This window comes from Saccharopolyspora antiqui (assembly GCF_052246905.1).
Taxonomy (GTDB): Bacteria; Actinomycetota; Actinomycetes; order Mycobacteriales; family Pseudonocardiaceae; genus Saccharopolyspora.
The window spans coordinates 115,344-171,917 of record NZ_JBQQBO010000012.1; the positions used below are offsets into that span (position 1 = coordinate 115,344).

General features: G+C 70.8%; 52 protein-coding genes, 1 pseudogene and 3 riboswitches (1 of these 56 cut by a window edge). Of the genes and pseudogenes, 16 read left to right on the forward strand and 37 right to left on the reverse strand.

Annotation, left to right across the window (positions count from 1 at the left end):
• The 6 genes from rpsO to ACTWQN_RS20075 all read right to left on the reverse strand — a co-directional run.
• Window positions 1-226, reverse strand: partial view of a 30S ribosomal protein S15 gene (gene rpsO / locus ACTWQN_RS20050; RefSeq protein WP_443205035.1) — the 5' portion only. The gene continues 44 nt to the left of window position 1, outside the view; only the first 226 of its 270 coding nucleotides appear in the window; it begins with the start codon at window positions 224-226; its stop codon lies off the left edge, out of view.
• A gap of 147 nt (window positions 227-373) precedes the next feature.
• On the reverse strand, window positions 374-937 hold the full coding sequence (gene thpR / locus ACTWQN_RS20055; protein WP_443205036.1) for an RNA 2',3'-cyclic phosphodiesterase: 564 nt from the start codon (window positions 935-937) through the stop codon (window positions 374-376).
• Window positions 938-997: 60 nt separating this feature from the next.
• Window positions 998-1,483, reverse strand: a complete 486-nt coding sequence (locus ACTWQN_RS20060; protein WP_443205037.1) for a helix-turn-helix domain-containing protein — start codon at window positions 1,481-1,483, stop codon at window positions 998-1,000.
• A gap of 170 nt (window positions 1,484-1,653) precedes the next feature.
• Complete coding sequence (locus ACTWQN_RS20065; protein WP_443205038.1) at window positions 1,654-2,640, reverse strand: bifunctional riboflavin kinase/FAD synthetase; 987 nt, start codon at window positions 2,638-2,640, stop codon at window positions 1,654-1,656.
• 264 nt (window positions 2,641-2,904) lie between these two features.
• Entirely contained in the window at window positions 2,905-3,813 is a 909-nt protein-coding gene (gene truB / locus ACTWQN_RS20070) for a tRNA pseudouridine(55) synthase TruB (protein WP_443205039.1), read from the reverse strand.
• A gap of 120 nt (window positions 3,814-3,933) precedes the next feature.
• Window positions 3,934-5,259 carry an MATE family efflux transporter gene (locus tag ACTWQN_RS20075; protein ID WP_443205040.1) on the reverse strand — a complete coding sequence of 442 codons (1,326 nt, stop codon included), beginning with the start codon at window positions 5,257-5,259 and terminating at the stop codon, window positions 3,934-3,936.
• A gap of 69 nt (window positions 5,260-5,328) precedes the next feature.
• On the opposite strand from ACTWQN_RS20075, the gene ACTWQN_RS20080 reads away from it, so the two are divergent.
• Complete coding sequence (locus ACTWQN_RS20080; protein WP_443205041.1) at window positions 5,329-5,856, forward strand: CGNR zinc finger domain-containing protein; 528 nt, start codon at window positions 5,329-5,331, stop codon at window positions 5,854-5,856.
• A gap of 76 nt (window positions 5,857-5,932) precedes the next feature.
• Here the strand turns inward: ACTWQN_RS20080 and ACTWQN_RS20085 are convergent, their stop codons facing one another.
• From ACTWQN_RS20085 to rimP, 7 genes are all read right to left on the reverse strand, one after another.
• Complete coding sequence (locus ACTWQN_RS20085; protein ID WP_443205042.1) at window positions 5,933-6,910, reverse strand: DHH family phosphoesterase; 978 nt, start codon at window positions 6,908-6,910, stop codon at window positions 5,933-5,935.
• A 132-nt stretch (window positions 6,911-7,042) separates the two neighbouring features.
• Window positions 7,043-7,543, reverse strand: a complete 501-nt coding sequence (rbfA, locus tag ACTWQN_RS20090; RefSeq protein ID WP_443205043.1) for a 30S ribosome-binding factor RbfA — start codon at window positions 7,541-7,543, stop codon at window positions 7,043-7,045.
• 24 nt (window positions 7,544-7,567) lie between these two features.
• The gene (locus ACTWQN_RS20095; protein ID WP_443205044.1) at window positions 7,568-7,861 is read right to left on the reverse strand and encodes a DUF503 domain-containing protein; all 294 of its coding nucleotides are present in this window, start codon (window positions 7,859-7,861) and stop codon (window positions 7,568-7,570) included.
• Between the two features lie 75 nt (window positions 7,862-7,936).
• Window positions 7,937-10,906: a translation initiation factor IF-2 gene (gene infB / locus ACTWQN_RS20100; protein ID WP_443205045.1), complete on the reverse strand. Its 2,970-nt coding sequence runs from the start codon at window positions 10,904-10,906 to the stop codon at window positions 7,937-7,939.
• Window positions 10,907-10,998: 92 nt separating this feature from the next.
• On the reverse strand, window positions 10,999-11,367 hold the full coding sequence (locus tag ACTWQN_RS20105) for a YlxR family protein (protein ID WP_443205046.1): 369 nt from the start codon (window positions 11,365-11,367) through the stop codon (window positions 10,999-11,001).
• A 59-nt stretch (window positions 11,368-11,426) separates the two neighbouring features.
• Window positions 11,427-12,497, reverse strand: a complete 1,071-nt coding sequence (gene nusA, locus ACTWQN_RS20110; protein ID WP_443205047.1) for a transcription termination factor NusA — start codon at window positions 12,495-12,497, stop codon at window positions 11,427-11,429.
• On the reverse strand, window positions 12,494-13,051 hold the full coding sequence (rimP, locus tag ACTWQN_RS20115) for a ribosome maturation factor RimP (RefSeq protein ID WP_443205048.1): 558 nt from the start codon (window positions 13,049-13,051) through the stop codon (window positions 12,494-12,496). The genes nusA and rimP overlap by 4 nt, the downstream gene beginning before the upstream one ends.
• Before the next feature lie 63 nt (window positions 13,052-13,114).
• Here rimP and ACTWQN_RS20120 point away from each other — a divergent pair, with 63 nt between their 5' ends.
• The 3 genes from ACTWQN_RS20120 to ACTWQN_RS20130 are packed head-to-tail and all read left to right on the forward strand — an operon-like array spanning window position 13,115 to window position 14,284.
• Window positions 13,115-13,327 carry a hypothetical protein gene (locus ACTWQN_RS20120; protein ID WP_443205049.1) on the forward strand — a complete coding sequence of 71 codons (213 nt, stop codon included), beginning with the start codon at window positions 13,115-13,117 and terminating at the stop codon, window positions 13,325-13,327.
• Window positions 13,328-13,349: 22 nt separating this feature from the next.
• Window positions 13,350-13,841, forward strand: coding sequence for a hypothetical protein (locus ACTWQN_RS20125; RefSeq protein ID WP_443205050.1), 492 nt, complete (start codon window positions 13,350-13,352; stop codon window positions 13,839-13,841).
• Window positions 13,838-14,284, forward strand: a complete 447-nt coding sequence (locus ACTWQN_RS20130; RefSeq protein WP_443205051.1) for a ferritin-like domain-containing protein — start codon at window positions 13,838-13,840, stop codon at window positions 14,282-14,284. The genes ACTWQN_RS20125 and ACTWQN_RS20130 overlap by 4 nt, the downstream gene beginning before the upstream one ends.
• A gap of 40 nt (window positions 14,285-14,324) precedes the next feature.
• Here the strand turns inward: ACTWQN_RS20130 and ACTWQN_RS20135 are convergent, their stop codons facing one another.
• Complete coding sequence (locus ACTWQN_RS20135) at window positions 14,325-15,113, reverse strand: hypothetical protein (RefSeq protein WP_443205052.1); 789 nt, start codon at window positions 15,111-15,113, stop codon at window positions 14,325-14,327.
• A gap of 84 nt (window positions 15,114-15,197) precedes the next feature.
• The gene (locus ACTWQN_RS20140) at window positions 15,198-16,229 is read right to left on the reverse strand and encodes an aminotransferase class V-fold PLP-dependent enzyme (RefSeq protein ID WP_443205053.1); all 1,032 of its coding nucleotides are present in this window, start codon (window positions 16,227-16,229) and stop codon (window positions 15,198-15,200) included.
• A 56-nt stretch (window positions 16,230-16,285) separates the two neighbouring features.
• Here ACTWQN_RS20140 and ACTWQN_RS20145 point away from each other — a divergent pair, with 56 nt between their 5' ends.
• Both ACTWQN_RS20145 and ACTWQN_RS20150 read left to right on the forward strand, forming a co-directional pair.
• Window positions 16,286-16,696 carry a YjbQ family protein gene (locus ACTWQN_RS20145; protein WP_443205054.1) on the forward strand — a complete coding sequence of 137 codons (411 nt, stop codon included), beginning with the start codon at window positions 16,286-16,288 and terminating at the stop codon, window positions 16,694-16,696.
• 153 nt (window positions 16,697-16,849) lie between these two features.
• Window positions 16,850-17,539: an HAD family hydrolase gene (locus tag ACTWQN_RS20150; protein WP_443205055.1), complete on the forward strand. Its 690-nt coding sequence runs from the start codon at window positions 16,850-16,852 to the stop codon at window positions 17,537-17,539.
• Window positions 17,540-17,639: 100 nt separating this feature from the next.
• Here ACTWQN_RS20150 and ACTWQN_RS20155 read toward each other — a convergent pair whose 3' ends face one another.
• Entirely contained in the window at window positions 17,640-19,385 is a 1,746-nt protein-coding gene (locus ACTWQN_RS20155; protein ID WP_443205056.1) for a proline--tRNA ligase, read from the reverse strand.
• 124 nt (window positions 19,386-19,509) lie between these two features.
• On the opposite strand from ACTWQN_RS20155, the gene ACTWQN_RS20160 reads away from it, so the two are divergent.
• The 5 genes from ACTWQN_RS20160 (at window position 19,510) to ACTWQN_RS20180 (ending at window position 25,194) form a co-directional block, all read left to right on the forward strand.
• Window positions 19,510-19,863: a VOC family protein gene (locus tag ACTWQN_RS20160; RefSeq protein WP_443205057.1), complete on the forward strand. Its 354-nt coding sequence runs from the start codon at window positions 19,510-19,512 to the stop codon at window positions 19,861-19,863.
• A gap of 76 nt (window positions 19,864-19,939) precedes the next feature.
• Window positions 19,940-21,238: a cytochrome P450 gene (locus tag ACTWQN_RS20165; protein ID WP_443205058.1), complete on the forward strand. Its 1,299-nt coding sequence runs from the start codon at window positions 19,940-19,942 to the stop codon at window positions 21,236-21,238.
• A gap of 120 nt (window positions 21,239-21,358) precedes the next feature.
• On the forward strand, window positions 21,359-22,102 hold the full coding sequence (yaaA, locus tag ACTWQN_RS20170; protein ID WP_443205059.1) for a peroxide stress protein YaaA: 744 nt from the start codon (window positions 21,359-21,361) through the stop codon (window positions 22,100-22,102).
• Between the two features lie 370 nt (window positions 22,103-22,472).
• Window positions 22,473-23,330 carry a serine protein kinase RIO gene (locus ACTWQN_RS20175; protein ID WP_443205152.1) on the forward strand — a complete coding sequence of 286 codons (858 nt, stop codon included), beginning with the start codon at window positions 22,473-22,475 and terminating at the stop codon, window positions 23,328-23,330.
• Window positions 23,331-23,556: 226 nt separating this feature from the next.
• A complete protein-coding gene (locus tag ACTWQN_RS20180; protein ID WP_443205060.1) occupies window positions 23,557-25,194 on the forward strand; it encodes a DEAD/DEAH box helicase in 1,638 nt (545 codons plus the stop codon).
• A gap of 87 nt (window positions 25,195-25,281) precedes the next feature.
• Here ACTWQN_RS20180 and cobA read toward each other — a convergent pair whose 3' ends face one another.
• From cobA to ACTWQN_RS20200, 4 genes are read right to left on the reverse strand one after another with little or no spacing between them, the layout of a single operon-like run.
• Window positions 25,282-26,496 (reverse strand): uroporphyrinogen-III C-methyltransferase, encoded by a 1,215-nt coding sequence (gene cobA, locus ACTWQN_RS20185; RefSeq protein WP_443205061.1) that lies wholly within the window; start codon window positions 26,494-26,496, stop codon window positions 25,282-25,284.
• Entirely contained in the window at window positions 26,477-27,376 is a 900-nt protein-coding gene (locus ACTWQN_RS20190) for a sirohydrochlorin chelatase (protein ID WP_443205062.1), read from the reverse strand. The genes cobA and ACTWQN_RS20190 overlap by 20 nt, the downstream gene beginning before the upstream one ends.
• Window positions 27,373-27,990: a precorrin-8X methylmutase gene (locus tag ACTWQN_RS20195; RefSeq protein WP_443205063.1), complete on the reverse strand. Its 618-nt coding sequence runs from the start codon at window positions 27,988-27,990 to the stop codon at window positions 27,373-27,375. The genes ACTWQN_RS20190 and ACTWQN_RS20195 overlap by 4 nt, the downstream gene beginning before the upstream one ends.
• A gap of 59 nt (window positions 27,991-28,049) precedes the next feature.
• Window positions 28,050-29,102 (reverse strand): HoxN/HupN/NixA family nickel/cobalt transporter, encoded by a 1,053-nt coding sequence (locus tag ACTWQN_RS20200; protein WP_443205064.1) that lies wholly within the window; start codon window positions 29,100-29,102, stop codon window positions 28,050-28,052.
• Between the two features lie 77 nt (window positions 29,103-29,179).
• Window positions 29,180-29,305, reverse strand: a riboswitch (cobalamin riboswitch).
• A 322-nt stretch (window positions 29,306-29,627) separates the two neighbouring features.
• On the opposite strand from ACTWQN_RS20200, the gene ACTWQN_RS20205 reads away from it, so the two are divergent.
• Complete coding sequence (locus ACTWQN_RS20205) at window positions 29,628-29,897, forward strand: DUF1876 domain-containing protein (RefSeq protein ID WP_010306243.1); 270 nt, start codon at window positions 29,628-29,630, stop codon at window positions 29,895-29,897.
• A gap of 43 nt (window positions 29,898-29,940) precedes the next feature.
• On the opposite strand, the gene ACTWQN_RS20210 is transcribed toward ACTWQN_RS20205, so the two are convergent.
• A complete protein-coding gene (locus ACTWQN_RS20210; RefSeq protein WP_443205065.1) occupies window positions 29,941-30,795 on the reverse strand; it encodes a LysR family transcriptional regulator in 855 nt (284 codons plus the stop codon).
• A 91-nt stretch (window positions 30,796-30,886) separates the two neighbouring features.
• Here ACTWQN_RS20210 and ACTWQN_RS20215 point away from each other — a divergent pair, with 91 nt between their 5' ends.
• Window positions 30,887-31,792, forward strand: a complete 906-nt coding sequence (locus tag ACTWQN_RS20215; protein ID WP_443205066.1) for a DMT family transporter — start codon at window positions 30,887-30,889, stop codon at window positions 31,790-31,792.
• Window positions 31,793-31,880: 88 nt separating this feature from the next.
• Here the strand turns inward: ACTWQN_RS20215 and ACTWQN_RS20220 are convergent.
• The 10 genes and pseudogenes from ACTWQN_RS20220 to cobO form a co-directional block, all read right to left on the reverse strand.
• Window positions 31,881-32,070: pseudogene (locus tag ACTWQN_RS20220) on the reverse strand (response regulator transcription factor); the annotation flags it as partial.
• A gap of 204 nt (window positions 32,071-32,274) precedes the next feature.
• The gene (locus ACTWQN_RS20225; RefSeq protein WP_443205153.1) at window positions 32,275-33,705 is read right to left on the reverse strand and encodes a pyridoxal-dependent decarboxylase; all 1,431 of its coding nucleotides are present in this window, start codon (window positions 33,703-33,705) and stop codon (window positions 32,275-32,277) included.
• 108 nt (window positions 33,706-33,813) lie between these two features.
• The gene (locus ACTWQN_RS20230) at window positions 33,814-34,005 is read right to left on the reverse strand and encodes a DUF362 domain-containing protein (protein WP_443205067.1); all 192 of its coding nucleotides are present in this window, start codon (window positions 34,003-34,005) and stop codon (window positions 33,814-33,816) included.
• Complete coding sequence (cobJ, locus tag ACTWQN_RS20235) at window positions 33,995-35,749, reverse strand: precorrin-3B C(17)-methyltransferase (RefSeq protein WP_443205068.1); 1,755 nt, start codon at window positions 35,747-35,749, stop codon at window positions 33,995-33,997. The genes ACTWQN_RS20230 and cobJ overlap by 11 nt, the downstream gene beginning before the upstream one ends.
• A 247-nt stretch (window positions 35,750-35,996) precedes the next feature.
• Window positions 35,997-37,199: a precorrin-6y C5,15-methyltransferase (decarboxylating) subunit CbiE gene (gene cbiE / locus ACTWQN_RS20240; protein WP_443205069.1), complete on the reverse strand. Its 1,203-nt coding sequence runs from the start codon at window positions 37,197-37,199 to the stop codon at window positions 35,997-35,999.
• Window positions 37,184-38,350 (reverse strand): cobalt-precorrin-5B (C(1))-methyltransferase, encoded by a 1,167-nt coding sequence (locus ACTWQN_RS20245; protein WP_443205070.1) that lies wholly within the window; start codon window positions 38,348-38,350, stop codon window positions 37,184-37,186. The genes cbiE and ACTWQN_RS20245 overlap by 16 nt, the downstream gene beginning before the upstream one ends.
• Window positions 38,334-39,776: a precorrin-4 C(11)-methyltransferase gene (gene cobM / locus ACTWQN_RS20250; RefSeq protein ID WP_443205071.1), complete on the reverse strand. Its 1,443-nt coding sequence runs from the start codon at window positions 39,774-39,776 to the stop codon at window positions 38,334-38,336. The genes ACTWQN_RS20245 and cobM overlap by 17 nt, the downstream gene beginning before the upstream one ends.
• Window positions 39,770-40,507, reverse strand: a complete 738-nt coding sequence (cobI, locus tag ACTWQN_RS20255) for a precorrin-2 C(20)-methyltransferase (RefSeq protein WP_443205072.1) — start codon at window positions 40,505-40,507, stop codon at window positions 39,770-39,772. Before cobI ends, cobM begins: the two co-directional genes overlap by 7 nt.
• Window positions 40,504-41,874: a cobyrinic acid a,c-diamide synthase CobB gene (locus ACTWQN_RS20260; RefSeq protein WP_443205073.1), complete on the reverse strand. Its 1,371-nt coding sequence runs from the start codon at window positions 41,872-41,874 to the stop codon at window positions 40,504-40,506. The genes cobI and ACTWQN_RS20260 overlap by 4 nt, the downstream gene beginning before the upstream one ends.
• Before the next feature lie 50 nt (window positions 41,875-41,924).
• A complete protein-coding gene (gene cobO / locus ACTWQN_RS20265; protein WP_443205074.1) occupies window positions 41,925-42,539 on the reverse strand; it encodes a cob(I)yrinic acid a,c-diamide adenosyltransferase in 615 nt (204 codons plus the stop codon).
• Between the two features lie 144 nt (window positions 42,540-42,683).
• On the opposite strand from cobO, the gene ACTWQN_RS20270 reads away from it, so the two are divergent.
• Window positions 42,684-43,841, forward strand: coding sequence for an MFS transporter (locus ACTWQN_RS20270; protein WP_443205075.1), 1,158 nt, complete (start codon window positions 42,684-42,686; stop codon window positions 43,839-43,841).
• Window positions 43,842-44,161: 320 nt separating this feature from the next.
• Here ACTWQN_RS20270 and ACTWQN_RS20275 read toward each other — a convergent pair whose 3' ends face one another.
• The 3 genes from ACTWQN_RS20275 to ACTWQN_RS20285 all read right to left on the reverse strand — a co-directional run bounded on the left by ACTWQN_RS20275 (window position 44,162) and on the right by ACTWQN_RS20285 (window position 47,958).
• A complete protein-coding gene (locus tag ACTWQN_RS20275; RefSeq protein WP_443205076.1) occupies window positions 44,162-46,183 on the reverse strand; it encodes a putative cobaltochelatase in 2,022 nt (673 codons plus the stop codon).
• 56 nt (window positions 46,184-46,239) lie between these two features.
• Window positions 46,240-46,365: riboswitch (cobalamin riboswitch) on the reverse strand.
• A gap of 214 nt (window positions 46,366-46,579) precedes the next feature.
• Window positions 46,580-47,047, reverse strand: coding sequence for a GNAT family N-acetyltransferase (locus tag ACTWQN_RS20280; protein WP_443205077.1), 468 nt, complete (start codon window positions 47,045-47,047; stop codon window positions 46,580-46,582).
• 83 nt (window positions 47,048-47,130) lie between these two features.
• The gene (locus ACTWQN_RS20285) at window positions 47,131-47,958 is read right to left on the reverse strand and encodes a S1 family peptidase (RefSeq protein WP_443205078.1); all 828 of its coding nucleotides are present in this window, start codon (window positions 47,956-47,958) and stop codon (window positions 47,131-47,133) included.
• Window positions 47,959-48,247: 289 nt separating this feature from the next.
• On the opposite strand from ACTWQN_RS20285, the gene ACTWQN_RS20290 reads away from it, so the two are divergent.
• A complete protein-coding gene (locus ACTWQN_RS20290; RefSeq protein WP_443205079.1) occupies window positions 48,248-48,880 on the forward strand; it encodes a LysE family translocator in 633 nt (210 codons plus the stop codon).
• Here ACTWQN_RS20290 and ACTWQN_RS20295 read toward each other — a convergent pair.
• Window positions 48,794-50,020, reverse strand: coding sequence for an MFS transporter (locus ACTWQN_RS20295; protein ID WP_443205080.1), 1,227 nt, complete (start codon window positions 50,018-50,020; stop codon window positions 48,794-48,796). The genes ACTWQN_RS20290 and ACTWQN_RS20295 overlap by 87 nt on opposite strands.
• A gap of 229 nt (window positions 50,021-50,249) precedes the next feature.
• Here ACTWQN_RS20295 and ACTWQN_RS20300 point away from each other — a divergent pair, with 229 nt between their 5' ends.
• The gene (locus tag ACTWQN_RS20300) at window positions 50,250-51,155 is read left to right on the forward strand and encodes a LysR family transcriptional regulator (protein ID WP_443205081.1); all 906 of its coding nucleotides are present in this window, start codon (window positions 50,250-50,252) and stop codon (window positions 51,153-51,155) included.
• A gap of 204 nt (window positions 51,156-51,359) precedes the next feature.
• Here the strand turns inward: ACTWQN_RS20300 and ACTWQN_RS20305 are convergent, their stop codons facing one another.
• Both ACTWQN_RS20305 and cobN read right to left on the reverse strand, forming a co-directional pair.
• The gene (locus ACTWQN_RS20305) at window positions 51,360-52,166 is read right to left on the reverse strand and encodes a S1 family peptidase (RefSeq protein WP_443205082.1); all 807 of its coding nucleotides are present in this window, start codon (window positions 52,164-52,166) and stop codon (window positions 51,360-51,362) included.
• A 252-nt stretch (window positions 52,167-52,418) separates the two neighbouring features.
• Window positions 52,419-56,108 (reverse strand): cobaltochelatase subunit CobN, encoded by a 3,690-nt coding sequence (cobN, locus tag ACTWQN_RS20310; protein WP_443205154.1) that lies wholly within the window; start codon window positions 56,106-56,108, stop codon window positions 52,419-52,421.
• A 99-nt stretch (window positions 56,109-56,207) separates the two neighbouring features.
• Window positions 56,208-56,340: riboswitch (cobalamin riboswitch) on the reverse strand.
• Window positions 56,341-56,574 lie beyond the last annotated feature (234 nt).

Sequence of the window (56,574 nt, forward strand, 5' to 3'; positions counted from 1 at the left end):
CGATGTCCACCTTGGTCAGGTAGTTGAGCAGTCGGCGGCGGCGACCGACCATCAGCAGCAGACCACGACGCGAGTGGTGGTCGTGCTTGTGCTGCTTGAGGTGCTCGGTCAGCCCGACGATCCGCTTGGTCAGCAGGGCCACCTGGGCCTCGGGCGAACCGGTGTCGCCGTCCTTCAGGCCGTACTCGGCCAGGATCTGCTTCTTCTCATCAGTGGACAACGCCACGAGTTGACTCTCCTTCAACGTCCCGTGTCAGCTGCACCCGACCAGTAGGCCGGGTGGGCAGATCGAAGATCATCGACCGGATTTCGGCCACCACGGACTGCAGCCGCTCCACCGGCCAGGATAACAGGGGGAGCTGGTGCTACTGGGTCAGCCCGACGACTCGGGCGGCACCGCCGCGCGGTGCACCGTGCGGTACACCGGAGCGCCTTCCCGCAGGTCACTGCACACCACGGTGAGCTCGCGGCACTGCCACCACGGACCGGCGTAGTCCGCGAACAGGCCGGGCAGCAGCTCCCGGTCGGCGCGTCCGCCCACCCACCTGGCGATGGTCAGATGCGCTCGGTAATCGTGTGGATCACCACCGGCCGCGCGCACCAGTGCGCGCAGCGTGATGTCGTCGGCTTCGGTGGCGGCTTCGACGCCGGTCCACAGCACGCCGCGGAACGTCCCGGCGCCGGCCAACCGCAGCCGCGGCGGATCGGCCGCCCGCAACTGGGCGACGCGGCGCTCCAGCCGGTCGGTCACGTGCTGCTGATCGGCGTCGTCGCCGTGGAAGCACAACGTCAGGTGCCAGCGCTGCGGCGCGGTGAACCGGAACTTGCGCAGCCCCGCCGTGGCTTCGGCGACCAGGTCCGGGTCGAGGCGGTCGACTGTCGAGGACAGGTGCCGCACCGCCTCCTCGGACGGCCACAGCGCCGTGAACAGGCGCACGCTCCCCCCCCCTGTCGATCATGGTCGCGAACGCGGGTCCAGCCCGCTTGCCCGAGACCGTCAGTCGGAGTCGCCGTTGGCGGCGCGGCGCAGCAACTGCGCCAACGCCGGGTAGCGACCTTCGAGCAACGATGCCGCGGCCTCCAGCTCACTGGGCCGGGCCACCTCGCGCAACACCGGCCACACGGCTTCCTCGCCGTTGGCCTGCTTGACCGGCAGGTTGTCGCGGCCCACCGAAGGGCGCGAGTGCCGAACGTCCTCCAGCGCCTGCTTGATCGCGTCCGACTCGCCAGCCGCCACACCGGGGATGAGCACCTTGCGCTCCAGCATCACCAGCCGCGCCAGCACCGACGGGTTGCCGATCTTGGCGCGCCGCCCGCTCATCACCTGGCTGAGCATCGGCGCGCTGATCCCGAGCACCTCGGCGAGCTGGGCCTGCGAGATGCGGAACGCAACGACCAGGCGGCGCACCCGGTCTCCCAGCGGTTCGCCGTACCACTGCCGCTGCAGTGCCAGGTTCCGCTGGACGTTCTTGCTCTCCGTCACCTTCGCTCCCCCTGTGTCGGCGGCGACCCGGCCGCGCTCGGCCGCTGATCCGGCTCTGAATACTGCCAGGTCATCGCCCGGATGCGAACGAGAATCCGAAATCCGCTGCGATCGCGGTGCCCCGCCCAGTGGACGCGGCTGCTCCGTTCGGGGCGTCGGCTTACCGGTTTTCACCCGTCCGCACCCAGAATCCGCCGGGTCTCGACGACGTCCTGGTGCATCTGCTGGATCAGCGCGTCGACCGTGTCGAAGCGCTCCATCGACCGCAGCCGCTGCACGAAGTCCAGGTCGACGTGCTCGCCGTAGAAGTCGGCGTCGATGTCGAGCACGTACGCCTCGACGGTGCGCTCGGTGCCGGAGAAGGTCGGGTTGCTGCCCACCGACACCGCCGCGGGCAGCGTCCGCCCGGGCTGCACCGAGCCACGTCGGCGGTGCGTGAACCAGCCCGCGTAGACACCGTCGGCCGGGATCGCCGCGTGCGACGGGGTGGACAGGTTCGCGGTGGGGAAGCCGAGTTCCTTGCCGCCGCGCCCGGCGCCGCGCACCACGATGCCCTCCAGCCGGTGGTGGCGGCCCAGCGCGGAGGCCGCCGCGACGACGTCGCCGGCGTCGATGCTGGAGCGGATGTAGGTCGACGAGAAGGTCACCGAGGTGCCGGACGGGTCGTCGGCCCGGCGCACCGGCCCGGATACCAGCGCATCAGATTCGACCTCGAAGCCGAACCGCTCGCCGAGCTTGGCCAGCAGCTCGATGTTGCCAGCCGCCTTGTGGCCGAAGGTGAAGTTCTCGCCGACCACGATCTCGGCCGCGTGCAGCCGCTCCACCAACATCTCGTGCACGAACTCCTCGGCCGGTAGCCGCGCGACCTCGCGGGTGAAGGGCAGCACGCAGAACACGTCCACGCCGAGCTGTTCGACCAGCTCGGCTCGGCGCCGCAGCGTGGTCAGCTGCGCCGGGTGGCTGCCCGGCCGCACCACTTCCGACGGGTGCGGATCGAAGGTCATCAGCACGCAGGGCACGTTGCGGCGGCGGGCCTGCTGCACGGCGTGCGTGATCAGCTGCTGATGCCCCCGGTGCACGCCGTCGAAGACGCCGATGGTGACCACGCACCGGCCCCAGCCGCCGGGGATCTGCTCCAAACCACGCCATCGCTGCACGACCAGCAAGCCTACTGCGCTGCTCCCGGACCACCGGATCGCCATCGCCCGTGCCGCAGGTCGCGCCGCACGGGCAGCGGCGGACGGCAATCCCGCCGGTCAGCTCGCCCCGGCCTCGAATGCCGACGCGCTGGTCGTGCGTGGTGGCCGCGCACATCCGGCCGAGCTCGGTCGGCTCGCTGACGCTCGCCCTTCGCCGGGTTCTGGCGACCATGACCCGCGTCACTGAAAACCTTGCGGCGGAAGACGATCCGCGCAGATCGGTCAGTTCGCCGGAATGATCACCAGTACCGGTTTCGCGGTCCGACCGCGGTCCCGGACCAGCGCGACCGCCCGGCCATCGGGGTCGAACATCCCGTAGGTGCCCTCGACCCCGGCCGCCGTGACCACCTGGCCGTGGGAAAGCGCGCGGGCGACCGCGGGATCGACGTCGCGGCGCGGGAAAGCGGCCTCGACCGCCTGGTCCAGGCTCATCGACAGGCCAGGCTCGGCTGCCAGCTGCTCAAGGGTGCGCGCGGTGGCCAGCCCGAACGGACCGACCCGGGTCCGGCGCAGTTCGGCGAGGTGCCCACCGACACCCAGCCCGGCCCCCAGGTCCCGCGCCAGCGCGCGCACGTAGGTGCCCGACGAGCACTCGACCAGCACATCCACCTCTGTCGTGCGATCGGTGCGGCGCAACGCCAGCACGTCGAAGCGGGACACGGCGACCGGCCGCGCCGCCAGTTCGACGTTCTCGCCGGAGCGCGCCAGCTCGTAGGCGCGCCGACCGTTGATCTTGATCGCGCTGACCGCGCTGGGCACCTGCTGGATATCGCCGGTCAACGCGGCGATCCCGGCCCGGATCGCCGATTCGTCCACTGTGGATGCATCCACAGTGGACACCACCTCGCCTTCGGCGTCGTCGGTGGTGGTGGTCGCACCCAGCCGGATCGTGGCCAGGTACGCCTTGGTGTCCAAGGCCAGGTGGCCGAGCAGCTTGGTGGCCCGTTCCAGGCCCAGCACCAGCACCCCGGTGGCCATCGGGTCCAGCGTTCCGGCGTGCCCGACCCGGCGGGTGCCCATGATGCGGCGAACCCGCGCGACGACGTCGTGCGAGGTCATCCCCGCCGGTTTGTCGATCACCAGCAGGCCGGGTGGAACGGTGGGACGTGTTTTACCGGAGCGTTCGGACACGACGCACCATCATTCCCGACCCGGCCGCGCCACCTTAGCCAGGGCGCACCAGCAGGGTTTCGATGCGATCGTGTCGTGAGTTCTCGCCCCGGTTCTCGCCCGAGTCGCCACTCACGAGTCCTAGGCGTTGGCGGGTGTCCGCGTGGCGCCGACGACGGCCCAGCGGCCTGAGCGGGCACGCAGCAGCAGCGTCGCCATGCGCAGGATCATGAACAGGCTCAAGCCGGTCCAGATCCCGACCAAACCCCAGTCGAACGCCAGCGCCAACCAGATCAGCGGCAGGTAGCCGACGGCCGCGCTCAGCAGCGCCGCGGTGCGCAGGTAAGCGGCGTCGCCAGCGCCGAGGAGCACCCCGTCCAGGGCGAACACCACGCCTGCCACGGGCTGCATGACGACGAAGAACCACCAGGCGTGCGGGATCTCCGCCAACACCGCGCCGTCGGTGGTGAACAGCGCTGGCAACAGGCCCGCGAGCGCTGCGAACACCAACCCGAGCACGACGCCGAACACCAAGCCGTACCAGGTGACCTGCCTGGCGATCCCCTTGGCCCGCTGCGCCGAACCGCCGCCCAACGCGGCGCCGACCAACGACTGCGCAGCGATCGCCAACGAATCCAGCACCAGCGCCAGGAAGGTCCACAACTGCCAAACCACCTGGTGCGCGGCAGCGGCTTCAGCACCGGTGCGGGCGGCGACCGAGGTCGCCGACAGGAAGCACACCTGGAACGCCAGGGTGCGAAGCACCAGGTCGCGCCCCAGCCCCAGCTGGGCGCGCATCTTCGACAGCTCCGGCTTCAGCGGCACCCGCTCGACGGCCAGGGCCCGCACGAACAGCGCGGCGGAGATCGTCTGGCCGATCAGGTTCGCGATCGCCGACCCCTCCAGACCCCAGCCGAAGGGGTAGACGAACAGCGGGCACAGCACGGCCGACACACCGTTGCCGATCAGCACGTAGCGAAGCGGGCGGGCGGTGTCCTGCACGCCGCGCATCCAGCCGTTGCCGGCCATGGTGATCAGCACCATCGGGGCCCCGAGCAGCGCGATGTGCAACCACGTCGCGGCCGCGTCGGCGATCGGTCCAGGCCCGGCCAGCAATTCCGCGACCGGGACCGCCACCAGCTGCGCGAGCAGCAGGAGCACCACGCCGACGCAGGCGCCCAGCCAGGTCGCCTGCACACCTTCGGCGACGGCGTCCTTGCGGCGACCAGCGCCGTGCAGCCGAGCGGTGCGCGCCGTGGTGCCGTAGGTCAGGAAGGTCAGCTGGCTCGAAACCAGGGTGAACAGCGTGCCGCCGAGCGCCAGCCCGGCCAGCGGCACCGCGCCGAGATGTCCGACCACGGCGGTGTCGACCAGCACGTACAGCGGCTCGGCTGCCAGCACGCCCAGCGCTGGCACCGCGAGAGCCAGGAGCTGACGCGGTGCCACCCGTTCGCCAAGTTCGGACACGCCGCCTCCCGGTAAGCTGTGATCGTGGGATACGCCCCTGACAAGCCAGCGTATCGGTAAGGATCGCAGATGGACAACGCTGATTACGCAATGGTGGCGCTCCGACTCGCGAACGCCGACCTGGGCAACCTGGACGAGGTGCGCGCCGCGCTCCACGACGAGCCGTGGTGGGCCGACCGCCTGCACGAACCCGACCTCCCCGTGCTGCGCGGGGTGGCCGACGGGCTGCGCCGCGCGCTGGACGCGATGGTCGCCGCCGACGACGACACCGTGCTCACCGAGATCAACGACCTGCTGTCCACGCATCCACCCCGCCCGAGGCTGTCCGGCCACGGCGGGCCCGAGGGCCTGCCGAACTGGCACGTCCACGTGGCGGGCCCGGACGCCCCGGCTGTTGACGAAGTCGCCGCTGCCGCCGCGTGGGGTCTGGCCCAGGGCGTCGTCCAATACGGCACCGGGCGCTGGGGGCGTTGCGGCGCGGAGGACTGCAACACCTACTTCCTGGACACCTCGACCAACCGGGCCAAGCGCTTCTGCAGCCCCCGCTGCGCCAACCGCGTGCACGTCGCCGCCTTCCGGGCCCGACGCCGCACCTGAACCTGCCCGACTCGCCCCGAACCGCTGGGGTCTGCGCCACCCCGCACCGCTACGCAAACCACTTCTGGGACAGTCCCTAGTCCAGCAGCGGTGCTTCGTCGACGGCCTTCCGCAGTGCCGCGATGACGTCCTCCGCCGGGCCCTGGGCGGTGAAGCCGGAGGCGAGCCGGTGCCCGCCACCACCGCAGGAAGCCGCCGCGTGGCCGACGTCCACCCGGCTGTCGGCGCGCAGCGACACCGACCAGTGCAGCGGCGCGGTCTCCTTGAGCACCGCCGCCACCTCCGCCTCGCTGGTCGTGCGCACCACGTCGATGACGCTGTCGACGTCCTCGCTGCGCAGCCCCTCGGAGTGCGCCAACCGGACCGTCGCGTGCACCAGGCCCAGCCCCCGAGCCGCCGACGGCTCCAGCTTCGCCTCCGCCAACACCTCGGAAAGCATGTTCATCCAGCCGAACGGATGCGTGTCGAGCAGCGGCCGGGTCGTCGCCTCCGGATCCACACCGGCCTCCAGCAGCCGCGCCGCCACCCGATGCGTCCACGCGCTGGCGTGCCGGAACGAACGCGTATCGGTGACCAGGCCCGCGTAGAGGCACCGCGCCATCGGCAGATCGAGTTCCACGCCGAGTTCGTCGAGCAGCCGGAGCACGATCAACACCGTCGCCTCGGCACGCTCATCGATCACGTGCAGCGTGCCGTAGCGGGTGTTGGACACGTGGTGGTCGATCACGATGACGTCGCCACCGGCGTCGATGGTGGCGGCGACCCGGTCAGCGAGCCGACCGAGCCGCTGCAGGCTGCCGGTGTCGCAGACGACCAGGGTCGGTGGCGCCGCGGGCACCTCGTCCGCTGGCACCACGAGCCCGTCGCCGTCGAGATCGCGCAGCGAGAACGGCGGCCGCTGCGGGTTCCCGAACGAGACCCGGACCGCGCAGCCGCGCCGCCGCAGCGCACGGCCCAGCGCGAGCGCGCTGCCCAACGCATCGGCGTCCGGGTTGATGTGCGCGAAAAGCGTCACGTCCGAGGCGTTGGCGAGCTTGCGAGCGGCCTCAGCCACTGCGACCGGATCAGCACCGGTCGCGGAATTGCCATCGCGACTATCGGGTTGCCCGCGCACAGGTTTCACCTCCACGACATCGATGGCCGATGTGACCACCGATGACCAACGCACCCGATGACGCGCCGCGACTCAACCACCTTGTGGCCCACGACGCACATCGGCGTCGGAAAACGATTCGACGTCCGCACCGTCGGTGGCGAGCTCGTCATCGTCGGTGGCGGCGCGGTACGGATCGCTGTCACCGGCGTGCACCGCGCCGGAAGCCAACCGGGCGACCTCCTCATCGGCTTCCCTGGCCTTGGCGAGCAGTTCGTCGAAGCGCCGCGCGTTGTCCGGCACGGTGTCTGCGACGAACGTCAGCGTCGGGGTGAACCGCACCCCGGTCTGCTCGCCGACGCGGGAACGCAGCACCCCGGTCGCGCTGGCCAGTGCGGCAGCGGTCGAGGCGTGGTCGGCGTCGTCGCCGAACACGGTGTAGTACACAGTGGCGTCCCGCAGATCGGGGGTGACCCGTGCGTCGGTGACCGTCACCATCGCCAGCCGCGGGTCCTTCACCTCGTGCTCCAGCCCCGATGCCACGATCTGGGCGATGCGTTTGGCGAGCCTGCGGGCGCGCGCCGTATCAGCCACGGCGCACCTCCTTATGGGAAAAGTTCAGTCTTCCGGGCCCAGCATCCGTTGCCGGGCCGAAAGCAATTCGAGTTCGGGGCGCGCGGCGACCAGCCGCTCGCACGCATCCAGCACTTCGCGCACGTGCGCGGCGTCGCCGGAGACCGTCGCGACGCCGAACAGCGCGCGGCGGTGCAGATCCTGGTTCCCGGCCTCGGCGACCGCGACCTCGAAGCGCCGTCGCAGTTCGGCCACCACTGGCCGCACCACGGCGCGCTTCTGCTTCAGGGAGTGGACGTCACCGAGCAGCACGTCCAGTTCGAGCACACCGACATACATGGGTGTTCCTCACCGCGAGGAGCCAGCCGCCGCACAGGGGGCCGCCGAATGACGACCCCCTGTGCGCACACCGGCTCAGTCGCGCGGCTTCTCGCGCATCTCGTAGGGCTCGATGACGTCGCCGACCTTGAGGTCGTTGTACGACCCCAGGGTCAGACCGCACTCGAAGCCTTCGCGGACCTCGTTCGCGTCGTCCTTGAACCGCTTCAACGAGTTGATGGTGAGGTTCTCGGCGACCACCACGTTGTCGCGCAGCAGGCGTGCCTTGGCGTTCCGCTTGATGACGCCTTCGGTGACCATGCAGCCCGCGATGGTGCCGACCCGGGAGGACTTGAAGACCTCGCGGACCTCGGCCCGGCCCAGCTCGACTTCCTCGTACTCGGGCTTGAGCATGCCCTTGAGGGCCTGCTCGATGTCCTCGATGGCGCGGTAGATCACCGAGTAGTACCGGATCTCGACGCCCTCGCGGTTGGCGACCTCGGCCGCCTTGCCCTCGGCCCGGACGTTGAAGCCCAGGACGATGGTGTTCTCCGCGGTGGCGAGGTTGATGTCCGACTCGTTGATGCCACCGACGCCGCGGTGGATGACCCGCAGCTCGACGTCGTCGCCGACCTCGATCTTCATCAGCGACTCTTCGAGCGCCTCGACGGTACCCGAGTTGTCACCCTTGATGATCAGGTTGAGCTGGTTGGTGTCCTTGAGCACCTTGTCCAGGTCTTCGAGGCTGACCCGCTTGCGCTTGGCCGCGTTCTGCGCCTCCCGGATGCGAGCCCCGCGGCGGTCGGCGATCTGCCGAGCCACCCGGTCCTCGTCGACCACCAGGAAGGTGTCGCCCGCGCCCGGCACCGAAGTGAAACCGATGACCTGCACCGGCCGCGACGGCAGCGCCTCCGGGACGTCCTCGTCGTTCTCGTTGATCATCCGGCGGACGCGGCCGTAGGCGTCCCCGGCCACCACCGAGTCACCGACCCGCAGCGTGCCGCGCTGCACCAGCACCGTGGCCACCGGACCGCGACCGCGGTCCAGATGGGCCTCGATCGCCACGCCCTGGGCGGGCATGCTCGGGTTCGCCCGCAGGTCCAGCGCGGCGTCCGCGGTGAGCAGGACCGCCTCCAGCAGGCCGTCGATGTTGGTGCCCTGCTTCGCCGAGATGTCGACGAACATGGTGTCGCCGCCGTACTCCTCCGCGACCAGGTTGTACTCGGTCAGCTGCTGGCGGATCTTGGCCGGGTTCGCACCCTCGACGTCGATCTTGTTGACCGCGACCACGATCGGCACCCCAGCGGCCTGGGCGTGGTTGATCGCCTCCACCGTCTGCGGCATGACGCCGTCGTCGGCGGCCACCACCAGCACGGCGATGTCGGTCGACTTCGCACCACGGGCACGCATCGCGGTGAACGCCTCGTGACCCGGGGTGTCGATGAAGGTGATCGGCCGCTCGTTGCCTTCCAGGCTGGTGACGACCTGGTACGCACCGATGTGCTGAGTGATGCCACCGGCCTCACCGGCCTGCACGTTCGTCTTGCGGATGGTGTCCAGCAGGCGGGTCTTACCGTGGTCGACGTGACCCATGACGGTCACCACCGGCGGACGCGCCGCCAGCTCGTCCTCGGAGCTGCCCGGGTCGCCGTAGCTGATGTCGAACGACTCCAGCAGCTCCCGGTCCTCGTCCTCCGGACTGACCATCTCGATCTGGTAGTTCATCTCCGAGCCGAGGAGCTCCAGCACCTCGTCGGAGACGGACTGGGTCGCGGTGACCATCTCGCCGAGGTGGAACATCGCCTGCACCAGCGAGGCCGGGTTGGCGTTGATCTTCTCGGCGAAGTCGGTCAGCGAAGCACCGCGGCGCAGGCGAACGACCTCGCCGCTGCCGCGCGGGAGGCGGACGCCGCCGACCGACGGCGCCTGCATGTTCTCCATGTACTCCTGGCGCTTCTGCCGCTTCGACTTGCGACCGCGCTTGGCCGGACCGCCGGGACGACCGAACGCACCGGCCGCACCGCCACGACCGCCGGGACCGCCCGGACGACCACCGCCGCCGGGACGACCGCGGAAGCCACCGCCGCCACCGGCCGGGGCGCCGCTGGGCGCGCTGCCGCCCCCACCGCCACCGCCGCCGCGGAAGCCGCCGCCACCGCCGCCGGGACGACCACCGCCGCCACCGCCGCCACCGGGACGACCACCGCCGCCACCACCCGGTCCACCACGGCCACCGCCGCGGCCTCCACCGGGACCACCACCAGGACCGCCACCGCTACGCGGCGGACGAGGCGGCATCATGCCGGGGTTCGGACGAGGCGGCATCATGCCCGGGTTCGGGCGCGAGCCACCGTCACCGCGCGGCGCGTTGCCGGCGGCAGGTGCCGTGCCAGCACCCTGACCGCCGCCCTGCCGCTGGCCACCGTGTTGACGACCGGGACCCTGCCCGCCGCCCTGGCGACCACCAGGACCCGGGCGCGGGGACCGCTGCTGCGGCGCACCGCTGCCGACGCCGAACGGGTTGTTGCCCACGCGCGGCGGCCGCGGCCCCGGCTTGGGCGCCTTCGGACGCGCCGGGACGACACCGGCATCGCCGTCGCCACCGGACTTCGGGCCCTGCTGCTGCCGCGGGGCCGGTGACTTCGGGCTGGGCCTGGGGCCAGCGGCCTGCCGGGGCTCGGCCTTCGCGGCCGGTGCCTGCTCGGCGGGCTTGACCTCCGGCTCCGGCTTGGGAGTCGGTTTCGGACCCGGCTTGGGGCCGGGCTTGGGACGTTCGCCAGCCGGCCCCTCGGGGCGCGGGCCGGGCTTGGGGCCGGGCTTCGGCGCCCCTTCGGCGCGACCAGACCTGGACTCCACCGGTGCGGGCCTGCCGCCGCCATTGGAGTCGCTCTTCTTGGACGCCGACGGCTTGGCGAGTGCGTCACGCAGCCTGCGGGCCACCGGGGCTTCCACGGTGGACGACGCAGACTTCACGTACTCGCCCTGCTCGGCGAGCTTGTTCAGTACTTCCTTGCTGGTAACACCGAGCTCTTTGGCGAGCTCATGTACGCGGGCCTTGCCTGCCACTGCTCTCCTCATCTGGGTGAGGCCGGGCGGCAGTCCCGCTCGACCTCGTCCTATCGCCGATGCGCGTTCATGGCTTCAGCTTCACGGCTGATTCATGACGGGTCGACCTGCTTTCCTTCAGTTGCCTGGCGCGGGACGGATCCCGCGTCGGTCATGTCGTGAGCCACTGGCTGCGGTTGGCTGGCACTCAAGTGGTCCTGCACGGCTGAGGTGTCGAGAGATCCCTGCACACGCAGTGCACGCGGAAACGCCCGGCGCCGCTCGGCCAGCCGAAGGCACGCCAGATCGGGATGCAACCATGCTCCCCGGCCCGGTTGCCGACGTCGTGGATCGGGAACAGCGACGGGACCCGCCCGACCGACCTCAGCCACCACACGCAGTAGCTCGGAGGATGACGTCCGGATACGACATCCCACACAAGTGCGCACCGGTCCACAGCTCTCGCCGTGTCGACCGGCCACCCGCGTGCTGATCGTCGTTCCCCTCGCGTCGAACCTCCTGTGATTCTAACCCGACGACGTCACTCGGCCGAACCCACGGTCGGCAGATCGTCCACCGCGGGGTCGAGACCGGATGCCTGCGCCGGGGGCTGGCCCGCCGAGGTGGCGGGCGCACCGGGGTCGGCATCGCTGCGGATGTCGATCCGCCAGCCGGTCAGCCGCGCCGCCAGCCGGGCGTTCTGGCCTTCCTTGCCGATCGCCAGCGAGAGCTGGAAGTCCGGCACGACCACCCGCGCGGTCTTGGCGCGTTCGTCGACGACCTCCACCGACACTACCTTGGCCGGTGACAGCGCGTTGCCGACGAAGGTCGCCGGGTCGTCCGAGTAGTCGATGATGTCGATCTTCTCGCCGCCCAGCTCGCTCATCACGTTGCGCACCCGCGAGCCCATCGGCCCGATGCAGGCGCCCTTGGCGTTGACCCCGGAGATCGTCGAGCGCACCGCGATCTTGGAGCGGTGTCCGGGCTCCCGCGCCACCGCGGGGATCTCCACGGTGCCGTCGGCGATCTCCGGCACCTCCAGCGCGAACAGCCGCCGGACCAGGTTCGGGTGGGTGCGCGACAGGGTGATCTGCGGCCCGCGCGCACTCCGCGAAACCCCGTAGACGTAGCACTTGATGCGGGTGCCGTGCTCGTAGTTCTCCCCGGCCACCTGCTCGGCGGCGGGGATCACGCCTTCGCTGTCACCGACCTGCACGATGACCATGCCGCGCGAGTTGGCCCGCGCATCGCGCTGGATTACTCCGCCGAGGATCTCGCCTTCCTTCGCGGAGAACTCGCCGAAGGTCCGCTCGTGCTCCGCGTCGCGCAGCCGCTGCAGGATGACCTGCCGCGCGGTGGTCGCCGCGATCCGCCCGAAGCCCTCCGGCGTGTCGTCCCACTCCTCCTGCACGGTGCCGTCGGCGGCCAAGGTGTGGGCGATCACCCGCACGACACCGGTCTTGCGGTCCACCTCCACCCGCGCGTGCGGCTGGTGCCCCTCGGTGTGGCGGTATGCGGTGAGCAGTGCCGATTCGATCGCTTCCAGGACCGTCTCGAACGGGATGTCCTTGTCGCGTTCGATCGCACGCAGCGCCGCGATGTCGACGTTCACCTCGACTCCTCCGTGTCTTCCCGGTCGTTCCCCTGCCGGGAAACGCCGCCCGCAGCCCGCTCCAGCTTGACCAAATCCTCCGCCGGTGGCTGCTGGAACTCCACCTCGACCACCGCGCGTTCGACATCACGGTAGGCCACTCGGCGCAGTTCGCCGCCGACCAGCACCGTGACACCTCCATCATCGGCTTCCCCGACGCGCGCCACCAACTTCTCGCCGTCGCTGAACCGGATCTTGACCAGCCGGTAGCGGGCGCGCCGCCAGTGCCGCACGCGGGTCAGCGGCCGGTCCACGCCCGGCGAGGTGACCTCCAGCGTGTAGGAACCGGCCAGGACGTGCTCGTGCGCGTCCAGCACCTCCGACACCGCGCGACTGACGTCGGAGATCTCGTCGAGCCCGACCCCATCGTCGGAATCGATGACGACCTTGATCAGTCGACGGCGGCCGGCCTGCTGCACGTCGAACTCCTCCAGGTCGAAACCCGTTCGAGCCACGGCCTCGGCTACGACGGGCTCCAGCTGCGCGGTGATCGCACCGCGCGGCGGGCTGGACACGTTGGCACTCCTTAGATTTCGATCGCGGCCTGGTTCGGACCTGGCAAAATCGCGACGCTGGACATGACGCGGGACTTCCACGAGCCGGTGCTGCCCGTGCAAGCCGCGGTCGCCCAGGGTATCGCGTCCACCCGCACCCAAGCGCGGCGTGGGACCCCAACGATCGGCGGATTGCGCCGGGGACCGAGCGGTGGCATGGATCGCTACGGCCAGCGCTGCCCCGGTGCGGGATCCGGCGGCTCGTCGCGTGCGGTGCCGGAGCATTCGCCGGGTTGATCACCTGGCAGGATAGGGCGGCGTGAAATCCTCCTCGCGAGCCTGGCCGGTGCTGGGGCGGCGGAGCGTCCTGCGGTTGTTCGCGGCCGCCCCGGTGGCCGCCGCGTTGACCACGGCGTGCGGCTCGGCGCCCGACGAACCCGATCCGCTGGTGGCGCTGGCAACCGCGGCGAAGTCCGACGTGCAGCTGGCGAAGGCGGTCGCGCAGGCCCACGCGGGACTGGCCGACGCCGCCAACGAGGTGGCCAGCGCACGGACCGCACACGCCGAGGCCATGCAGCGGGAGGTCGACCGGGTCAACCCGCCCGACCCGGACGATCCGCCGTCGGTGCCCGACGTGGCGCCGCAACCGGCCCCGACCGCCGCGGACGCCGCGGCGAAAGTGCTGCGGGATGCGCTGGCCATGGCGCAGCAGAAGGCGGCGCAACTGGTGCCCGGCCTGCCGACCTACCGCGCCGGACTGGTGGGGTCCATTTCGGCGAGCTGCGCGAGCCTGCGGGAGGTGCTGGGGTGACGGAGCTTTCGGCGGACGCGGGCAACGCGTTGCGCAGCGCGCTGAGCGCGGAGCACGCGGCCGTGTGGGTGTACGGACTGGCCAGCGCGTTCGTCAGCGAGGCCCGCGTGCGCAGCGCGATCGACGACGCGGCGGCGCAGCACCAGCGGTTGCGCGACGCCGCGGATCGGGCGCTGCGAGATGCGGCGCAGCCATCGGCCGCGGCGCAGCCCGGCTACGACGTCGGGCAACCGCTGGGCGACCAGAAATCGGCCATCGCCGTGCTGCTCAAGGCGGAGCAGGACTGCGCGGTCGGCTGGCGCTCGGTGCTGGAGAACACCGAGGACGCCGGATTGCGCACCACCGCCCTGGACGGCCTCACCAAATCGGCAACCCGGGCCACCAGGTGGCGACTAACCACCGGCCAACAACCAGCCACCCAACCCTTCCCCGGCCAACCCTGACACCCGCCACCAACCTCGCGAGTGGATTTCCCATCAGTCGTCAGCGTGGGGATTGGTCCTGGGGCCAGCCGAGCTTGAGGGCTTCGTTGGTGACGTCCAGCAGGGCCGGGTCCTTCTTCGGGGTGGACTTGTCGAAGTAGGCCGAGTCACCGATCACCACCAGGCGGTCCTGGCGCCCGGAGGCGTAGGCGTCGTCGTCCAGGTCGGGCATGTCCCTGGTGCCGTCGCTCTCGTCGTCGACCAAGTCCCGGATGTTGCCGGTGCCATCCCGCGTGGTCAGGTCGTTGAGCTGCTGCGCGGCGGTCGCATCGGGCATCAGCACGGTGATGACCGAGGTCAGCACCCGGGTGCCGTTGGGCAGCTTGGTGCTGTAGAGCGCGCGGGTGAGGTGCGCGCACTCCTGCCGCTGGAAGAAGCTCCTGATCTGTGCCGTCGAGACGTCCTTGCAACCCTGGAACGCTTCTTCCCGGCGGATCAGCGTGAAGTCGTACCGCGGCGGATTCGACGGCGGTGCGGCGTCGTCCGCGCCGTCCGGTTTGATCAGCAGCCAGATCAGCCCGGACAGCACCGAGATCGCGAGCAGCCCGAGTCCGCGCAGTGCCCAGCCCATCGGGGTGACGCGCGGTGCTTCCGGCACCGGGGCCTGCCGAGTGGTCGACTGGTTGACCGGAGGTGGCGGTGGCGGATCCCGTCGAGGTGGCGGGGCGAACGCGGGCCGGGTGGCCTGCTCCGGTTCGGCGGGCACGGGCGCGCGATCCGGTCTGATCCGCGAGTTGTCGCGCCGCAGCGGAGTGGTCTCGCGCTGCGTATTGGCTTGTGCACCCGTCATCTCTTCGGGCCCACCCTGTCGGTCCGACACGGGCACCAACGGTAGCGGTTGCGGATCACGAGAGGGACACCCCCGACGTAATGGTCATGCCGACCGCAGGGCGTTGACCGCGCGTTCGACGTCCGCGGCCGTGTTGTACAGGTGGAACGACAACCTGGCCCGGCCCGCCCGCATCGCGCAGGAGATCCCCGCCGCGGTCAGTTTCGACACCGCGTCGGGCACCTGCACCGAGACGATCGCTGATCCCGCCGGTGGCAGGTCCAGTGCCGTCCGGAACTCGTCGGCCAGCCCGGCGCAGTGCCCGGCGACCGCGGTCATGTCGAGCCCGGCCAGCCAGTCCATCGCCACCGCCGCCCCGACCTGCGCGAACCAGGTCGGCGACAGGTCGAGGGCGCGGGCGTCGTCGGCCAGCCGCAACGGCAGGCCGTAGGTGGTGTTCCACGGGTCGTCGCTCGCGTACCAGTTCGCGCTGTTCGGCCGGATCTCGGGCGCGTCCGGGTGGACGGCCAGCCAGGCGGCGCCGCGCGGCGAGAGCAGCCACTTGTAGCCCGCGCAAACGACCCAGTCGGCCCAGTCCAGGCGCATCGGAAGCCAGCCGAGCGCCTGCGTGACGTCGAGCAGCACCCGCGTCGAGGTCGAGGCGGCGACCTGCCGCAGCGCGTCGAGGTCGACGATCCGGCCGTCGCTGGACTGCACCGCGCTGACCGCGACCACGTCGTGGTCAGCGGCGTGGTCGGCGATCTCGGACAGCTCCACCTCGGTCACCCGCACACCTCGGTCCTGCTGCGCGGCGAACGGGAAGAGCACGCTGGTGAAGTCCTGCTTCGCGACCAGCACTCGGGCACCATCCGGCAAGCTCGCCGCGACCAGGCCGATGAGTTGCGAGGCGGTGGCGCCGATCGCCACCCGGTCCGCCGCGGTGCCGACCAGCCGCGCGAACGCCCCTCGCGCGGTGGCCACGGCAGGTTCGAAGTCCGCCGGGTGGTCCAGACCGCTTCCCCAACGCGCCACCGATTCGGTCAGGGCGTGGACCACGTCGGTGGGCGGGATGCCGATGCTCGCGGTGTTCAGATAGCCGTCTGGGACGTCGAATTTCGCACCGAATGCTTCTCGCATGCCTGCATCCTCGCACCACGAAAGCCGATTCCGGTACGACTGCCTACCGTTGGCCCATGCACACCGAGGAAATCGAGGTCCGGACCGGTTCCGTGGAGGTCGTTCACGACCTGGGCGCCGAGTGCGCGCGCTTCCTGCGTTCGGCCGGGGCCGGTGACGGCTTGCTCAACGTCTGGGTGCCGCACGCGACGGCAGGGCTGGCGATCATCGAGACCGGTGCAGGCAGTGACGAAGACCTGCTCGCCGCGTTGCGGGATCTGCTGCCCGCGGACGACCGCTGGCGGCACCGGCACGGGTCGCCGGGTCACGGTCGGGACCACGTGCTGCCCGCGTTCGTCCCGCCGTACGCGTCGATCCCGGTGCTGGGCGGACAACTGGCCCTGGGCACCTGGCAGTCGGTGTGCCTGGTGGACACCAATGTGGACAATCCGGTGCGTCGGGTCAGGCTGACCTTCCTGGCTGGTTGAGGCGCTGCGCGGGCTCCGGTGTTCGCGACCCGGCAGAACGTCGGGAATGCCCGGATTTCCGGGCGGAATCGGGAAGCGGCGGCCGCGCGCCGGGGCCGGTGTCCTGGTCACGTCGGGGTCCACTCCGGGACGCCTGGCTGGCAGGATGATGCGGTGACACGACTCGTGCTGTGGGACATCGACCTGACGCTCATCGACGCCAGGGGATTCGGCCCCCGCTGGTACCACCGGGCACTCGTGGAAGTCACCGGCAAGGCCCTGCAGCGCATGCCGGACACCGCGGGTCGCACCGAACTGGCGATCACCACCGACGTGCTCGAAATCCACGACAGCCCCACCGACGAAGCCACCGTGTCAGCCATGTTCGCCGCGTTGACCAGCGCGGTCGCCGCGACGCGCGATGAGCTCGCGCAGCGCGGCAGCGCCCTGCCGGGTGCGGAGCGCGCGCTGCGGACGCTGGCGGCCGACCCGGGGTTCACCCAGACGCTGGTGACCGGCAACCTCGCCGAAGTCGCCTTCCACAAGCTCGAATCCTTCGACCTGCACCACCACGTGGACTTCGAGATCGGCGGCTTCGGTGCCGGCTCGATGCACCGCCACGACCTGATCGCCGACTCGGTGGCCAAGACCACCGACCGGCACGGCGGGCCGATCTCCCCCGACTCCGTCGTGGTCGTCGGAGACACCCCGCACGACGTCGCGGGCGCGCTGCACTTCGGCGCGATCGCGGTCGGTGTCGCCACCGGCCGCAGCACCGAGGACGACCTCCGCAGCGCTGGCGCCCACGTCGTCCTACCGGATCTCGCCGACACCGACACCGTCGTCGCGGCTCTCCGGCCGTGAGTGCGAAAGCGCGTTCAACTCGCCCACCCACTCATAACCGGTCGGTTCCGAGCGAACTGAGCCGGGTGAACGGCCCGAGTGCGCACTCACGACCAGCAGGTCAGCCGCGCACCACGTCGATGACGTGCGGCACCGCGCCGTCGACCTCGACCTCCGCGCGGTCGCCGGAGCGCCGGTCGCGGACCTCGACGACTCCCCTGGTCAGGCCCTTGCCAACCACCAGGATCGTCGGAACGCCGAGGAGTTCGGAGTCCGCGAACTTCACGCCCGGCGACACCGTCCGGTCGTCCAGGATGACCTGCACGCCCGCCGCGTCGAGCTCGGCGGCGATGGCCTCACCGCGCTCCCGGATGCTCTCGTCCTTGCCCGCGATGACCACGTGCACATCGGCGGGCGCCACCTCGCGCGGCCACATCAGGCCGAGGTCGTCGTGGCTCTGCTCGGCGATCACCGCGACCATCCGCGACACACCGACGCCGTAGGAGCCCATGGTGATCCGCTTCGGCTTGCCGTCCTGGCCGAGTGCGTCCAGCGAGAGCGCGTCGGCGTACTTGCGGCCGAGCTGGAAGATGTGGCCGATCTCGATGCCGCGCGCCGCGACCAGGGTGCCGTGGCCGTCCGGCGACGGGTCGCCCTCGCGGACCTCGGCGGCCTCGATGGTGCCGTCCGGGGTGAAGTCCCGGCCGCACAGCAGGTCCACCACGTGGTGGTCGGTCTTGTCCGCGCCGGTCACCCACGCCGTCCCGGTCACCACCCGCGGGTCGACCAGGTAGCGAACCCCGTTGTCCTGCAGGGCTTTCGGACCGATGTAGCCCTTGACCAGGAACGGGTTGGCGGCGAAGTCGGGCTCCTCCAGCAGCGCCACCTCGGCGGGCTCCAGCGACGCCGCCAGCCGCTTCATGTCCACCTCGCGGTCCCCCGGCACCCCGACCGCCAGCAGCTCCCAGTCCTTCGAGCCGGGCTGCCTGGTCTTGACCAGCACGTTCTTCAGCGTGTCGGCCGCGCTGAACTTCCGGTCGGTGTTGGCGTTGAGGAAGTCGACCAGGGTCTCGATGGTCGGCGTGCTCGGCGTGTGGTGCACCTCGGCGGCCGCCTTGCCCTCGATCGGCTCGGCGGGCGGCGCTGGGGTGGTGACGGCCTCCACGTTGGCCGCGAAGCCCGATCCGGTGCTGCGCACGTAGGTGTCCTCACCGGTTTCGCTCTCGGCGAGGAACTCCTCGGACGCCGAACCGCCCATCGCACCGGAGGTGGCCGCGACGATCACGTAGCGCAGCCCGGCCCGGTCGAAGATGCGGATGTAGGCGTCGCGGTGCAGCTGGTAGGAGGCGGCCAAGCCCTCGTCGTCGAGGTCGAAGGAGTAGGAGTCCTTCATGACGAACTCGCGGCCCCGCAGGATGCCCGCCCGAGGCCGCTCCTCGTCCCGGTACTTGGTCTGGATCTGGTACAGCATGACCGGGTAGTCCTTGTAGGAGCTGTACTCGCCCTTGACGGTTAGTGCGAACAGTTCCTCGTGCGTGGGCCCGAGCAGGTAGTCGGCGCCCTTGCGGTCCTTCAACCGGAACAGGTTCGGTCCGTACTCGGTCCAGCGGTTGGTCGCCTCGTAGGGCTCCCTCGGCAGCAGCGCGGGGAAGTGGATCTCCTGCGCGCCGATCGCGTTCATCTCCTCGCGCACGATCTCCTCGATCTTGCGCAGCACCCGCAGGCCCAGCGGCAGCCAGGAGTAGATGCCGGGGGCGACTCGGCGCACGTAACCGGCGCGGATGAGCAGCCGGTGGCTCGGCACCTCGGCGTCGGCCGGATCCTCACGCAGGGTACGCAGGAACAACGTCGACATCCTCGTGATCACGGCTGCTAGCTCCTCATCCGGCCTGATTCGTTAACGGGCAGGGTAGCGACCCGCGACTGGGCCGCTACCAGCGGATTATCCGCGTGCCCGGCGGCTGTCGGGCTTGGCACCTATCTTGCGCGTCATGACACTGAGCATCGGCATGGTGACCATCGACTGCGCATCGCCCCGGGCGTTGGCGGAGTTCTGGACGCAGGCCTTGGAGACCTCGGTCAGCTACGACGACGGCGAATTCGTGGTGCTCGCCCCGAACAAGGCGGACGGTGTGGCGCTCGGGCTGCAGCGGGTGCCCGAGCCACGCACCGGGAAGAACCGGGTGCACGTGGACCTGGACACCACCGACCGGCAGGCGGAGGTGCGTCGTCTGGTCGAGCTGGGGGCCACCGAGCTGGGCGAACACGACGGGCCCGATGGCCTGCGGTGGACCGTGCTCGCCGACCCGGAGGGCAACGAGTTCTGCGTCGCCAGCGGCCACTGACCCGATCGGCCCATTGTCGAGCCGCCCGGGCTGCGGTTACCTCGAAGTTGGTCCGTTTTTTCCCGAAGGGGGGCCGATGTCCGCTCAACAGGCCCGTGCTGAGCACCGCTGGTCGGCCGAACTCGGTCTTCGCCTGCGGTTGTTCGCGCAGGGGGCGATGACCTGGATCTTCGCCAAGCGCGGCGACCCGATGGCGCGCATGATGCACGCCCCGTGGCGGGACGATCCGTATCCGCTCTACGCGCAGCTGCGCGCGCAGGGGCCGCTGACCCGCAGCAAGCTCGGGGTGGTGGTCGCTACGACCTATCAGCTCTGCGATGAGGTGCTGCGGGACCGGCGATTCGGCGTGCGCACCAGCGACGGCTCCTACGGCGACCCGACCGCTGCGGCCGTCGACCTGCAACTTTCACTGCTCGAACTCGATCCGCCGGACCATTCCCGGTTGCGGCGGCTGGCCGCCCCGGCCTTCCGGCCGCGGCGCCTGGAGACCTATCGGGAACGCATCGAGGAGATCGCGCACGACCTGCTGGACCGGGCCGTCGAGCGCGGCGAGTTCGACGTGGTCCGGGATTTCGCCGGGCCGCTGCCGATCCGGGTGATCTGCGAACTGCTCGGGCTGCCGTCGCTGGACGCCGAGCGCCTGGCGCACCACGGCCGGGTGCTCGCCGGGGCGGTGGACGGAGTCCGCTCGGCACGCCAGCTGCGGCAGATGCGGGAGTCCTTCGGCGAGCTCGACACGCTGTTCACCAGGCTGATCGAAGCGCGTCGCGCGGAGCCCGGGGAGGACATCGTCAGCGATCTGGTCGCCGCCCTGGACGGGGACAAGCTCAGCAGCACCGAACTGGTGCAGATGTGCGACCTGCTGCTGGTCGCGGGTTTCGAGACGACGGTCAACCTGATCGGCAACGGAACCCTCGCGCTGTTGAAGCACCCGGACCAGTGGGATCTGCTGCGCGCCGATGCGAACCTGGCATCGGCGGTGGTCGAGGAGACGCTGCGGTGGGATCCGCCGGTCCAGATGACGATGCGGATCGCGCACGAGCCCGTGGAGTTGGCCGGGTATCAGCTGGGGGCGGACACGCCGGTGCTGGTGCTGCTGGCCTCGGGCGGACGCGATCCGGCGGTGCACACCGATCCGGACCGGTTCGACATCACCCGCCCGGACCGCGGGGAGCACCTCGCGTTCTCCTCCGGCATCCACTACTGCCTCGGTGCGCCGCTGGCCCGGCTGGAAGCCGAGGTCGCGTTCCGGTGCCTGGCCACCCGCCTGCCCGACCTCCGCCGGGCGGGCGCACCGGTCCGCCGCCCGACGTCGATCATCCACGGCCTGTCGTCCCTGCCGGTCACCACCAACCGCACCCTCTCCCCCGCCTGACGTTTTCCCCGGAGCTTGGCGGGTGGTGATGCGGCAGCTCCACTACCCACAGCGGCACCCGGACCAGGCTCGACGACAGGCCTTCGGCAGGGGTGCCCTGGCGCGTCCTAGGGTGGGCGGGTGTTGGTTTTGCTTCCTCCTTCGGAGACCAAGGCCGTCGGCGGTGCTGGGGCCGCGCTGAACCTGGACGCCCTGTCGCATCCGGAATTGACATCCACCAGGCGGAAGCTGATCGAGGCACTGTCCACTTTGGCCGATGATGTGCCCGCGAGCCTGATCACGTTGGGATTGTCGGAGCACCAGGTCGCGGAGGTCGAGCGCAACGCCGAACTCTGGGATTCACCCACCGCAGCGGCACTGGAGCGCTACACCGGGGTGCTCTACGACGCCCTCGACGTGCGGTCGCTGTCGGCGGCGGAACGCAATCGGGCCGATGACCGGCTCGCGGTCGCATCGGCGCTGTTCGGGCTGGTGCGCGGCGGCGACCCGATCCCGGCCTACCGCCTGTCCGGCGGCAACTCGCTGCCCGGTCTGGGAACGCTGCGCAGCGTGTGGCGCCCGGTGCTGGAGCCGGTGCTGGCCGCGGCCGATGAACTGCTGGTCGATCTGCGATCCGGTGCGTACGCGGCGTTGGCGAGGTGCCCGAACGCCGTCGAGGTGCGCGTGCTGTCCGAAGACGCGACGGGCCGGCGGAAGGTCGTCAGCCACCACAACAAGTCGCACAAGGGGAAGCTGGCCCGGGCGCTGGCCCAGTCGGACGCCGAACCCGCCGAAGTCGAGGACGTCCTCGACGTGGCCCGCGACGCTGGCCTGCGGATTGAGCGCGAAGCCACCCGCAAGCTCTGCGTCGTCGTCGAGGCCTGACGCCCGGACCGCCGAAAAACGAGTTGCGCCCGGTCGTGCCGAGTCGCGAAACTGTGGTTCGGCGAAAATTTGGCAGCCGAAAGTTGCCAGCCGAAGTTGGCAGCCGAGATTGCCAGCGCTGTGGAGGGAGGTTCGTCATGGTGACCGTTGCGACGGATGTGCGCGTGCTTTTCCCGCGCGAGGACACCCGAACCCATCTCCCTCCGCCACCAGTGCGCTGAAACATCGGTGCTCCGGCGGAGGTTCCGCTGAGGAGCACTTGATCTTGTCTGCGTACGACGAGTACGACCCCGATCTCTTCCGCACCACCAAACCGAACAAGAACCGCAAGCAGGCCAAGCCGAAACGGCGGCGGTTCGACGACGAGCCGATGCGTCGCGGTCGGCTCACCGAAGAAGAACGCGAGCGGCTCGCCGCGCTGCGCGACGAACCCGAACCACAACCGCTGCCCGACGGTGCCGACCGCTGGTCCACGTGGGACGCTGGGGAACGAGGTCCCCGACCGCATCCGCGCTGGCTGGTGACCGAGTTGGCGGCGGTCGACCACGAAATGGGGGTCCTCAAGACCGGCAAGGAAGCCGATGTGCACCTGCTGCGCCGGTCGGTGCCCGGCGGGAATTCTTGCCTGCTCGCGGCGAAGCGGTACCGCGATGGCGATCACCGGATGTTCCACCGCGACGCCGGTTACCTGGAAGGACGGCGGATGCGCCGGTCTCGGGAGATGCGAGCGATGCAGCAGCGCAGTTCGTTCGGCCGCGGCATGATCGCCCAGCAGTGGGCGGTGGCGGAGTTCGGCGTGCTGTCGTCGCTGTGGGCGGCCGGTGCACCGGTGCCGTACCCGGTGCAGCGCGTCGGCACCGAAGTGCTGCTGGAATTCATCGGCACCGCCGATGGCACGGCGGCACCTCGCCTCGCGGCGCTGCGGCCCCGACCGGACGAACTAGACGATCTGTGGACGCAGCTCGTCGATGCGCTGGTGCTGTTGGCCGAGCAGGGTTTCACGCACGGCGACCTGTCCGCCTACAACGTGCTGGTGCACGAGGGCCGATTGACGTTGATCGATCTGCCGCAGGCGGTCGATCTCGTCGCGAACCCGCTGGGTTTCACCTATCTGCAGCGTGACGCGCACAACATCGCGGGCTGGTTCCGCACGCAGGGCGCGGACGAAAACCGAACCGACCCGGAGGAACTAGCGGTTCTCCTTGCCACAGCAGGAAATCTGATGTGATAACGGTCTCAGGCGCCGGGCCTGCCGAGCACGTGGCGGGAAATCGGTCTCCCCGCTCGATCGGCTAGACTCGGCCCTGAACCGGCCGGAGAACAACCGGCCACACGCGAGTCAACGGGCTCGCGAATCCGCCTATCGGCGCCGACGCGCCGGGCTCGTCCTCGCGATCGCACGCGGTCCACCCGCGAAGCCTCCCCGTGACGTGCCAACTTCCGGGAGCTCCTTCGTGCCGACCAGTTCATCCACCACGCCCGCGCGCTCGCCCCGACGGCCGCGCCGACGCCGCCCACAACCGCAGCCGACCCCGAAGCGCAGCCTGTTCGACAAAGTAGGTGTCACAGCAGTCGATCCGGCACCGTTCGCCGAACTGGGGCTACCCGCGCAGTTGGTGCGCGCCCTGGCCGAGGACGGGATGGTCGAAGCGTTCCCGATCCAGGCGGCCACCATTCCCGACGCGTTGACCGGCCGCGATGTGCTGGGCCGCGGTCAGACGGGATCCGGCAAGACGCTGGCGTTCGGACTCCCGCTGCTTGCGTTGCAGCAGTCCAGCGCCCGCCCGCTGCACCCGCGCGGGCTGGTCCTGGTGCCCACCCGCGAGCTGGCCGTCCAGGTCACGGATGCCTTGAAACCGCTGGCCAAGGCGCTCGGCTTATACGTCCGGGAGGTCGTCGGCGGCACCTCCTTCACCCGGCAGGTCGACACGTTGCGCCGGGGGGTGGACGTCCTCGTCGCGACGCCCGGTCGGCTGGCCGACCACGTGCGCCAAGGCACCTGCTCGCTGTCCGAAGTGGAGCGCACCGCGCTCGACGAGGCCGACCAGATGGCCGACATGGGTTTCCTGCCGCAGGTTCGCGAACTGCTCGACCTGGTGCCCGCCGACGGCCAGCGCCTGCTGTTCTCCGCGACGCTCGACGGCGATGTCGACAAGCTGGTCGAGCGCTATCTGACCAACCCGGTGGTGCATTCGCTGGCGCCCCCGGCGGCCAGCGTGGACAGCATGCAGCACCACCAGTTCCTGGTTTCGGCGACGGATAAGCAGGCCGTGCTGGCGCGCATCGCGGCGCGCGAGGGGCGCACGATCATGTTCGTGCGCACCAAGCACCACGCCGACCGGCTCACGAAGAAGCTTCGGGCGGTCGGGATTCGCGCCGGGGCGCTGCACGGCGGCAAGGCGCAGAACGTGCGAACCCGCATCCTCGACGAGTTCAAGAGCGGCGAGACCAAGACGCTGGTGGCCACCAACGTCGCCGCGCGCGGCATCCACGTCGATGACGTGAGCCTCGTGGTGCACGTCGAGCCCCCGGCCGACCCCAAGGACTACCTGCACCGGGCCGGGCGCACCGCCCGCGCCGGAGCCACCGGCACCGTCGTGACGCTCGTCACCGAAGACCAGAAGCAGGCGTTCCGCACGATGGCCGAGCTGGCCGGGGTCAAGGCCACGACCACCGCGGTCAGCCCCGACAACACCGAACTCGCCCGGCTCACCGGCGCCCGCGAGCCCGATGGCAACACCATCATCGAGCCGAAACGACGCGAAACACCGCGCAGCCGCGGCGCGAAGCAGACCCAACGCGAAACACCGCGCGACCGTGGTGCGCAGCGCACGAAGAACGAAGCTCCGCGTGCGAAGCAGACGGAGCGCGAGACACTGCGCAGTCGTGCGAAGCAGACCGCGGTTGCCCGCGCCACGAAGCGGCCGCTGTCCGAGTCCGGCGAACGCCGGAACGACCCCAGGGGCGGTCGCGGCGCTGCGGCAGGCCACGGAGAACACGGCGGCCGCGGCGGGTACCGCTCGGATCGGGGCACCCGGGCAAGCCGCGGCGCCCGCAACGAACGCGGCGGAATGCACCGCGACCGCGGGTAGCCACCCGATCGATTGACGAGTGAAGGGCACCTTTTACCCACTTACTTGGTAAAAGGTGCCCTTCATCTTTGGTTTTGTCTCTGGGGTTCAGGGGTTTTTGAGGGCCGCTACTGAGCCGATGACGATTACTGCTGGGGGTTTGATGTTGTTGGTGTGGATGTCTTCGGCGACGGTGGCGAGAGTGGTGCGCAGGGTGCGTTGGCCGCTGGTGGTGCCTTCCTGGATCACCGCCGCCGGGGTGTCCGCCGGGCGTCCGTTCTTGATCAGGACTTCGGCGAAGGCTTCGATGCGCTGCACGGCCATCAGCAGCACCAGGGTGCCGCGCAGCCGGGCCAGCGCCGCCCAGTCCACCAAGGACCGTTCGTCGTCGGGCGCGACATGCCCGGAGACGACGACCACCTCGTGCGCCACGCCGCGATGCGTCACCGGCACGTCAGCCACCGCCGGGGCGGCGAACGCGCTGGTCACCCCGGGTACAACGGTGACGGGTACCCCCGCATCCGCGCAGGCCAGCAGTTCTTCGAAACCCCGGCCGAACACGTACGGATCACCGCCCTTGAGCCGGGCCACGAACTTGCCCGCCCGCACGTTGTCGATCAGCGTGCGGTTGATGACCTCCTGGTTGGCCGCCCGCCCGTAGGGGATCTTGGAGGCGTCCACGACCTCGACGTGCGGCCCCAACTCCTCCAGCAACTCGCGGGGCGCCAGGTGATCGGTGATCACCATGTCCGCCTTGGCCAGCAGACGGCGCCCGCGCACCGTGATCAGATCCGGCGCACCGGGCCCGCCACCGATCAACGCCACCCCCGGCGCCGGTGGCTCCGCGTGCTCGTCGACCACACCGGACTGCAACGCCTCCAGCAGCGCGTCCCGGACCGCGGCGCTGCGGCGCGGCTTGCCGCCCGCGAGCACTCCGAGCAGCAGTCCGTCGTGCTCGGCCACCGCGGGCGTCACCGCGCTGCCCTCGATCGCGTGGTTGGATCGCACGCAGAACACCCGGCGCCGCAGCGCTTCCGCTCCGACCGCGGCGTTCACCGCAGCGTCCGAGGTGGCCGCTATCGCGTACCAGGCTCCGTCCAGGTCGCCGTCGCGGTACCCGCGTCGGCTCCAGGCGATCTCCCCGGTGTCGGCCAGCGCCTCCACGGCGGGGGTCGCCGCCGGTGCGATGACCTCCACCGCCGCGCCAGCGCTGATCAACCGCGGTAGCCGCCGCTGCGCGACGGTGCCCGCGCCGACCACGACGACCCGGCGCCCGGTGAGGTCAAGTCCGGCGAGGTAGTGCTTATCGGATTGAGTGGCCATGTGCGTGTCCGTGTCCGTGTCCGGTCGGATCGTCGGGGTGGTGGTGCGGTGTCTGCGGTGCGCCCAGTTTGTCCTCGAAACCCGGCAGCAGCACCCGGTACGCGCAGGTGTCGCAGTTCATCCGGATGTCGCCGTGCAGGGCCTCGTGGTAGCGCTCCACGACGAGGTCGACCAGGGCATCGCAGTCTCCCAAGTATCCGGCGACGCGGACGTCGATGTCCGGTGCGGAGCTCGCGTACTCGCGGGCCTGGGCGACCACGCGCTGCGGCAGCACGCCGTCGAACAGGAAGTACGGGGCGACCACGATCCGCTTCGCCCCGAGTTTGCGAGCACGTTCCAGCCCGCCGGAAACCTCCGGCGGTGCCAGGGAGATGAATGCGGTCTCCACCGTGTCGAAACCGCAGGTCTCCTGCAAGAGCCGTGAGACCTTGCACACTTCGGCGTTGGCGTCCGGGTCGGTGGAGCCGCGGCCGACGAGCACCACCGCGGTGTCGGCCCAGTCGGCGCGCGGCACCACGGCCTCGATCCGCTCGGCCAACAGGTCCAGCAGGATCGGGTGCGGCCCCAGCGGTCGGCCGAACACGAACGACGTGCCGGGGTGGCGGCGCACTTCCCGTTCCAGCGCCGCCGGGATGTCGCCCTTGCCGTGCCCGGCGGCGACCAGCACCAGCGGCACGGCGGCCATCCGGCGGTGCCCGTGCGCGGCGAGTTCGCCCCACGCTTCGGTGACCGCGGGCGCGGACAGTTCGATGAACCCACCGGCTGTGTGGACATCGGCGGCCGCCATCCGGGTGCGCAGGCGGTCGAGGAACGCGTGGAATTCCGCCACCCCGTTCTCGTCCACCGTGCCGTGGCCCACGACCAGCAGCGGTTCGGTCACCGGTTTCCTCCAGCTTCTGCCCAGTAGAGCAGGGCGTTGATCGCGGCGGCGGCGATGGCGGCGCCGCCACGTTCGGTCAGGGTGCTCACCGCCGGTAGGCCGCTGCGGCGCAGCACGGCCTTGGCGTCGACGGCGCCGACGAAGCCGACCGGGACGCCGACGACCAGCGCCGGGTTCAGCCGACCGGCCTCGGCGAGGCGGATCAGCTCGACCAGCGCGGTCGGGGCGTTGCCGATCGCCCACACCGCACCGTCGGGGTGTTCTTCGGCCGCCATCCGGATGCCCGCCGCCGAGCGGGTCAGGCCGGTTTTCGCGGCGAGTTCGGCGACGCCGCCGCGATCCAGGCCGATCTCCGCGGGCCGCGCGGTGATACCGGCCGCGACCATGCGCACATCGGTGATCAGCGGCGCCTCGTCGAGCAGGGCCGCGCGGCCGGTCCGCAGCGCGGTTTCGTCGGCGACTATCTCGCCCGTCCAGCTCGGGTCGGCGGTGGTGTGCACGACGCGCTCGACGACCGCCCTGGTCAGCGGCGGGAAGCGAGCGAAATCGGCCCTGGACCGCATGATCCGGTAGGACTCGGTCTCGATCGGGTGCACTTCGCGCCTGGTGCTCATGCGGGTACCATCTTCGGCGCGAAAACCCCCGGCAGCCCGCGGTGTTGCGAAACCGTCGTTCATCTGACTTCCGGGTCCTTCCGAGCGGTGAGCTTCCACCACAGCGCCGCGCCGCCCCAGACCACCAGGAACAGCCCCAGGGTCAGGTATCCGAGCAACTCGAACTGCTCGCCCCACACCGCGATCCCGTCCAGGACCGACACTCCGCGCTCCGCCAGCAGTCCACAGAGGACAATGAAGGCGACCACGACGGCGAGGCCGACGGTCAGCGCGGTGGTCGTCACGTTCACCCACAGCCGCCGCAGCGGTTGCGCCAGCGACCAGGTGTAGGCGCGGGACATCAGCATGCCGTCCACACTGTCCACTGTGCACATTCCGGCGGCGAACAGCAGCGGCAGGCTCAACACCGCGACCGCGGAGAGCTGCTCGGTCGGCGACACCATGGCCAGCACGGTGATCTCGGTGGCCGTCTGCATGCCGAGCCCGAACAGCAGCCCGATCCCGAACAGGTGCCAGGAGCGGCCGATGCTGCGCATCCGCCCGCGCAGCAGCCGGGCGAGCAGCCCGCGTCGACCGAGGACGAGTTCGACCTCGGCTTCCGCTACCGCGCCACGACGAGCACGGCGCAGCAACCGCACGGCATCGCGCAGCACCAACGCGTTGAGCATGGCCAGCGTGCCGAGCACGGCGATCACGATCAGATCCACGACCGTCGACACCCGCACTCCGGCGCTCTCGGCCCATTGCTGCGCGGCGGGCCCGGCGACGAAGGCCACCGCGATCGCGAGGAACAGCACGACGCTGGCGTGACCGAGCGCGAACCACAGGCCCGTCGACACCGGGCGTCGACCGCGCTGCATCAGCAGCCGGGTCGCATCGTCGATCACCGCGACGTGATCGGCGTCGAATCCGTGGCGCAGGCCGAGCAGGTACGCCGTCGTGCCCGCGGCGGCCAACCCACCGACCGCGCTGAACTCGTGCTGCTGCAACAGGTAAGCGCTCCAACCCGCCAGGTGCAGCAATCCGACCGCGGCCAGCACGACCGCTGCTTTCCGGCGCTCCGCAGCGCCCCAACCGGCCCGCAGCCGGTCCGTTTCGGCATCCCAAGACATGGGATCTCCGACCTCCTGGGTTTCCCGCCCGAGGGGCTCGGTGTCCGCACGCCGCGGCGCGGCGCGGGGCCGACGCGCAGTGTCCTGACTCCCGGATCGACGTGGGGTCCCCGGCCTTCCAGCTGCTGGCAGCCGTGGCAACGGGTGGGGTCCACTCCCCGGTCACAGTGGCGGGACCGTCCCGGATTCGCACCGGGTTCCTGCACTGTCGGCGGCCGTATCCTTCCCTGCCCCACAACCAATGGTCAAACCCAGTGAGCCCGATCACCAACTCCCACCGCCGCGCAACAACAATCAGGCGAGGTGAAGGGCACCTTCGACCGACTATGCCGGTCAAAGGTGCCCTTCACTCATCACCCGATTGGCGCTGGTTGTGTTGATCGTGCTGGTCGGATGGGTAGGCCGGTGGTTGCTCGGATGGGTGAATAGGGCTCTTTCGTCGGCCCTGTCCGCCAGCGCATGCTTGGGCTACGGCGACCTGAAGGGCCTGCAGGCATGCGGGCCGACGGGTACAGGAGGCGACCAATGAACGAGACCCACACGATCACGTTGAACCTGCAGGTCGTGGAGGCTGGCGCGAAAACCACCGCCGACGTCGGCTTCACCACTCCGGGCGGTCAGGCGCTGCACGGCCACGGCACCGCGCGACGCCACCCGGACGACCCGGAGGTACCTCAGATCGGCGACGAGATCGCGATCGCCCGCGCCCTCTTCGAACTGGCGCACAAGCTGCTCGACAACGCGGCGCAAGACATCGGCGAACGCCTGCACCGCCGCGTCCACCTACCCGCCTGACAACCTCGTGAGCGCGCGGCTCGGCTCCGACCAGGTTGCGCGCTCACGACTGCGCGGCGAGCACTTCGCGGACCGTTTTCGCGGCCAGGTCGGCGAGATCGGCGGGCAATCCCGGGCGGATCCGGACGCGTAGCGGGGCGGGATCGAGTTGTGGCAGGTCGTCGCGGGTCACGAGACCTTCCAGGCGCGGCTTCGCCGACGGCAGCAGCGTCACCCCGAGCCCGGATCGCGCGGCCGCCAGCACACCGGCCAGGTCCGCCGCCTCGCACACCAGGTCGGGCTGCCGTCCCAGCTCGGTCACCGCGTCGACCGCGAGTCGCCGCATGATGCAGGGCTCGTCGAAGACGACCATCGGCAGCGGTTCGTCGGGTTCCGGCGGAACCCAGTCGGGTGCGGCGTACCAGTCCAGCCGGAGGTGACCGGCGTCCCGGTTGCGCCCACCGGTGGACCGGTCGATCAGCAGCGCGATGTCGATGCTGGCCCGGTCGACCGCATCCGCCAGCCGGGCGGTGCGGTCCAGCCGAAACCGCACTTCGCGCGAGGGAAGGGCGGCTCGCAGCCGGGTCACGAGTTCGGGCAGGAACCGGTCCGCGGCATGCTCGGTCGAGCCGAAGACGAGCGTGCGCCGCTCCTCCGCGCCGAGTCGGCGCAGCGCCTCGTCGTGCGCGTCGAGAACGCGCCGCGCCTCGGCCAGCAGGAGCTCTCCGTCGGGGGTGAACCTGGCCTGCCGACCGTCGCGGACGACCAACTTCCGGTCGAGCATCCGCTCCAGTTTGCGCAGGTGCTGGCTGACCGCGGACTGGGTCAGGCACAGCGCCGCGGCGGCCCGGTGGAACCCACCGCAGTCGGCCACCGCGACCAGGCTCCGCAGCGCGACGACGTCCAGCACAGCGCTCATGCCGCCAGCATAGACCGATCAGGATTCGAAATCGATCGCGATTACTTATCGTCGTTGGACGCAGCTGGTGGTGGGCGACGAGTCTGGGCGCATGAAAAGCGCGCGTTCGATCCCGCTGTCCCTGGCAGCGCCGATCGTGTTCATCTGGGCGAGCGGATTCCCCACCGGGGCACTGGGTGTCGCCGCCGCACCGCCGTTCCTGCTGACCACGGTCCGACTGACGCTCGCGGCACTGGTGCTCGCGGTGATCGCGCTGTGCTCGCGCGCCAACTGGCCGAACGGCAAGCTGCTCGGCCACACCGCGATCGCCGGGATCCTCACCTACGGAATGCAGTTCGGCGGCTGCTACGGCGGGCTGAGCGCCGGAGTACCGGCGTCGGTGACCGCGCTGGTGATCGCGATGAACCCGGTGCTCACCGCAGCACTCGCCGCCTGTCTGCTGCGGGAGCGGCTCAGCCGGATCCGCCTGGTGGGACTCGGCCTCGGCGTGCTGGCCGTGGTCGTCACGCTGGGCGACCAAGTGCTCGCCGAGGGAACTCTGAATCCGGGGATTTTCCTCACCATGCTGGGACTTCTGGGATTTTCCGCGGGTGGGCTCTACCAGCAGCGGTGCTGCGCGGGGGTCGATGTCCGAACCGGTGGCGCGGTGCAGTCGGCGGCCGCGGCGCTGGCCGTCGGTGTGGCGGCGCTGCTCGAACACGGGCACGTCACGCACTGGGCGCAGGCCACGGCGGTGCTGTTGTGGCTGGTCCTGGCGGGATCGGTGGTCGGGACCGCGTGCTACCTGCGGGCGGTCGCCGTCGGCGGCGCGAGCCGGGCGAGCGCGCTGTTCAGCGCCGTGCCGCCAGTTTCCGCGCTGCTGGCCTGGCCCCTACTCGGCGAGATCCCGTCGATCGGCGCCGTGCTCGGCATCGCGCTCGGCGCCGTGGCGTGCGTGCTCGGCACCCGGCGGGAACCGGTGCGCGAAGCCGAACGCGAACAAGTCGCGGGCGGCTGAACCACAGCTGTGCGAGCTACCTGGCCGGGGCCGAGTTCCTGCCTTGGTGCGGTCTGGACTGCGGTGGGTGGCGTCCGCCGCCCAAAGCTCACTGCTCCAGGCAAGCCAGCACGGCCAGCACTCGCCGGTTGGTGTCATCGGAGGTCGCCAGGCCGAGCTTGCCGAAGATGCTCGCGATGTGCTTGCTCACCGCGCCTTCGCTGACGCTGCTGCGCGATGGCGGCGTTCGAACGGCCTTCGGCCATCAGCGCCAGGACGTCGTGCTCCTGCTCGGTAAGCCGCTGCGACCAAGCGCATTCCCGTAGCTGCGGCGCGTTCCTAGCGTCATCGCCACCAGTAAATATCCACTGTGGACAATCTGGGGGCAACGAGTCGGCGCGGAGCTGCTGAAGTTGGCCCGCCATCCGCTGAGCCGCCGCCGCGGGCGGCTGGCCAGTGCCGGTGCACGTGTTCGTGCTGATCGGGTACGACCTGCCGGGCGGTCAGCCCACCGCTTCCTGGATCTGTTTCCAGGCCGCCAGCACGTGGCGGCGCTCGGTCTGCGGCGAACCGACCGCGAGCCGCAGCAGCGTCCTCCCGGCCACCTTGGTGTGGGTCAGATACAGCTCACCGGACTCGTTGAGGGCCTCCATCAGCCGATACGTCCGGTCGTTGGCGTCCTCGGTGGCCAGTTCGGGGAACAGCGGCCGGAAGCACACCAACCCCAGCGGATGCGGTTGCAGGAGCTCGAAGCGCGGGTCGTCGCGAACCCAGGCGGCGAACTCCTGCGCGAGTCCGACGGAGGTTCGGATGTGCTCGCGCAGCCCGGCCGCGCCGTACCAGCGCAGCACCGACCACAGCTTCAGCGCCCGGAACCGGCGGCCCAGCGGCACCTGCCAGTCCCGGTAGTCGATCACCTCGCCGGATGCGGTAGCCGGGTTGCGCAGGTACTCGGGCAGGATCGACAGCGCGTCGATCATGGGCCGCCGGTCGGCCATCCACAGCACGCTGCAGTCGAAGTTGGTCAGCAGCCACTTGTGCGCATTGGTGCAGTAGGAGTCGGCGAATTCGGCCACGCCGTCGTTGATCCAGCGCAGCTCGGGGCAAACCGCCGCAACACCCGCGTAGGCCGCGTCCACGTGCAACCAGACCCCGTGCCTGCGGCACACCTCGCCGACCGCGCGGACCGGATCGATCGCGGTCGTCGAGGTGGTGCCGATGGTCGCGCACACCATGGTGGGCACCGCGCCCGCCGCGAGATCCTCCGCGATCAGGACGTCGAGGTGCTCCGGGTTCATGCCGAGCGTGTCGCGGTCGACGTCGACGATCCGAACGTTGTCCGCGCCGACGCCCACCATCCGGGCCGCCCGCTCCAGGGACGAGTGGGTGTGCTCGGAGACGTACAGGGTGTGGCGGCGGGTGATGCCCCGGCTGGCGACCTGCCCGTCACCGACCCGCTGCAGCGCCGCGAGGCAGGCGACCAGCGCGGCGCTGGAAGCCGAATCCTGGATCACCCCGCCGCCGACGGCATCGGTGCGGAAGTGCTCGGGCAGGCCCAGCAGCTCGGCCAGCCAGTCCACCACGACGGTCTCCAACTCGGTGCAGGCCGGGCTGGTCGCCCACACCATGCCCTGCACGCCGAGACCGCTGGAGAGCAGGTCGCCGAGGATCGCCGGGCCGCTGGCGTTGGCCGGGAAGTAGGCGAAGAAGTTCGGGTGCTGCCAGTGCGTCACGCCTGGTACCAGCAACGCATCGAGGTCGCTGAGCACCTGCTCGAACGGCTCCCCCTGCTCGGGCGGATGCGCTGGGAGCTGCGCCCGGACCTCGCCCGGCCGCACCTGGGACCGCACGGGATGGGATTCGATACCGGCGTAGTAGTCGGCGATCCAGTCGACGACCTGCTTGCCGAACTGCCGGAACTCCTCCGGCGACATGTGCCCGCTCATCGCCTCCAGCTTCGCACGCCTCCACCACCCGAAGCCACGTCCGAGCCAACGGTCGCGAGTCGATGCGCAACCACAGCGGCACCGGAGGGTGACGGGTCACTCGAATGACGACAACAGGTCGATGGCGTCGGTGGGGCAGATCTCGATGCATTCGGCGCAGGCCGTGCATCTGTCGGCCAGCACCGTCGGGCGGCCCGGGGCGGGGCGCAGGGCGTGTTCCGGGCAGGTCAGCAGGCAGGCGCCGCAGGCCGTGCAGGCCGCCGAGATCACCAGCGGGTCAGCGGGCATCCGTGGCCATCCACCGGTAGCCGCGCGGCGTCACCATTCGCTGACCGACCACAGCGGACTGCGACGATCCGACGAGCACGGTGGTGAACATGTCCACCTCGGTCGGGTCGAATTCGCCGATCGCGGCGCACCACACCCGCTGCCCGGCGCGGCTGGCCTGGTGCACCGCGCCGACCGGGGTGGTCGCCGGGCGGTGCTCGGCCAGGATCTCCAGCGCGCGGCCGAGCTGCCAGTGCCGCTGCGCCGAACGCGGGTTGTAGAAGCACACCACCAGATCACCCTCGGCGGCGGCCCGGATGCGGCGCTCGATGACCTCCCACGGCGTGTGCAGGTCGGACAGGCTGATCAGCGCGTGGTCGTGCCCGAGCGGCGCGCCCAGCAGCGCGGACGCCGCCAGCGCCGCGGTCACGCCGGGCACCCCGACGACCTCGATGTCGACATCGGCCTGCTCCAGCGCTGGACTGGCCATCGCGTACACCCCGGCGTCGCCGGAGCCGATCAGCGCAACCGCGCGGCCCTCGCGGGCCAGTGCCACCGCCTCGGCGGCGCGGGCCTCCTCGGCGCCGAGCCCGCTGGCGCGCACTTCGGTGCCGGGTCGCAGCAGGTGCCGGACCTGGTCGAGGTACTGGTCCAGGCCGACCACGACGGAGGCGCGGCGCAGTTCGGCGTCGGCGCGCGGCACGCGCAGGTCGGGTGCGCCCGGGCCGATGCCGACGATCGCCAGCCGACCGCGAGGCCGGATGCGCGCGGCGGCGACGGTCACGTTGTCGCCCTTGATCTTGGTCACGACCAGCTCGACGGGTGCCCCGTAGCTGAGCTCGGCGGCCGCGTGCAGCGCGGCGGCTTCCGCGACGCTCGGCGTGCCGACCTCGGCGCGCACCACCTCGCTGGGGTTGGGCACCTCGATACCGGCCAGGGTTCGCGCCGGGTAGGTCAGCAGCGACAGCTCCTCGGCACCACCGGAATGCCAGAAGCCCAGGTCCTGCACGGCCTCCAGGATGCCTTCCTCGTCGGCCTTGAGGTCGATGCTGGCGACCGCGCGGATCGCCCGCGGATCCAGGCCGTGCTCGCTGTCCAGCCGGGCGATCGTCTCGGCCACCGAGGTGCGCGAAACGCCGCGCGCGGATCCGACGCCCACCACCAGGGTGCGCGGGATGAGCCGCAGCGTCCGCTCCTCGTCCTGCGTCGGCCGCCGATCGTCGATCACGATCGTCCACAGTGGCGCCTCGGCGTCGGGGGTGACGTTGGCCGGTAGGGCAGGTAGCGGGAAGCCGTGCGGGTTGACCAGGCGCACCGGCAGCCCGTCGAGGATCGCGACGCCGCAGGCCGCCAGATCACCGTCCACAGTGGCGTCGAGTTGGGCGGCCAGTTCGTCCAGCGGGGTGGTGCCGGTGCTGTCGGTGGCGGTGGTGACCACCGGGACGCAGCCGAGCACGTCGGCGACCTGCTCGGTGAGCGCGTTCGCGCCGCCGGCGTGGCCACCGGTCAGGGCGATCGCGAAGCGGCGCGCCTCGTCGACGCAGACCACCGCGGGGTCGGTGTGCTTGTCCCGCAGCAGCGGCGCGACCAGGCGCACCGTGGCGCCGCTGGCCAGGAAGAACACCGCGGCATCCAGGTGGTCCCACAGGCGGTGCAAGGCCGACGAGATCGGACCGTCGGCGACCACCGCGTCCGGCCCCAGGCGTCCGGCCAGCTCGGCAGCGGCCCGCCGCCCCGCCGCGGTCACCGCGAACAGACCGATCACTGCAACTCCCCTACCTCGTCAATTCTTCTCGCGCAGGCCGCCGCACTCCGGCGAACTCAGGCGTCCAGCCAGTCCCCCAGCAGAACAGCCACCACCCTACGACCCGCCGGCCCCAGCCAATCCACCCACGCACGCACCGTGTTCTAGCGAGGTGAAGGGCACCTTTTACCAAGTAAGTTGGCGAAAGGTGCCCTTCACCTCGCACCCGAACGAGGCGCTACCCGCAAGTCGCCTCGCGGCGCGGGGGTCATCGCGGTTTGCGGTAGCCGGAGATCAGGACCACCGGGTTCGCGGCCTCCAGCCGCGCCGCGCCGTCGGGCAGTTCGGCCAGCCGGGCCGCCGACAGCTGCACGCCGTCGACCTCGTAGTCCGCCGCGCGCAGCGCATCACGGGTGGGCCCGACCCTGTCCAGCGCGGCCAGCGCCACCACGATGCGGGACGCTCCCGCGTGCGCGCACGCGGTGACGACCTCGGTCCCGCCGCCCCCGACGAAGATCGCGTCCGGTCGGGGCAGGTCGCGCAGCGCCTGCGGCGCGGCCCCCTCCTCGATCCGCACGTCCACGCCGTGGCTGGCCGCGTTGGTGATCAGCCGCACCACCTGCGCCGCGTCGGACTCCACCGCGATCGTCGCCGCGCCCAGCCGGGCGCATTCCACCGCGACCGAACCGGAGCCCGCACCGACGTCCCAGACCAGCGTGCCCGGTCGGGGCGCGAGCTTGGCCAGTGCCACCGCCCGCACCTCGGCCTTGGTGATCATGCCGTCGCGGTGCGAGAACTCGTCCTCGGAAAGCGCCCAACCACTGGCCGGGGGCACCGGCTCGCCACCGGCGATCCAGCCCCGGTGCGGCACGTCGTCGAGTTCGGCCAGGCAGAGCACGATGTTCGGCTCGTGCCAGCTGCGCTTCGCCGCCTCGGCCGGTTCGAGGGTGACCACCGACTCGTTGGGTCCACCGAGGTCTTCGGCGACGACCATGGTGCGCCGCCAACCGTCCAGTCCGGAGCCGATCTGGGCCGGGCCCGCCTTCGGCGCGGTCAGCACCGCAACGGCCGGTCGCGCCCGGCAGACGTTGATCGCCTGGGTGAGGTCGCGACCGTGCGCACTGACCACCACGACGTCGTCCCAGGAGCGGCCGACGCGCGCCATCAGCTGCTGCACGCTGGAGGTCGACGGCAGCACCGTGCACCGGATGCCGCGTTCGCGCAGCGCGCGCACCGCGCCGAAGAAGCCGGGATCACCGGAGGCCAGCACCACGCCGGACTCCTCGCCGGACAGCGCGGCCAGCGCGTTGAGCGCCGGTTCCAGCGGCCCCAGTTCGAGCTTGCGCGCGTGTTCCGGCGCGTGCGCTTCGAGGTGCCGCTTCCCGCCCACCACCAGTCGCGCCGCCTCCAGCACCTCGGCGCTGCCCTTCGGGAGGTCGCCACCATCGACCCCGATCACCGTGACTGCCACTTCACCCACCTCGCCTCGGTGGCCGCCACCACGTGTTCGCCGTCGAAGTCCACCATCGCGACCCGAACACGCAGCCGACGGCCGCATTCCTCGCTGAACCGCTCCAATACTGCTGCCACCTGCTCGCACAGCCGGTGCGCACACGCCGTGAGCAGCCCACTGCGCTGCCAGAGTTCATATGCTCGACGGGCGGTGGCGGCCTGCTCGATCTCGACGACCTGCGCCGGGTGCCCACCGAACTCGGCGGTCAGCCGGGCGAGCAGCGCGGTGTCCACTTTGGATCTCGTGTAGTGCGTCATCACGACGCCGGAGGCGAGTTTGGTCAGCTTCCCGATCATGCCGACGAACACGACCTCGTCCAGCCCCTGGTCGACGGCGCGCCGCAGCGCCGCGCCGGTGAAGTCGCCGACCTCGATGAACGCCACTTCGGGTTCGTCCGGGAGCAGCCGCATCGCGGCCTTCTCGGTGCGCCCCCCGGTGGACAGCACCGCGATCCGGCCACCCTGCGCGGCGAGCACCGACACCGCCTGCTCGACGCTGGAGCGCCACGACGCGGTGGAGAACGGCCGCACGATACCGGTGGTGCCGAGGATCGAGATGCCGCCGAAGATGCCCAGCCGCCGGTTGGTGGTCTTGTAGGCCATCTTCTCCCCGCCGGGCACGGTGATCGTGACGTCCGCGCCGCGTTCGCCGAGCGCCTCGCGAACCGCGTTGGTGATCATCTCGCGGGGCACCGGGTTGATCGCCGGTCCACCCACCTCCAGGCCGAGGCCGGGCTTGGTCACGACGCCCACGCCCTCGCCGCCGCGCAGCACGACCTCGCCGTCGTCCCGGGGCGTGACCGCGACGGTCAGCCGCGCGCCGTGCGTGACGTCGGGGTCGTCGCCCGCGTCCTTGACGACGACGGCCGTCGCGGGTTCGAGCCGCCCGGAGTCCACCTGGAAGCGGCGGTACCGGCCATCCGGGAACGGAATGTCCACTGTGGCCGGGAGCAAATCGGTGACCAGCAGTTCAGCGGCCGCCTTGGCCGCTGCGGCCGAGCATGCGCCGGTGGTGAACCCGGTGCGCAGCGCTTTGGGCCGGACCTTCGCGGTGCGCGGCAGGTCCGGCTCCCGCAACGGCGGCTGCGCCTCGTTACTCGCCCTGCTCATCCGGCTTCGCTGCGGGCTTGCGCCGCGCGGTCGGCTTGCCCTTCGCCGAGGTCGTCCGCTTCGCCGCGGTCGACTTGGCCGTCGACGCACCCTTGCCCCGCTTCGCCGGAGCCGCCTTCGCGGTCGCCCGGGAGGTCGTGGTGCGCGCCGCCGAAGTCCGCCGCGACGCCACGCCGTCCGGCGCTACCTCAGGGCGGGGGTCCCGTTCATCCGCATCATCCGACCGGGCGTCCCGCTCGCCCGGAACCACAACCGCGACACCGTCCGGGTGAGCGGCACTTCCGCCCGCTTCATCCGGGCGAGGGTCCCGCTCATCCGGAACCGGCACCGCGACGACGCTGGGACGAGGGGGGCTTTCGGCCGGTTCGTCCGGGTGGGAGTCCCGTTCAGCTGGGACTGCTACCGCATCGGTGGTGAAGAGTTGGGATTGGGCCTCGTTGACCCGGCGGACCGGGATGGAGCGGTTGGCCGTGGTTCGCGACGCTGCTCGCGCGCTCTCCTGCCAGTCGCGCACCGCCCACCAGGCGACGTCGGAGTCACGCACCCGAGGACCTTCACCCGAGTCGTCGGAGCGGTTCGGGGCACTGGAGCGGGTCGGGGCGCTGGGGCGGCGCGGGGCGCTGGGGCGCTCGGCCCGCAGCGCGCGGCGCGCGGCCGGGTCGGCGCGGCGGTAGGTGTGGAAGTGCCCGGCGTGGTACAGGTGCGAGCGGGTGCCGGTGCTGCTGAGCCCCTTGCCGACGATGAACAGCGTGTGCCGCCACAGCTTGTGCTGCTTGACGGTCTTCTCCAGCTCGGCGAGCGTGGTGCGCAGCAGCAGCTCGTCGGGCCAGGTGACCTTGTAGGCCACCAGCACCGGGGTGTCGTCGGGGTAGCCACCGGCCTGCAGCTCCTCGACGAGCTGACCGGTGCGCGCGGCGGAGAGGAACAGCGCCATCGTGGTGCCGTGCTTGGCGAACTCGCGCACCTTCTCGCCTTCGGGCATCGGCGTCTTGCCGCCCTCCAGCCGGGTCAGCACCAGCGACTGGGCGACCTCCGGCACGGTGAGCTCCCGCCCGACGGCGGCCGCGGCCGCGGAGAACGCCGGAACTCCGGGCACGATCTCGACTTCCAGGTTCATCCGCGCGCACGCGTCGTACTGCTCCTGGACCGCACCCCACAGCGACGGGTCGCCGGAGTGCACCCGAGCGACGTTGAGCTTGTCCCGCTCGGCGCGCCGGTAGATCTCCAGCGCCTGTTCGTGCGTCAGCCGGGAGGAGTCGACGAGTTCGGCGTCGCTGCGCGCGTGTTCCTGGATGCATTCCGGGGCGACCAGACTCGCGGCCCACACCACGATGTCGGCGTCGGCGATGCGTCGGGCGCCGCGGACCGTGATCAGGTCGGCCGCGCCGGGTCCGGCACCGATGAACGAGATCCGGCCAGTCACCATTGTTCTCCTCTTCCGCCTCGGGGTGGAAGCACTACCACAGTGGACAGATAAGGCGCATCGTCCACTTCGGACACATCGGACAGTGGTAGCACGCGCGCGTCCGGTGTACCCAGGTGCTCGGCGTAGACCGAACGCTCCAAGGCTCCGCTTTCGGCGATCGCGGCGCGCAGCTCACCGAGCCGCCGCCCGCCTTTGTAGGCAACGACCGTACCGCGTGACCGCAACGCCTCCCGCAGCGCCGTCACGTCCCGCATCACCGGTATCACGGTAAGTGATTCCGCACCCTCGACCAGCGCTATCCCGGCCTGCGCGGCGGTCGCCTGCATCGCGGTTATCCCCGGTACGGTGGCCAGTTCGACGTCGGGCAACAACTCGACAACAGTTGCCGCGAGGTAGCTGAATGTCGAATACACCGCGGGATCTCCGAGCGTGGCGAAGACCACGCTGCCGCCGTGCTCCCGCAACCGGTTGACGACGACTTCGGCGGCGTCGTCCCAGTGCCTGCGCCGCCGGTCCTGCGGTCCGTCGACCGGATCGGCCAACGCGAACACCAGTCGCCGCACGCGTTCGTCGTCCCCGAGGTGGGCCCGGACAACGGCTTCCGCGCGGCCCTGTTCATCGGCTGAGAGCACCGGGACGAACACCGTGCCCGCCGACCGGATTTCGCGCAGTGCGGCCAAGGTCAGCATTTCCGGATCGCCGGGGCCGACCCCGACGCCGACGAGTCTCATCGCGCGCACCTCGCCACGAACCGTTCGACCGCGCCGGGCTGACCGGCCGGGTGGGTGTGCAGGTAGGAGGCGTGCACCCCGCCTGCGACATGTCCCTCACCGCCGCCGGCGCCCCGCCAGTGCCACGCGGGCCGCGGCCCGTGCGCGGGTTCCAGGACGGTGCGGTGGAACTCGTGTCCGCTCACGCGTGCTCCTTCGGCGAACAGCGCGGAATCGGCGGCGGCCACCGCGTCGCGGTAGCCGAGCACCAGCCGCGGCGACATCCGCGCCCGCGCCCCCAGCACTCCGCACAACGGGTGGCCGTCCAGTTCCTCGGCCAGGTACAGCAGTCCACCGCACTCCGCGTGGATCGGCGCTCCGCTGTCGGCCAGCGCCGCGATTTCCTTGCGCAGCGCGGTGTTCGCCGACAACTCGGCGACGTGCTGTTCGGGGAAGCCGCCCGGCAGCACCAGACCCGCGGTGCGCTCCGGGAGCCGTTCGTCGCGCAGCGGGTCGAGCACCGCGACCTCGGCACCGGCCGCTTCGAGCAGTTCGACGTGCTCGGCGTAGGCGAAGGTGAACGCGCGCCCGCCCGCCACCGCGACCACCGGGTTCGCCTGCGGCTCGACCTCCGCGCGCGGATCCCAGGCCGGACCGGGCAGCTCCGGAGCCGAACGGGCGAGTGCGGCGACCGCGCCGAGATCGACCGAGCGGGCGACGATCTCGGCCATCCTGTCGACGGCTCGGGTGGCTTCTTCGCCGTGCTCGGCGGCGGTGACCAGGCCGAGGTGCCGCGACGGCACGGCGAGGTCCTCGGTGCGCGGGATCGCGCCGAGCACCGGCAGGCCCGCGTTTTCCGCCGCGTCGCGCAGCACCTGCTCGTGCCGCTGCGAACCGACCCGGTTGAGGATCACGCCGCTGACCCGGATCTCCGGACGGTAGCTGCGAAAGCCGTGCAGCAGGGCGGCGAGGCTGTGGCTCTGCCCGGTGCCGTCGACGACCAGCACCACCGGGGCGTTCAGCAGTTGCGCGAGGTGCGCGGTGGACCCGGCGGCGATCTCGCCACCGGGCCCGATGCGCCCGTCGAACAACCCCATCACGCCTTCCACAATGGACAGATCGGCGCCCGAGGCGCCGTGCCGGAACAGCGCGGCGATGCGTTCTTCCCCCACCAGCACCGGATCGAGGTTGCGGGCCGGGCGACCGGCCGCGATCCGGTGGTAGCCGGGATCGATGTAGTCCGGGCCGACCTTGAACGGCGCGACCGCGCCGCCCCTGCGCCGCAGCGCCGCCAGCAACCCGGTCACCACCGTCGTCTTCCCCTGCCCCGAAGCGGGCGCCGCGACAACCACCCGCGGATACCCGATCGGGTGCTGGGTGAAGGGCACCTTTGACTGACTATGCCGGTCAAAGGTGCCCTTCACCTGGAAATCATCCGTCACCACTCGATGCCCTTTTGGCCTTTTTGGCCGGTGTCCATGGGGTGTTTGATCTTGGTGGTTTCCATCACCAGGTCGGCGGCTTCGATCAGGGTTGGCGGGGCGTGGCGGCCGGTGATCACGATGTGTTGGTGGCCGGGGCGGTTGTGCAGGGTGTCGACGACCTCCGTGACATCGACCCAGCCCCAGTGCAGCGGGTAGGTGAACTCGTCGAGCACGTAGAGGCCGTGGCGCTGGGTGGCGATCCGGCGGGCGATCTCCCGCCAGCCCTCCAGTGCTGCGGCGGCGTGGTCTTCGTCGCTGCCCTTCTTGCGGGCCCACGACCAGCCTTCGCCCATCTTGTGCCATTCGACCGGACCGCCCTCGCCGGTCTCCTCGTGCAACCGCCCCAGGGCGCGCAACGCCGCCTCCTCGCCGACGCGCCACTTGGCGGACTTGACGAACTGGAACACACCGATCGACCAACCCTGGTTCCAGCCGCGCAGCGCGAGCCCGAACGCCGCGGTGGACTTGCCCTTCATCTCACCGGTGTGCACCACGACCAGCGGTCGGTTGCGGCGCTGGCGGGTCGTCAGGCCGTCCTCCGGCACTGTCGAGGGCTGTCCTTGAGGCATGTCCCGACCCTAACCAACGCCTGCGGCGCGAAGCGGCGGCGTCCTTGCGAGCCCAGGACACCGAGGGTGGTCAACTTCACTGCGGCCTGGATCGGTGCGGTCGGCGAACATAGACGGGCGTGCCAATTCCCCTGGAGCCGCCTGATGCCGACCAGACCACCGCTGTTGCTGTCGTTCGCCACGCTGACCTCCAACTTCGACCGCTTCGCCGTCACCCCGATGCTGGTGCTGATCGCGCTCGGCCTGCACGTACCGCTGGCCGCCGCGGTCACCGCGGCCAGCGCCTACTTCCTCGCCTACGGCCTAACCCAGCCGCTTTGGGGGGTGCTGTCGGACCGCTTCGGCCGACTGCCGGTCATGCGCGGCACGCTGCTCGGCGCCGCTGCGGCGGGGCTGGTGTCCGCGCTGGCGCCGAACCTGGCGGTGTTGATCGCGGCCCGCGTGGTCACCGGCGCCTGCATGGGCGCCGTGGTGCCCGCATCGCTGACCTACGTCGGTGACACGGTGCCGCCGCAACACCGGCAGGGGGCGCTTTCGGACCTGATGGCGGCCTCGGCGATGGGCATCGCGCTGGCGACCGCGGTCGGCGGACTGGTGGCCGGTTTCGTGGACTGGCGCGCGGTTTTCGCGGTTCCGGCGATCTGCGCCGCCGGGTGCTCGATCCTGCTGCGCAGGCTGTCGGAGCCGGAACGCGCCCAGGGCGAAGACGCGCGCAGCCACCTGATGGCGGTGCTGCGGAATCGTTGGGCGTTGCTGGTCTTCGGATTGGTCTTCGTCGAGGGCGCGGTGCTGCTGGGCACCATGACCTTCCTCGCCACCGCACTGGTGCACGAGGGCATCGACGTGGCCGTGGCCGGAATTGCGACCGCCACCTACGGCGCCGCGGTGTGGGCGTCGTCCCGGCTGGTCAAAGCCCTCGGGCAGCGGCTGGCGGTCTGGCAGTTGATCGCGATCGGCGGCAGCGCGATGTTCCTCGGCTACCTGGTCGTGGCCGTCGACACCAACATCGTGACCGTTGTGATCACGGCGCTGCTGCTCGGTGGCGGTTGGTCGTTCATGCATTCGTCGTTGCAGACCTGGGTCACCTCGGTGGCGCCGGAGTCGAGGGGCACGGCCGTGGCACTGTTCGCATCGGCGCTGTTCCTCGGTAGCGCGGTCGCCTCGGCCCTCGCCGGTCCCTTCGCCGAAAGCGGCTCGTTCGCGCTGGTGTTCGGCGTCGCCGCAGGTGTGGCGGTTCCGCTGGTGATCGCGGCCACCGTCTGCCGCCGCCGGTACCAACGCCACGCACTGGTCGCCGGTTGATCTTCGACCGGTGATCCGCGCGCCGGTTGGACACCCCGGAGAAAGGCACTGTGGACGAGGCCCGCTGCAACAGGTGCATCGACGCCGGAGGAGGACGACCGCTCGCGTCGCTGGTCGCCCTGTTTCCACTGGGCAGATGCGGGATGCCTGACCGTGGAGAGCTCGCGAAAGAGCCCCCGCACTCAACCGGCCTGGGGGTCGCTGGGAGCGCGGGGGCACTTTGGAAGTCCACCCCTGGGGGTCAGGTGGACGGCAGTCACCGTACCAATCAGTCGGCTGGTTCCGTACGCGCAATGTCCGATCTCGTAACCAAAACGAAATCAAGCGGCGCGACGGTGATCAGCCTGCACAGCGCGGACCACGCCGGCCACGTTGTCCGCTGACAGTTCCGCCAAGCGCAGGCAGGGACCGCCCAGTGCACCGGCCAGTCGGGCCGCCAGGCCGAGCCGGACCGGACCGTCCTCGCAGTCCACCACAACGGACGCCACGTTCGTTTCACCGAGCAGCCCTGCCGCGCGCAGCGCGTCATCCACCGCACGCCGCGCCCGAAGTGCTCCGGTGACTTCGGAATCCACCGCAACGGTGGCCTTTCCGTCGGTCAGCAGCACCACCAGGGCCCGCCGCCGCGGATCCCGCACCCGCTCGCGCCGCACCACTTGGCGCACCCGCAACAACCCGTCGGCCAACGGCGTGCGACCACCGGTGCGCAGCTGCCGCATCCGCGTCACCGCGATGTCCACAGAGGACGTTGGCGGCAGCGCGAGCTCAGCCGAGTCACCTCGGAAGGTGACCACGCCGACCTTGTCACGCCGCTGGTAGGCATCCCGCAGCAGGGACAACACCGCGCCGCTGACCGCCGACATCCGCTCGCGCGCGGCCATCGACCCCGACGCGTCCACCGCGAACAGCACGAGGTTTCCCTCCCGCCCTTCCCGGATGGCGAACCGCAGGTCGTCGCGCCGCAACAGCAGGCCCGCGCCGCTGCGCCCGCGGGCCATCTGCTGCGGAGCCGCCGCGGCCAGGGTGGCCGACAGGTGGATGCCGTTTCCGTCCACAGTGGATGAACGGGTCGTCCGACCGCCGCGCGCCAGGGACCGCGACCGGCGCCCCGGCGCACCCTCGCCCAGCCCCGCCACCTCCAGCAACCGCGCCCGGAACGCGGGCGTCGGCGCGCCCGCCGGGCGTTCCGCGGGCGCCCGGCCGTCGCCGCGCTCCTGGTCCTGCGCGCCACCCGAGCCACCGGAGGGCTCCGGCGGCCCTTCCGGCGGTTCGCCGCCGCCGTCCGGGCCTTCCGGCGGCTCGTCGTCACCGTCGTCGGCGTGCTCCGCAGCCTCGGCCAGCGCCTGTTGCAGCTGGTCTTCGGCCATGCCGGGCTCGTCGAACGGATCGCGGCGGCGCCGATGCGGCAGCGCGAGCCGGGCCGCCGCCTCGACATCCGGTTCGGCGACCGCGTCCGCACCGCGCCAGGCGGCGTGCGCGATGGCGGTGCGCGCCAGCACCAGGTCCGCGCGCATGCCGTCGACGTCGAAGGCCGCGCACAGCGCGGAAATCCGGCGCAGCTCGGCGTCGGGCAGGACCACCGAGTCCACCCGGCCGCTGGCGGCCGAGATCCGCGCCGCCAACTCGGCGTCGGCCTCGGCCCACCGCGCGGCGAACCCGGCCGGATCCGCCTCGAAGGCCAGGCGTCGCCGCACCACCTCGGTCCGGGTCGCGACCTCCCGCGACGCCGCGACCTGCACGGTGAGCCCGAACCGGTCGAGCAACTGCGGCCGCAGCTCGCCCTCCTCCGGATTCATGGTGCCCACCAACAGGAACGACGCCGCGTGCGACACCGAAACACCGTCCCGCTCGACGTGCGCGCGGCCCATCGCCGCCGCGTCCAGCAGCAGGTCCACGAGGTGGTCGTGCAGCAGGTTCACCTCGTCGACGTAGAGCACACCGCGATGCGCGGCGGCGAGCAGGCCCGGCTGGAAGGCGCGGACTCCTTCGGTCAACGCGCGCTCCAGATCCAGCGAGCCGATCAGGCGATCTTCGGTGGCGCCCACCGGGAGCTCGACGAGCTGCGCGGGTCGCTGCGTCGCTGCGCCCTCGTGCGGGCCGTCCGGGCACTGCTGGTCTGGATGCCGCGGAGCGCACCCGAATCGGCAGTCCGCCACCACCTCCAGCGGTGGCAGCAACGCCGCCAGAGCGCGCACCACGGTCGACTTCGCGGTGCCCTTCTCACCCCGCACGAGTACCCCGCCGATGCGCGGGTGCACGGCGTTGAGCAGCAGCGCGAGCCGGAGATCGTCGTGGCCGACGACGGCGGAGAAGGGGAATCCCGGGGTGGTCGTAGCTGGCATGCCTGGAGTTCCTTCCTCGGGGTTCGGACGCCCCGGTGTCGGAGGGCGAGGGGCGGCAGTGTCCTGACTCCCGGATCACCGCTGCCCGCCGGCCTTCCCAGGTCAACCCCGGTGGCTCGCGAGGGAGGGCAGCTCCCCGGTCACAGTGGCGCCGACCGTGCCGGATTCCCACCGGCTTCCTGGCGCACCCCTTGCATTCGGATCAACGTGCATCGTCGCAGAACCCGATCAGCGCACCAACCAGCGCGTGACCAAGAACCCGTCCTGGATCTCGTTGCCGGGACGGCGATCGCCGCCAGCGGAGTGCGGACGATCAGTTGCGAGAGCAGCGCGCAGCGGAGACCGGAGTGGTCGAGATTTTCCGCGGCGGCGACGGCGACGCGGTGATCCGAGCCGTCACGAGGGCCGACGCGGCTCGCGGCGCATGTCGATGTGCGGGATGCCGTCTTCCAGGTATTCCTCACCGTCTTCGACGAAGCCGAAGGTGCGGTAGAAGTCCACCGCGTAGGTCTGCGCGGCGAGCACCACGGGCGAGTGCCGCACCTCGGCGACGGCGGCGCGCATCAGCTTGCGGGCCAGGCCCAGCCCGCGCGCGCCCCTGGCGGTGCAGACCCGGCCGATCCGGTAGGTGCCGTCGGGGTCCTCCAGCAACCGCAGGTAGCCCAGCACGTAGCCGTCGGCTGAGTCGATCCAGAAGTGCCTGGTGGTCTCCTCCAGGTCGCGACCGTCCAGCTCCGGGTAGGGACACTTCTGCTCGACCACGAACACGTCGACGCGCAGGCGCAACATCCGGTAGAAGTCACCGGCGTCCAGGTCCGCGGTGTATGCGCGGTGGACGGCGGTCGCAAGTGGCTGAAGGGTCACTATTCCCTGATATCACAGTCGGGTCTCGAAACCCGCATTTACCAGCATCAGGAGTAGTCAACACCACTCCGGACGGCCGCGAACTACCGCTGCGCCGACAGCTCTCCGGCATAACTGGCCAGCCGGGTGTAGACGCCGGGGGTGTTGGGGCGACCGCAGCCGGTGCCGTAGGAGACCACTCCGATCAGGCGGCCGTCGGCGACGATCGGACCGCCGGAGTCCCCGGCGCAGGCGTCGCTGCCGCCCTCCGGGACCCCGGCGCAGAACATGCTGCGGCTGTCGAAGTTCGAGTACGCGCGATGGCAGGTTTCGTCACTGGCGATCGGGATTTCGACCGAGCGCAGCGTGTCCGAGGGCGGCCCCGATTCGCTCGTTCGGCCCCAACCGAAGACCCGCCCGATCGTGCCCGGCCGGTAGGGCGCCGTTTCGCCCGGACCGACCATCGCCAGCGGACGCTGCGGCATCGGCGTTCGCAGGGTCAGGACCGCGATGTCGTCGCCGTTGACGTAGTTCTGGTAGTCGGGGTGGGCCCAGATCCGCTCCACTTCGCCGACCACGCCAAGATCGCTGCGCAGGTCGGTGCGTCCGGCGATCGCGCGGATCTCGGCCGGGCTGCGCTGCTCGCCGGTGATCGGGTTCACGGTGCAGTGCGCGGCCGTGACGACCTTGATCGGACTCACCAGGGTGCCGCCGCAGATCTGGCGGTCGTAGTCGTCGACGAGCGCCACCACCCAGGGCGCGTCGTCGGTGGTGACGTCCGTACCGCCGAGCACCCGCGCTTCGGGCTGTTCTTCGGCGCTGGCCGCCACCGGGTGCACGCTGGCCAGCGCGGTCACGGCGCTGGTGACGACCAGCCGCAGCAGCGCACCGCCGCGCGTCGCTCCGGTCCTGCGATCACTGCCACGCCCCACGCCGTGCCTCCACCTCTCGCCGATCTTGCCGACGGCACACCGTAGTCACCCAGGCCCCAGGAACATCACGAGGCGCAACTCACAGATCGTTAGGAAAATATTCTGTTAAACTCGTTGTCGACGGGAGATTTTTCTGGGTGGACCGATTTTGACGGTCGTTAATCCTTCCCGATCCGACGCGGACCTGGAGCTCGTGCAGCACCGGGTCCGCGAACTGCGCCTGAACAGGTGACAGATCTACCCCTGATCAAGTGATCGCTGCCGCGTGCTGTCGCGAAGGAGGAATGCCGTGCTGCTGGACCTGACCCCGTTGCCCACCTTCCTGCTGGCCAGCGCGGTCGTCATCCTCACCCCCGGTGTGGACGCCTTCGTGCTGCTGCGCGCCTCGCTGACCGCCGGCCGTCGGGCCGGGCTGGGCGCGTTGGCCGGGATCCACACCGCGAGCATCGCGCAGGTGGCGCTGGTGATCTCCGGGCTCGGCGCGCTGATCACCAGCCGACCGGCCGTGCTGTCCACCTTGAAGTGGATCGGCGCCGCCTACCTGGGCTACCTCGCGGCGACGATCCTGCGCGGGCTGTGGCTGACCAGGAAGGAATCCGCCGAGGGCGCGCTCACCACGCCGTCCGCCAACTCGGCCAACCCCTACCTGCGCGGGCTGTTGAGCAACCTCACGAACCCGAAGATGCTGCTGTTCAGCGTCGCGTTCCTGCCGCAGTTCGTTGGCGGTGCGGCACAACCGGCCCTGCAACTGGTGCTGCTCGGCGCGGTCTTCCTGGCGCTCGCCGCGGTCTGGGAACTCACGATCGTGCTCGCCGCGGCCCGCATCGCCGACCAGCTACAGCACCCCCGCGTCGCGAAGTCGCTGGATGTGATCAGCGCGACGGCGCTGTTGACCATCTCGGTCGGTCTGGTCGCGGGCTGACACCGCCGCGCAGGTCAACAGCGCCAGGCCGACCAGCGCCAGCAGCAGCACCGGCGGCGCGACGAAGGTGGCCAGCAGGCTGACCGCGAACGGCGTGCAGAAACCGATGTAGGCGATCGCCCAGAACACCGCGGTCAGCCTGGCCAAATCCGACGGCGCCGCGATGCGGCCGACCACCGTCAGGCAGAACGTCGCGGCGAACCCGTAGCCGGTACCCAGCAGGAGATCGGCGAACAGCGCCAGTCCCGGCAGCACCCACCACACCGCGATGGCCGCCAACGCCAGCCCGGCGGCGATCGCGAGCAGCCCGACGACGGCCGGGGCCCGTTCACCGCGACGCGCGACCCGCCGAGCCAGCGGCTGGACGACCGCTCCGAATCCCGGCGTGATCAGCGTCGCGACGCCCGCGTAGACGAGCTCGAACCCGGGCAGATCCGCGGTGACCAGACCGGGGAGCACACCGAAGGCCACGGTCGGGCCGACGAAAACCCACGGCGCGACCGGCAGCACCAGCCGCCGGAACCGCGGGTCCCGAACGCCGCTGCGGCGCGGCCCGCGGGAAACCTCGCGGGGTCGCGTCTCCGGACACGCCCACGCCAGCGCCAGCCCCGCCGCGCACAACACCAGGTGCGGCAGGTAGGCGCTGACCAGCGGACCCGGCCCCCACTGCGCGATCAGCGCGGACACCAGGCCGCTCACGCTGAACCCCATCGACAGCAGCACCCCGGCTCGGCGCGCACCCACGCCGTCCTCGACCGCGGTGCCGAACGGCGGGTGCGACAGATCGCGCACCCACGCGCTGCCCGCCGCCAGGACCGCACCGGTGCTCACCCCGGTCAGCAGTCGGCCCACCGCCAGCCACGGCGCGGCGATCACGCCCGCCATCAGCGCCGTCGTCGCGGCCGCGCTGATCACGATCGCGCCGAAGACGACGGGTCGCCGACCGTGGCGGTCCGCCAGCGGTCCGCCCAGCAGCAGACCGGGCAGCAGCCCGGCCACGTAGAGCGCGAGCAGCCCGGTGGCCGCCTGTTCGGACAGCCCCAGTTCGGCCTGGTACGCGCCGAGCAGCGAGGAGAACTGGTTCGCGCCCCAGCCCGCGGCGGTCAGCAGGAACGCCGCCGGTAACCATTTGTTCCGCACGGCCTGGTTGTATGCCGGGTGATCGCGCCACCGCACCGGGCATTCACGATTCGTGAACGCGACCCGTGATTTTCGCCTCGCACCCACACCGAGCACGCTTCCGCATCGCGGAATCAGATCTGCCTTTGCCTGAAACCCGTTGCGATGTGGGGGTTTCGGACTCCGGTTCGGAGTAGATCCGGCGAACGCGTGGCGCGCCCGCGCTGGCGGGCGTTCGTAAGCTGCGGACATGGACCTGCGGCGGTTGGCGTCCTTCCTCGCGGTGGCCGAGGAAGGCCACTTCGGGCGCGCCGCCGAACGCTTGTTCCGCTCACCGGCATCGGTCACAGCGCACATCAAGCAGCTGGAGCGCGAACTCGGGACCCGCCTGTTCGATCGCACGCCGGTGCGGCTCACCCCGGCCGGTGAACGGTTGGCCCGGCACGCGCGATCCCTGCTGGCGGCGGCCGATGCCGCGATCGCGGACGTCGCCGATGCGGGTGCGGCGACCACGCTGCGAGTCGGGATCATGGGGCACGGTTCCGCCGAGCTCACCCCCGCCACGGTGCGGACTTTTCGCCAGTCCCACCCGGAAATCCCGATCGAGCTGCTACCGCTGGACTTCACCGAACACGTCTCCGCGCTGGTGCAGCACCGGGTCGACGTGGCCTTCGTGCGGCCCGCCCCGGACGACGACCGGATCGCCGTGGACGTGCTGACCACCGAGCGGCGGATCGTGGTGGTGCCCGCGTCGTGGGAGCTGGCCGATGCCCCGGCGGTGCGGCTGGCGGACATCCTCGAACTGCCCTACATCCGCGTCCCGGAGTTCACCCCGCGCCAGTTCACCGACTACCTGTACTTCGCCGGAGCGCGCGGCGGGCTCTCGCCACGACGCAGCAGCGATCACGGCGTCACCCCGCACGAAGTCCTCGCCGCGGCGGCCGCCGGGCGCGGCGCCGGTTCCGCGCTGGAATCCTTCCGGCGCTACTACCCCTGGCCTGGCACGGTGTGCGTGCCGGTGCTGGACGCGCCGTGGGAGCACAGCGTGCTGGCCACCCGCGCGGACGACCGGAACCCGGCGGTGCGCATGTTCCGCTCGCTGGCCACCCGCCTGGCTCGGGAACTCGGCCCGCAGCTCCGGCTGACGCCCGCGTAACACGGCCGGGGCGCTCCAGCAGCGCCCCGGCCGTTTCGATTCCACCAGCGGCAGAGCCGCTTTCACCACATCCGCGCGGTGGCGGAATCCGGCGTCCGCTCGCGAGGATCGTCGATGCACCTGATGTCCGGGATCCCTTGGTCGAGGCGACGTCCGAATCCCACACCGTTCGGACCGCGATCCGCGACGACCACCAGGAAGGCTTCAGGACCCCAGTTGTGCCTGGACATCATCGTGGTACGTCGACACCCTGGTGTAGATGCCCGGGGCGTTCGGCCGGGCGCAGCCGTTGCCGGTGGAGACGATCCCGACCAGCTTGTTCTCGACCACCAGCGGTCCGCCGGAATCGCCCTGGCAGCTGTCCACCCCACCCTGCGGGAGTCCGGCGCACACCATCGCGTCCGCCTTGTACTGCGGGTACGCCTTCTGGCACTCCTGATCGCTGACCACCGGCACCTCCGCCTTCTGCAGGATGTCCGAAGCCTGACCGCCTTCGGCGGTGGCGCCCCAACCGAGCACCGTGGAAGTCTTCCCGGCCTGGTAGAGCGCACCGTCGTCCTTGGACGCGATCGCCAGCGGCGGCTGCGGCAGTTCCTGGTCGAGGGTCAGCACGGCGACATCGGCGCCGCTGTTGGCGTTCTGGTAGGCCGGGTGCACCCAGATGCCGGTCACCTTGGCGACCTGGCCGTCGGTGGCCTGCTTGCTCTCCCGCCCGGCGACGACCTGGATCGCCTCCGGCTTTTCGTCGCTGACGCAGTGCGCCGCGGTGACGATCTTGTTCACCCTGCCGACCGTGCCCCCGCAGAACTGGTTGCCCTGGGTGTCGGTGAGGTACACCACCCATGGGTGTTCGGCGATCTTGGCCGGTTGACCACCGACGATGGGCGGTGCCTTGGTCTCCGACGTGTCGGGGTCCGCCGCGTTCGCCGTCGTGGTCAGCAAGCCCGACGACAGCGTCGCCACCGCCAGCAGTCCGACCATCGACCACATCCGGCGCCGTGTGTCCGCCATGTCGTTGCCTCCTCCCCCGGAGCCATCCGGCACGCCGTAGTTCGACTGCCGCCTCCGGCTCGTCCAAAGTCTCCCTGAGAAAGAGGATCACAACCCGTTTTCGGATACGCCTGGACTAATCAGTGCAACCCGATCGAGTGGAATATCAACGAATTCGCCACCCATACGGTCTAACTACAGTGTCCAAACAGGACTTTGCACTGGTGAGTGACACTGCGCGGCGGAAACAGGTACTTCCACGCATGACGCGGGTCAGTCCTCCAGCTGGCCCTCCAGTTCCAGGTAGACCGCGCGCAGTCCGTCGAGGGTGGCTTCGTCGGGTTCGGCCCACAGGCCGCGGTCGGCCGCTTCCAGCAGGCGTTCGGTCATGCCGCGCAGCGCCCACGGATTGGACTGGCGCATGAACTGCTGCACCTGGTCGTCGAACACGTACGACTCGGCCAGCTTCGCGTACATCCAGTCGTCGACCACGCCCGCGGTGGCGTCGAAGCCGAACAGGTAATCCACTGTGGCCGCCAGCTCGAACGCACCCTTGTAGCCGTGCCGCTGCATGGCCGAGATCCACTTCGGGTTGACCACGCGGGCCCGGAAGACGCGCTTGGTCTCCTCGCCCAGCGTTCGGGTCTTGACCGCGTGCGGCACCGCCGAGTCACCCACGTAGGCCGCCGGATTCCGCCCGGCCAAGGCCCGCACCATGGCCACCATGCCGCCGTGGTACTGGAAGTAGTCGTCGGAATCGGCGATGTCGTGCTCGCGGGTGTCGACGTTCTTCGCCGCGACCTGGATGCGGCGGAACGCCGACTCCATGTCGGTGCGCGCCTCCCGGCCGTCCAGCCCGCGCCCGTAGGCGTAACCGCCCCAGGTCGCGTACACCTCGGCCAGATCGGCGTCGCTGCGCCAGTTCCGGGCGTCGATCAGCGGCAGCAGGCCCGCGCCGTAGGCACCCGGCTTGGACCCGAAGACGCGGGTCGAGGCGCGCCGTTCGTCGCCGTGTTCGGCCAGGTCGGCGCGGTAGTGCGCGGCGACGTAGTTGTCCTCGTCGGGCTCGTCCAGCTCGGCCGCGGTCCGCACCGCGTCGTCGATGAGCGCCACCACGTGCGGGAAGGCGTCGCGGAAGAAGCCGGAGATGCGGACCACCACGTCGATGCGCGGGCGGCCCAGCTCCGCCACCGGCACCACCTGGAAGCCGGTCACCCGGCGCGAGGCGTCGTCCCACACCGGGCGGCAGCCCAGCAGCCACAGGATCTCGCCGAGGTCGTCGCCCTGGGTGCGCATCGCGGAGGTGCCCCACACGGTCAGCCCGACCGACCTCGGGTATTCCCCGGTGTCCGCGCGGTGCCGCGCCAGCAGCGACTCGGCCAGCGCCGCGCCGACGTCGAAGGCGTTGCGGGACGGGATGGCCTTCGGATCCACCGAGTAGAAGTTGCGGCCGGTGGGCAGCACCGAGATCAGCCCGCGGGTCGGCGATCCCGACGGACCGGCCGGTACGAAGCCTCCGTCCAGCGCGTGCACGATGTGCTCGACCTCTTCGGTGGTCCGCGCCAGCCGGGGCACGACCTCGGTGCAGGCGAAGCGCAGCACCCGAGCCACCGGGTCCACGGCCGCACCGAGCACCCCGGCGACAACTTCCCGGACCTGCCCGGCCTGCCACCCGGTCTCGGCCAGTGCGGTGATCAGCTTGCGCGCCAAGGCTTCCAGCAGGTCGACCGCATCGGATGCGGAGGCGGCCGGGCCCTCGACGAGCTGCGTCAACGCGCTCGGCACGGCCACCTTCGCGCCCGGCTCGGCCAGCAGCGCCTGCTCGTCGAGTCCGAAGTGGACGGCGAGTGCGGAGCGCAGGCCGGGCAGCGCGCCGACGGTGCCGCCGAAGACCTGCCGGGCGCGCAGGATCGCGAGCACGTCGTTGACCAGTTCGCCATCGCGCGGCGCGCGGCCAAGGATGTGCAGGCCGTCGCGGATCTGCACGTCCTTGATCTCGCACAGGTAGCCGTCGACGTGCAGCACGAAGTCGTCGAAGGCCGCCGCGTCGGGCTGGTCCTCCTGGTGCAGGTCGTGGTGCAGGTCGGCGGAGGTGATCAGCTCCCAGATCTGGTTGCGCAGCGTGGGTTTCTTGGCCGGATCCAGGTCGGCGACGATGGCGTACTCGTCGAGCAGCTGCTCCAGCTTGGCGATGTCGCCGTAGCTGTCCGCGCGGGCCATCGGCGGGATCAGGTGGTCGACCACGACGGCGTGCCCGCGGCGCTTGGCCTGGGTGCCTTCGCCTGGATCGTTGACGATGAACGGGTAGATCAGCGGCAGCTCGCCCAGCACCGCGTCCGGTGCGCAGTCGGCCGCCAAGCCGAGGCCCTTGCCCGGCAGCCATTCCAGGGTGCCGTGCTTGCCCAGGTGGATCACCGCGTGCGCGCCGAACTCCTCGGCCAGCCACCGGTAGGCGGCCAGGTACTGGTGCGACGGCGGGAGGTCCGGATCGTGGTAGATCGCGATCGGGTTCTCCCCGAAGCCGCGCGGCGGCTGGATCATCAGCACCACGTTGCCGAAGCGCAGCGCCGCGACGTAGATCGAACCCTCGTCGTCGACGTAGAGGCTGCCGGGCGGGGCGCCCCAGTGTTCGGTCATCGCCGCCCGCAACGCCTCCGGCAACGCGTCGAACCACTCGCGGTAGCGCGTGGCGGGCACCCGGATCGCCGCCTCGGACATCTGGTCCTCGGTCAGCCACTCGACATCGTGCCCACCTGAGGCGATCAACCGGTGGATCAGCCTGTCGCCGTCCAACCCGGACACGTCCAGGCCGTCCAGGTCGTAGCCCGCGGCGGCCAGCGCGCGCAGCAGCACGACGGCCGACGCGGGAGTGTCCAGGCCGACGGCGTTGCCGACGCGGGAATGCTTGGTCGGGTAGGACGAGAGGACCACCCCGAGCCGCTTGTCCGCGTTGTCGACGTGGCGCAGCCGGGCCAGCGACACCGCGGTGCCCGCGACGCGCCGCGCCCGCTCCGGATCGGCGACGTAGACCGGGATGCCGTCCGGGCCGCTTTCCTTGAAGGAGAACGGCACGCTGATCAGCCGACCGTCGAACTCCGGCACCGCGACCTGCATCGCCGCGTCCATCGGCGACAGCGCCGCGTCGCTTTCCGCCCACACCGCCCGACTGGTGGTCAGGCACAGGCCCTGCAGGACGGGGATGTCGAGTTCGGCCAGCGCACCGGCGTCCCAGGAATCCTCGTCGCCACCCGCACTCGCCTCCGCCGCCACGGTTCCACCGGCGGCCAGCACGGTCGCCACCAGGGCATCGCAGCCGCTGAGCAGCTCGCGCAGCCCGGCCGCATCGGTCAGCCCGCGCAGCGAACCGCAGAACACCGCCACCGCGTTGGCACCGGCGTCTTCCACCTGGTCGGCCAGGGAATCCACGAACGCGGTGTTGCCCGCCAGGGCGTGGGCGCGGTAGAAGACGATGCCCACCGTGGGCCGGGACGGATCGTGCGGCCGGTCGCTGTGGCGACCGAACTCGGGCATCTTCTCCGGTGCGGCGAAGCCCTCCCCGGTCAGCAGCACCGTGTCGGAGAGGAACCGGGCCAGCTGGGCGAGGTTCTCCGGGCCGCCTTCGACGAGGTAGGCGAGCGCCTGCGCGGTGACCCCGGTGGGCACAGTGGACAGTGCCATCAGCTCGGCGTCCGGGGTGGCCTCGCCACCGAGCGCGACTGTGGGGACACCGGTGGCCAGCACCGCGTCGAGGCCTTCCGACCAGGCCCGACGGCCACCCAGCAGGCGGACCACCACCACGTCCACGTCGGTGAGCAGTGCCGGGACCTCTTCGGCGGCGACGCGGGCGGGGTTCGCGACCCGGTAGTCGGCGGCAGCGGCTTTGGCAGCCAGCAGATCGGTGTCCGCAGTGGACAGCAGCAGGACTCGCCCAATTTCACCGGGCCCAATTTCACCGGGCCCAATTTCACCGGGGCCAATTTCGCGGGGAGTCGTTTCGCGGGCAGGCTCGCTCACGGTCGTCCTCTCTCGGGGTGCGCGCCCCGGTGGGGTCACGGCGGCAGGAGTGTCCTGGCTCCCGGATCACCGCAGGTCTCCGCCTTCCCGCCCGAGCCGCCATCGCGGTCCGGGCAGTGGCTAGTGGGGGCTGCTCCCCGGTCACAGTGGCGCGACCGCCCCGGATTCGCACCGGGTTCCTCCGCGACACCGCCGTCTGGCTGGACCTCATCCTAACGGCTCAAGCACCGCCGACCCGGACACCGCCGAACCATCTCGGCGAGCTGCGACAGCAGCCCTGCCCAACACCGCAGCCCCGAAATCCGGCAAAGCACCCTGCCAGGTTCGGGACTTGGCCGTGACCGGCTGCGCGCCGGTGCCGAGGAAACGGGCGATTTCACGGGAAATCGGCAGTTCCCGTGGAGAGAGGGTGGCG

Bases quoted from the DNA above. Each gene is read 5' to 3' on its own strand.
- ACTWQN_RS20080 (WP_443205041.1), top strand. From the start codon at position 5,329: ATGGACAACGCTGATTACGCAATGGTGGCGCTCCGACTCGCGAACGCC.
- ACTWQN_RS20095 (WP_443205044.1), bottom strand. From the start codon at position 7,861: ATGTATGTCGGTGTGCTCGAACTGGACGTGCTGCTCGGTGACGTCCAC.
- ACTWQN_RS20120 (WP_443205049.1), top strand. From the start codon at position 13,115: ATGACGCGGGACTTCCACGAGCCGGTGCTGCCCGTGCAAGCCGCGGTC.
- ACTWQN_RS20135 (WP_443205052.1), bottom strand. From the start codon at position 15,113: ATGACGGGTGCACAAGCCAATACGCAGCGCGAGACCACTCCGCTGCGG.
- ACTWQN_RS20140 (WP_443205053.1), bottom strand. From the start codon at position 16,229: ATGCGAGAAGCATTCGGTGCGAAATTCGACGTCCCAGACGGCTATCTG.
- ACTWQN_RS20145 (WP_443205054.1), top strand. From the start codon at position 16,286: ATGCACACCGAGGAAATCGAGGTCCGGACCGGTTCCGTGGAGGTCGTT.
- ACTWQN_RS20160 (WP_443205057.1), top strand. From the start codon at position 19,510: ATGACACTGAGCATCGGCATGGTGACCATCGACTGCGCATCGCCCCGG.
- ACTWQN_RS20165 (WP_443205058.1), top strand. From the start codon at position 19,940: ATGTCCGCTCAACAGGCCCGTGCTGAGCACCGCTGGTCGGCCGAACTC.
- ACTWQN_RS20175 (WP_443205152.1), top strand. From the start codon at position 22,473: ATGCGTCGCGGTCGGCTCACCGAAGAAGAACGCGAGCGGCTCGCCGCG.
- cobA (WP_443205061.1), bottom strand. From the start codon at position 26,496: ATGGCCACTCAATCCGATAAGCACTACCTCGCCGGACTTGACCTCACC.
- ACTWQN_RS20195 (WP_443205063.1), bottom strand. From the start codon at position 27,990: ATGAGCACCAGGCGCGAAGTGCACCCGATCGAGACCGAGTCCTACCGG.
- ACTWQN_RS20200 (WP_443205064.1), bottom strand. From the start codon at position 29,102: ATGTCTTGGGATGCCGAAACGGACCGGCTGCGGGCCGGTTGGGGCGCT.
- ACTWQN_RS20205 (WP_010306243.1), top strand. From the start codon at position 29,628: ATGAACGAGACCCACACGATCACGTTGAACCTGCAGGTCGTGGAGGCT.
- ACTWQN_RS20210 (WP_443205065.1), bottom strand. From the start codon at position 30,795: ATGAGCGCTGTGCTGGACGTCGTCGCGCTGCGGAGCCTGGTCGCGGTG.
- ACTWQN_RS20215 (WP_443205066.1), top strand. From the start codon at position 30,887: ATGAAAAGCGCGCGTTCGATCCCGCTGTCCCTGGCAGCGCCGATCGTG.
- ACTWQN_RS20225 (WP_443205153.1), bottom strand. From the start codon at position 33,705: ATGTCGCCGGAGGAGTTCCGGCAGTTCGGCAAGCAGGTCGTCGACTGG.
- ACTWQN_RS20230 (WP_443205067.1), bottom strand. From the start codon at position 34,005: ATGCCCGCTGACCCGCTGGTGATCTCGGCGGCCTGCACGGCCTGCGGC.
- ACTWQN_RS20245 (WP_443205070.1), bottom strand. From the start codon at position 38,350: ATGAGCAGGGCGAGTAACGAGGCGCAGCCGCCGTTGCGGGAGCCGGAC.
- cobM (WP_443205071.1), bottom strand. From the start codon at position 39,776: ATGGTGACTGGCCGGATCTCGTTCATCGGTGCCGGACCCGGCGCGGCC.
- cobI (WP_443205072.1), bottom strand. From the start codon at position 40,507: ATGAGACTCGTCGGCGTCGGGGTCGGCCCCGGCGATCCGGAAATGCTG.
- cobO (WP_443205074.1), bottom strand. From the start codon at position 42,539: ATGCCTCAAGGACAGCCCTCGACAGTGCCGGAGGACGGCCTGACGACC.
- ACTWQN_RS20270 (WP_443205075.1), top strand. From the start codon at position 42,684: ATGCCGACCAGACCACCGCTGTTGCTGTCGTTCGCCACGCTGACCTCC.
- ACTWQN_RS20275 (WP_443205076.1), bottom strand. From the start codon at position 46,183: ATGCCAGCTACGACCACCCCGGGATTCCCCTTCTCCGCCGTCGTCGGC.
- ACTWQN_RS20300 (WP_443205081.1), top strand. From the start codon at position 50,250: ATGGACCTGCGGCGGTTGGCGTCCTTCCTCGCGGTGGCCGAGGAAGGC.
- ACTWQN_RS20305 (WP_443205082.1), bottom strand. From the start codon at position 52,166: ATGGCGGACACACGGCGCCGGATGTGGTCGATGGTCGGACTGCTGGCG.